Source organism: Caballeronia sp. SL1002 (assembly GCF_057814995.1).
In genome coordinates, this window is sequence record NZ_JBYMUW010000005.1 from 1092502 (window position 1) to 1150172 (window position 57671).

Genomic DNA, 57671 nt, shown 5'->3' on the forward strand with positions numbered 1-57671 from the left:
CGCAACGGAGGACGTAGCGACATAAGGAGCCCGCAAAGGTAATTGGAGATTTTAGGGACGCGACGCAAAGCGCCGCCGCGCAACGCTGAACAGCGCCACGCCGATAAAGCGTAAAGATAATGGATCGCGTGAGTTATTACACCTGTAATTACCCGTCAGACCACAAATATTTATTCGATTTATTTAATGAAACGCTGGAATGAAATGTTTTGAACCATTCGCGGGAAAGTATTTCTCGGCATTATCGGACAAATGCAATTATTCCCGTCACCTGGGATACGGGTTTTCCAGAAACGTCGTGAATAAAGCGCGTTTTTATAAGCTGCGCTTTATACGATCCCGCGGAGGAGGCTTGCGCTTTCCTGAAGCACCGGCAGCACGCGGGCGAGCGCCGCGTTGCCGGATTCCTGACCGATCGGCATGCTGACGCTGACCGCCGCCACCGCCTGCCCTTTGTGATCCCTGAGCGGCACCGCGACGCCGCGCATGCCCACTTCGAGTTGTTGTTCCGAGAGCGCGTAACCGAGTTTGCGCACGTGATCGAGTTCGGCGCGCAGGCGGGTTTTGTCGAGGATGGTGTGCGGCGTGAACGGCTTCGGCACGTAGTCGGCCATATATTGATCGACGCGTTCGGGCGGCTGGTGCGACAGCACGACCATTCCCGCCGACGACAACGGCGCGGCCGCCCGCGAACCCAGCACGAAACCCACGGTCGAGACCCGGCTTGCTCCGTTGCGCGCGATATACAGCACATCGTCGCCATCGAGCACGGCGAGCAGCGCGCTCTCCTGCACGGCGGCTGTGATGCGCTGCAGGAAAGGCTGCACGATGCGCGGCAGGCGCGCAGACGTAAAGTACGCCGTGCCGAGCCGCAGCACGCGAGGCGCGAGCCAGAATAGCCGGCCGTCGGATTCCGCGTAGCCGAGTTGCACCAACGTCAGCAGATAACGCCGCGCTGCCGTCCGGCTGAGGTTCGTCAGGTCGGCCACCGCAGTCGGGCTCAGGCGCGGATGGTCTTCGTCGAACGCTTCAATGATCGCCAGCACCTTGGCCGCGCCCGCGATCCAGTCCTTGTCGTCCATCGTCTCGCTCCGGAGAAACCCGTTAAATGGGCGGTCAGCGCGCAATTCGCGCGCATATCGCGCATCTTACGCGTTGAGGCGTTGTCGCGCGGCGCGTCGTCGCGTACTTTTCGAGCATTGCGGAACGAGGCAGCGCGCCTCGTCCAACCACTCTCGCGGACTGGCAACTTCACACCATGAATTCATCGACTCCGAACGCAACCGCGCGCGTCGCTCTGGTCACCGGCGCGATGGGCGGCATCGGCAGCGGAATTGCGCTGGCGCTGACGCAGCGCGGCTTCGATGTCGTGCTCGCCGACCGGCAGATCGACACCGACCGCGCCGCCACGCTGCGTGAAGAAGCGCGCGACGGCGCGCGGCTCGCGTTTATCGCAGGCGATCTCGCCGATCTCGCCGACCTTCCGCGCTTCGTGGATGCGGCGTTCGACGCGTTTGGCCGGATCGACGTGCTGGTGAACAACGCGGGCGTGTCGGTGCTGTCGCGCGGCGATCTCCTCGACGTATCGCCGGAAAGTTACGACCTCAACTTCGGCGTGAACACGCGCGGCGCGTTCTTTCTCACGCAGGCGGTCTGCCGCCGCATGCTCGCCGCCGAGCCGCACGGTGTGGAGAGCGCGCGTTCGATCATCTTCGTGTCGTCGTCGAATGCGGCCATTGCCGCGCCCGAACGCGGCGAGTACGCGATGTCGAAGGCGGCGGTCTCGATGATGTCGAAGCTCTACGCCGTGCGCCTCGCGCAGCACGGCATCGCGGTCTATGAAGTGCGCCCCGGCCTCATCAAGACGCCGATGACCGCCGTGGCGAACGAGCGCTTCGAAAAACTGCTGGCCGACGGCTTCACGCCGATCAACCGCTGGGGCACGCCGGAAGACGTCGGCCGCGCGGTCGCGACGATGGCCTCGGGCGACCTGCCCTTCACGACCGGCGCCGCGATCCAGGTGGATGGCGGCATGCACATTCATTACTACTAGCACCGCTTCCCGCCTCTCAAGGTTCCACCTTTTCGACGTATCGACGGAGACTCACATGGCAATCAACGACGCACACGGCGCGCGCCAGACCAAGAAGGCGACGGCCAGCGGCTGGATCGGCTCGGCGCTCGAGTACTACGACTTTTTCATCTACGCGCAGGCAGCGTCGCTGATCTTTCCGCAGATCTTCTTCCCGTCCGGCAACCCGAAAGTGGCGATCATCGCCTCGCTCGCGACGTACGGCGTGGGCTACGTCGCGCGGCCGATCGGCGCGTTCTTCCTCGGCCACTGGGGCGACACGCATGGCCGCAAGAACGTGCTGCTGCTCTGCATGTTCCTGATGGGCCTCTCCACCATGGCCGTCGGGCTGCTGCCGACGTATCACTCGGTCGGCATGCTCGCCCCGGCATTGCTCGTGATCCTGCGTCTGGTTCAGGGCTTCGCGGTGGCGGGGGAAATTTCCGGCGCGAGTTCGATGATCCTGGAGCACGCGCCGTTCGGCCGACGCGGCTATTACGCCAGTTTCGCGCTGCAGGGCGTGCAGGCGGGCCAGATCTTCGCCGCCGCCGTTTTCCTGCCGCTTGCCTACTACATGCCGGAAGACGCGTTCAATTCGTGGGGCTGGCGCATCCCGTTCCTGATGAGCGCGGTCGTCTTGTTCGCGGGCTACGTCATTCGCCGCGAAGTCACGGAAACGCCTGCGTTCACGAAGGAAGGCGGCGAGCACGAAGTGCCGAAAGCGCCGATTGTCGAAGCGTTCACGAATAACTGGAAGGACATGCTGCGCGTCGTCTGCATGGCGCTGATGAACGTGATTCCCGTCGTCACGACGATCTTCGGCGCGGCCTACGCGGTGCAGGCGTCCTACGGCATCGGCTTTCACAAGAGCGTGTACCTGTGGATTCCGGTGATCGGCAATATCGTCGCGGTGGTGGTGATTCCGTATGTCGGGAACCTCGCCGACCGGATCGGCCGCCGCCCGCCGATCATCGTCGGCGCGATCGGCTCGGGGCTGCTGTCGTTCGGCTACCTGTACGCGATCAGCATCCATAACGTGCCGCTCGCCATGGTCATGTCGATCCTGATGTGGGGCATCGTCTATCAGGGCTACAACGCCGTGTTCCCGAGCTTCTATCCGGAGCAATTCCCGACGCGCTCACGCGTCTCCGCCGTGGCGATCGCGCAGAACGTCGGCACGACGATCACGGCGCTCCTGCCCGCGCTGTTCGCCGCCGTCGCGCCGCCGGGATCGAACAATATTCCGCTGACCATCGGCTGTATCACGCTCGCGCTGACCTTCGTGTCCGCAGCCGCCGCGTGGGGCGCGCGCGAAACGTACCGGGTGCGGATGCAGGATCTCGGCCGCGCCAATGCGACGCCTGTCGAGAAGAGCGAATACGACCGCTTGCGCGCTGAATCAGTGGACGAAGCGAAGGCGACGAAAGCGCTCGCCTGATCGAGTTCTTGCGTGTGATACGGAAAGCCCGGCGTGACGAACGCCGGGCTTTTTGCATGGACCGAACGCGCGCGCGCTTTCAAGCTGCCGCTCGCTCCGGGCAAAAACCGGTTTGCATTAAGTCGAATATTGCCTACCTTGTAAATGATTTATCGTGCCGGAACACGGCAGCATGCGTGCGCCGGCGTCGTCCAGATGTTCAAGCTGTTGCGGCCGGCCAGCGGCCAGGCCGCGTCCCGGAGAAATGCGTGAGCTCACGGCCGCCAGTCGATCTTGCCCGCATCCTGCTTATCCTCGTGATCCTTTCGCTGCTGATCTTCGGCAGTCTTTATATCGTTCGGCCGTTTCTTCCGGCGCTGATCTGGGCGACGATGATCGTGGTCGCGACGTGGCCGGTGATGATCGCCGTGCAGAACCGCATGGGGCGGCGGCGCTGGGTCGCGGTCAGCGTGATGCTGACGGGCCTGCTGTTCGTGATCGTCGTGCCGCTGTATGCAGCCGTTTCCACCATCGCGGAGCACGGCGGCGATATCGTTCACGAGGCCGAGGCGCTGCCGAACTACGCGCTGCCGCCGCCGCCCGGCTGGATGCACGACGTGCCGATCGTCGGCGGCCGCGTCGAAAACGAATGGCAGGAACTCTCGGACGCCGGACCCGGCGGCATCCTCGCGCACATCAAGCCCTATGCGATGCTCGTCGTGCAATGGCTGCTGGCCCATGCGCGCACGGTGGGCGCGCTCGCGATCCACCTCGTCCTGACGATCACCATCGCGGGCATTCTCTACGCGCACGGCGAGACGGCCCACACGATGGCCCAGCGTTTCGCGATTCGCGTGGCGGGCGACCGTGGCGCGGCCGCCGTCCACCTGAGCGCGATGTCGATCCGCGCCGTCGCGCTCGGCATTGTCGCGACCGCCGCCGCGCAAGCGATTCTCGGCGGCCTCGGGCTTTTCGTCACCGGCGTGCCGGGCGCGGGCGTGCTGACCGCCGTGATTCTCGTGTTCTGCCTCGCGCAGATCGGCTCGGCCATTCCGCTGGCAGGCGCGGTCGTGTGGCTCTTTTATCACGACCGGCAACTCGCGGGCGTCGAACTCGCGGTCTGGACGGTGCTCATCATCATCTTCGACAAAGTGCTGCGCCCGGTGCTCATCAAACGCGGCGTCGATCTGCCGATCCTGCTGATTCTGACCGGCGTGATCGGCGGTCTGTTCGCGTTCGGGATTGTCGGGCTGTTTATCGGCCCGGTCGTGCTGGCGGTGACCTACACGCTGCTGCAGGCATGGGTGAACGAAACCATGCCGCCTTCCATCGAGCAGGACGGCAAGCCATGACCCTCGAACTTCCCGGATCTTGCTGAAGCATTCGCGCAGACCGCGTTGACCGCAATATTTCTCACATATCGGTGAGAAAATGTCGCTTGGCGGACCTCTCCCGCGCCCCTACGATGGCGGCAACGCGCGACTTCGTTTCATCTCGGCGTGAAACGTTCCGCGGCGCGCCGCCGCAAGATATCCGCTCTCCAACCGCTTCGCGCACTCCATCATGAACCCGATAAATATTATTCAATTGCTCGTGCTCGCCGCGCTGTGGGGCGGCTCGTTTTTGTTCATCCGGGTCGGCGTCGGCGAATTCGGCGTCGCGCCACTGATGGCGCTGCGCGTCGGGATCGGCGCGCTGTTCCTGCTGATCGTGCTCTTCATGCGTCGCCCGCCGCGCGAAGCACTCGCGACGATGCGAGCTCGCGCATGGCCGCTTTTCGTCGTCGGCATTCTGAACTCGGCCGCGCCGTTCTGCCTCTTCGCTTACGCGGAATACACGCTGTCGGCAGGCGTGACGTCGGTCATCAACGCAACGACGCCGCTGTGGGGCGCGGTGGTCGCGTATCTGTGGCTCAAGGACCGGCTGACCGGCCTGCGCGTCGTGGGACTCGCGATCGGCTTCGCGGGCGTGCTCGCGCTCGTCTGGAATCAGATGACCAGCGGTCAGGGCGCGAGCGCATCGCCCGCGACGACCGCGCTTGCTGCGCTGGCGGCGCTCGGCGCGACGCTGCTTTACGGCATCGCCGCGAGCTTCACGAAACGGCATCTGACGGGCGTCGATTCACTCACGGTCGCCGCAGGCACGATGAGCGCCGCGACCATCGTGCTGCTGCCATTCGCGCTTTACTGGTGGCCGGCCGCGCCGGTCTCGCTGCGTTCGTGGGAAGCGGTGATCGCGTTGGGTATTGCATGCACCGGCGTCGCGTACATGCTGTTCTTCCACTTGATTGCGGTGACCGGCCCGGCTCGCGCGATTACCGTGACGTTCGTCATTCCGGTGTTTGGCATTCTGTGGGGCGCGATGTTTTTGTCGGAGCATGTATCCCCGGCGATGGTCGCGGCATGCGCGACTATTCTGATCGGCACGGCGCTCGCTACGGGCTTTGTCAAACGGCTGCCGTGGATGGCGGCAAAACGCAGTGCGTCGGTGCGCTAATTGCGCTTGGCGGGCGGCGCTCGATCTCCAGCTACTTCAAGCACCGCCCGCATTTCACTCACGCGCCTGCATCTTTTTCTGCCGCCACAGACACAGCAAATCGCACGCGAGATGCGCCGCCGCGATAGCCGTAATCTCCGCGTGATCGTAGGCCGGCGCGACTTCCACCACGTCCGCGCCGACGATATCCACCGCGCCGAGTCCGCGCACGATCGCGAGCGCCTGCGCCGACGAAAGGCCACCCGCGACCGGCGTGCCCGTGCCCGGCGCGAACGCCGGATCGAGACAGTCGATATCGAACGTGAGATAGGTCGGCCGTTCACCCACGATAGACACGATCCGCTCGATCGCCTGACGCGGACCGTGCTCGTGAACCCACGCGGCATCGAGAATATTCATTCCCATGAAGTCGTCGTTCCACGTGCGAATACCGACTTGCACCGAATGCGCCGGATCGATCAGCCCGTCCTTCACCGCCTTGTAGAACATCGATCCGTGATTGAGACTGTCCGGGCTGTCATCGGCCCAGGTATCGCAATGCGCGTCGAAATGAATCAGCGAGAGCGGCTTGCCGTACTTCTCGACATGCGCGATCAACAGCGGATACGTGATGAAGTGATCGCCGCCGAAGGTCAGCATGCGCGCGTTCGAACGCAGAATCGTGCGGGCATGCTCGACGATAGCGGGCTTGATCGAGAGCGGATTGTGCGCATCGAACCAGCAGTCGCCATAGTCGATCACGGCGAGGTCGTCGAAGGGATTGAAGCCCCACGGATATGGATGCAGTTCGGCAAGCTGCACGCTCGCCGCGCGCACCGCCGCCGGGCCGAAGCGCGCGCCGGGACGGAACGTGGTGGCGAGATCGAGCGGGATGCCGGAAATGGCGACATCCACGTCGTCGAGCGTACGCGTGTAGTTGCGGCGCATGAACGACAGCACGCCGGCATAAGTGTTTTCGATGGAAGAACCGTACAGCGACGAGCGGCGGATCGCGCCGTCGCCAAGGTGGCGTTCAGTCATGGTTGCCTTGTTGAAACAGGCCGCGGCGGCATGCGTTTTGATCGGTTGAACATGCCGCGCGGACGACGGATTCATTGGGAACGCGGTGGCGCCGTGCTGCGAAACTGCGGACGCCGCCGCGCTGGCTTGCGAATCCTTTAGCGCAGCCGCACCAGCGTGGACTTCAGCTCGGTGTACTTCTCCAGCGCGTGCAACGACTTGTCGCGGCCGTTGCCCGACTGCTTGTAACCGCCGAAGGGGAAATTCATGTCGCCGCCTTCGTCATAGCAATTCACCCAGACCGTGCCCGCGCGCAGGCTGCGCGCCACCTCGTGCGCGGTGGTGAGGCTCGCGGTCCAGACCGCGGCGGCGAGGCCGTAGTCGCTGTCGTTCGCGATCTTGACGGCCTCTTCCGGCGTATCGAACGTGATGACCGAAAGCACCGGCCCGAAGATTTCCTCACGCGCAATTTTCGCGTCGGGCGACGTGATCTCGAAGATGGTCGGCTCGATAAAATAGCCGCCGCTTTCGCGATCCACACGCTCTCCGCCCAGCAAGAGCTTCGCCTCCTTGCGCCCCGCTTCGATATAGCCGAGCACGCGTTCGAGTTGCACTTCATCGACGATCGCGCCCATCGACGTTTCGGGGTCCAGCGGATTGCCCGGCTTATAACCGCGCGCGGCCGCGACGAGTTTATCGAGGAACACGTCCTTGATTTCGCGCTGAACCAGAAGACGCGAACCCGCCGTACACATCTCGCCCATGTTGTAGAAAATCGCGCTGGCAGCGGCGCTCGCGGCACGATCGAGATCGGCGCAATCGGCCATCACGATGTTCGGCGACTTGCCGCCGAGTTCGAGCCACACGCGCTTCAGATTCGACTGTCCCGCGTATTGCATGATGAGCTTGCCGACATTCGTCGAACCCGTGAACGCGAGGCAGTCCACGTCGCCATGCAGCGCGAGCAGTTTGCCCGGCACGCCGCCGCCCGGAATCACATTGAATACGCCCGCCGGAATGCCCGCTTCGAACGCGAGTTGCGCGACGCGAATCGCGGTAAGCGGCGACTTCTCCGAAGGCTTCAGCACGACGCTGTTGCCCGCGGCGAGCGCCGGGCCGAACTTCCACGCGGCCATCAGGATCGGGAAATTCCAAGGCACGACAGCGGCCACCACGCCGATCGGCTCGCGCGTGACGAGGCCGACCAGATGGTGATCGCTCGGCACGACTTCGCCGCCCACTTTATCGATCGCTTCAGCGAACCATTCGACGCAATACGCCGCGCCCGGTACATCGACGCTCGTCGTGTCGCCGATCGGCTTGCCTGCATCGAGCGTTTCGAGCAGCGCGAGTTCGTCGCGGTGCGTGCGCATGAGCGCAGTCCAGCGCAACATCACCGACTTGCGCTTGCGCGGATTCAGACCCGCCCAGACGCGCGCGTCGAACGAACGGCGCGCGGCCGAGACGGCTGCGTTCACGTCGGCTTCATCGCTGTCCGCGACTTTCGCGAGCAGCGATCCATCGGCCGGGTTCATGCAATCGAAGGTCTTGCCCGACGTAGCATCGCGATACGCGCCGTCGATAAACGCGCGGCCTTCGATGCTGAGCGACGCGGCTTTGTCCTGCCAGTATTTCAGGGTCTTCTGTTCCATCGGAATGCCTCAAGGGTTTTGGCTTGCATGACGACGCCGTGCAACCTGCCAAGCGACGCAGGACGTCAGAAACTGGGCGGCGAATTCGCCGATACCACTTCGCAGACATGCTCCGCGCTCGGGTTGCGGAAGCGGTGCGGGAAGCGGCTTTCGAAGTAGTAGCTGTCGCCGGGATCGAGCAGCCATGTGGTGCTGTCCACGGTCAGTTCGAGCTGGCCCGCGACCACCACGCCGCCCTCGTGTCCTGTGTGCGAAAGCAGTTCCGGACCGGTATCCGAAAGCGGCTGGTAGACCTCGCGCATGATGCCCATGTTGCGGTCCTTCACGCCCGCGCCCGCCAGATAAAACTCGATCGATTCGTTGCCGAGGTTCGGCATCTCCGCGCGACGCGATACCACGGCGCGGTTAGCCTCGACTTCGAACGTAAAGAATTCGGCGAGGCTCATCGGTATGCATTCGAGCAGTTTCTTCAGCGACCCGACCGACGGACTCACGCGATTTTGTTCGATCAGCGAAATCGTGCCGTTCGTGACGCCTGCGCGCTTAGCGAGTTCACGCTGGGAAAGGCCATGCTTCTTGCGGATGTACTGGAGGCGTGTAGCCACTTCGACGGACATGCGTGCGGTCTCGGACGGATAAGCGAAGCGTTTATTGAAAGCGGCCACAAGGCGTCGGTTAAGCGGCACGCGTGTTGAATATTCTAGTCACTTTGCGATCCACGCTGCTCGGGGAAACACTTAGATGGCTTAGCGGAAACGCATTCTAAGCAGCCGCACTTTCTTAAGGCAACGACAAAATTTATAGGGGAATGCGCCTAACGTCCGTTCTAAAAAAAGATTTGACGCCGTTTTTGGCTCGTATATGCTGATCTACAGGTGAAGGACAAAGCAGTTACGCAGTCAAGTAAAACAGTTAGCAAAGCGTAAGGCTAATACCGAAACCCGCCTTGATCGATTAAGCAGCGCATTGCTGCTTTGCCGCAAAGGTGTTCAATACTTTCAACATTCAACGAGTGAAATCGTGAGAGTCCGAGGCCCGTTGGTCAGATGGAGTCGAAGTCAGATAGCGAGTTGGCCTCGCGCTGACCAATCCATCACCGATGGAAGCTGCGGCAAGCTTATCGATCGCCGCTTCCTGTCCGTCTTCACAATCCTTTCTCGCCGGTCCGTTCGACGTCACAACTCGGTTGCAGCCCGCGCGTTTATCGCGGTGCACTGCGTCGATGTGGCGTCTCTTCTTCCGTAGCGCCTCCCTCCGCAATTCCCCTGGTTCGATTCTCTCGCTGCGCGTGAACCGCGCGCTGGCTAGGCACGTTTGCGCGTAAGCGCGGCGTCCTCGCGAAGAATCTAGCCACTCGCTGTCATCGCGTATCGGTTGCGATTGAATTCCGGCTTTGCGCTCACGCGCTAAGCCGCGGCGCACTGCTGCCCGACGATTTTGCACGCCATGCAGTTAGCGAATCTTGTTAGCCATGCGAAATACACCTGTAGTTGGAATCAGCGCGGATCGAACGATGGCGGGCTTGCATCCTTCGCACGCCGTCGGCGAGAAATACATCGCAGCGGTGGTGGAAGGTTCGCACACGCTCGCCGTGCTATTGCCCGCGCTTGGCGAGCGTCAATCCATCGACGAGATCCTGGCGCTCGTGGATGGCCTGCTCTTTACCGGCAGCTACTCGAACGTCGAGCCGCATCTGTATGGCGGCCACCCGAGCACGGCAGGCACCTTGCACGACGCCGCACGCGATGCGTCCACGCTGCCGCTCATGCGTGCCGCCATCGAACGCGGCGTGCCTGTGCTTGCGATCTGTCGTGGCTTCCAGGAGATGAACGTGGTATTCGGCGGCACGTTGCATCAGAGCGTTCATGCGGTCGTCGGTCTTGCGGATCATCGTGAAGACAAGGCGCACGCGCTCGATCGGCAATACGGGCCGTCGCATACCGTGAGCATCGCCCGAGGCGGCTTGCTGGAACGCTTAAGCGGCGTGTCGGAAGCGCATGTCAATTCACTGCACGGCCAGGGTATCGAGCGCTTGGGCGCGGGTCTCTCCGTCGAGGCCGTCGCGCCCGACGGGTTGATCGAAGCGATCAGCGTGAAAGATGCGGCGGCTTTCGCGCTAGGCGTGCAGTGGCATCCCGAATGGAAGCACGCGCAGGACGCACTATCGACGGCAATCTTTAGCGCCTTTGGCGCTGCCTGCCGCGACCGAATGCTTAATAACCAATGACCCACGACCGAATGCGCATTGAGGACGGCCCGGTCCGGCGTGTCTCGCACTGAGCACGCGACCCTGCGGTCCACGCATAACTGAGGAAACGAAAATGCATCACATCGACGAATTCCTGAAGAAACATCGCATTACCGAGATCGAAGCCATCATCCCCGATATGGCCGGCATCGCGCGCGGCAAGATCATTCCGCGCAACAAGTTCGAGTCCGGCGAGTCCATGCGGCTGCCGCAAGCCGTGATGATCCAGACCGTCACCGGCGACTATCCGGAAGACGGCAGCCTGACCGGCGTGACCGATCCCGACATGGTCTGCGTGCCCGATCCCACCACCATTCGCCTGATCCCCTGGGCCATCGATCCGACCGCGCAGGTGATCCACGATTGCGTGCATTTCGACGGCACGCCGGTCGCGATTTCGCCGCGCCGCGTGCTGCGTCAGGTGCTCGAAATGTATGCGGCAAAGGGCTGGAAACCGGTGGTCGCGCCCGAACTCGAGTTCTTCCTCGTGGACATGAACAAGGACCCGGACTTGCCCTTGCAACCGCCGATCGGACGGACGGGCCGCCCGGAGACCGGACGTCAGGCATATTCGATCGAGGCCGTGAACGAATTCGATCCGCTCTTCGAAGACATCTACGAATACTGCGACGTTCAGGAACTGGAAGTCGATACGCTGATTCACGAAGTCGGCGCGGCGCAGATGGAGATCAACTTCATGCACGGCGATCCGCTCAATCTCGCGGACCGCGTGTTCCTGTTCAAGCGCACGGTTCGTGAGGCGGCGCTGCGTCACAAGATGTACGCCACCTTCATGGCAAAGCCTATGGAGAACGAACCCGGTTCGGCCATGCACGTTCACCAGAGTCTCGTGGACGCCGAAACGGGCCGCAACCTGTTCACCGGCGACGACGGTTTGCCCACGGATCTTTTCCACGGTTATATCGCCGGTCTGCAGAAATACACGCCCGCGCTGATGCCGATCTTCGCGCCGTACATCAACTCGTATCGCCGGCTCTCGCGGTTCATGGCTGCACCGATCAACGTTCAGTGGGGCTACGACAACCGCACGGTCGGCTTCCGCATTCCGCATTCGGGACCGGCCGCGCGCCGGATCGAAAACCGCATTCCGGGTGTGGACTGCAACCCTTACCTCGCGATCGCCGCGACGCTCGCCGCCGGCTATCTCGGCATGACGCAAAAGCTGCAGCCGACCGTGCCGCTCACGAGCGACGGCTACGCGCACGCGTATCAGTTGCCGCGCAATCTGGAAGAAGGTCTCACGCTGATGGGCGCGTGCGAGCCGCTTAACGACATGCTCGGCGAGAAGTTCGTGAAGGCTTATCTCGCCCTCAAGGAAACCGAATACGAAGCGTTTTTCCGCGTGATCAGTTCGTGGGAACGCAAGCACTTGCTGCTGCACGTCTAAAGCGCGGCCTATAAAAGGAGATGACATGAGCTACAGATTCGGAGAATCGTCCTTCGTGCAACCGGCCGCGCCAACGCCGGGCGTGCAGGCACCGAGGCAGCAACGCAGCACCGCCGAATATCGCGCGCTCGATGCCGCGCACCACATCCATCCGTTCTCGGACATGGGCGCGCTCAACAAGGCGGGCAGCCGCGTGATCGTGAAGGCGAAGGGGGTGTACCTGTGGGACTCGGACGGCGAGAAGATGATCGACGGCATGGCGGGTCTCTGGTGCGTGAACGTCGGCTACGGCCGCCGCGAACTCGCCGACGCCGCGTTCCATCAGATGCAGGAACTGCCGTTCTACAACACGTTCTTCAAGACGACGCATCCGCCCGTGATCGAGTTGTCGGCGATACTCGCGGAAGTCACGCCCGCGCCGTTCAATCACTTCTTCTATTGCAACAGCGGCTCGGAAGGCAACGACACCGTGCTGCGTATCGTCCATCAATACTGGGCGACGCAAGGCAAGAAGCTGAAGAAGTTCGTGATTTCGCGCAAGAACGGTTATCACGGTTCGACCATCGCGGGCGGCACGCTCGGCGGCATGAACTACATGCACGAACAAATGCCGTCGCAGGTCGAGCACATCGTTCATATCGATCAACCCTACTGGTTCGGCGAAGGCGGTGACATGACGCCGGAAGCGTTCGGTCTCGCCTGCGCGCAACAACTCGAAGCGGAAATTCTCGAACTCGGCGCGGAGAACGTGGCGGCGTTCATCGGTGAGCCTTTCCAGGGTGCGGGCGGCGTGATCTTCCCGCCTTCCACTTATTGGCCGGAAATTCAGCGTATCTGCCGCAAATACGACGTGCTGCTCGCAGCCGATGAAGTGATCGGCGGCTTCGGCCGCACGGGCGAATGGTTCGCGCATGAGCACTTCGGTTTCGAGCCGGACCTCATCACGATGGCGAAGGGTCTCACGAGCGGCTATGTGCCGATGGGCGCGGTCGGGCTGCACGACCGCATAGCGGAAGCGATCATCGAGAACGGCGAATTCAATCACGGTCTCACCTATTCCGGGCATCCGGTAGCCGCGGCGGTCGCAGTCGCGAATCTGAAATTGCTGCGCGACGAAGGCATTGTAGATCGCGTGAAAAGCGAAACGGGCCCGTATTTCCAGCAGCTTTTGCGCGAGACCTTCGCGAAGCATCCGATCGTCGGAGAGATCGCGGGCACGGGCATGGTCGCCGGTATACAGCTTGCCGAAGACCCCGCTACACGCAAGCGCTTCGAGAACGGCGGCGAAGTCGGCACGATCTGCCGCGACTTCTGCTTCAACGGCGGACTCGTCATGCGCGCGACCGGCGACCGCATGCTGCTTTCACCGCCGCTCGTGGTCACGAAGAGCGAGATCGAAGAGATCGTGTCGAAGGCGAAGAAAGCCATCGACGCCACCGCGCAGCAATTGGGCTTTTCCTAACGACGCTTTCAACCGCGGCCGGGCGATCACACGCCGCCCGGCCGCGATTCTCCACCGAGGAAACATCAGTCATGATCCCCAGTCACATTCGTCACGCAATCGCCATTGCCGCCATGTCCGTCTTCGCGGGCGCCGGGGCGTTTTCCGCGGCCCCGGCGTTCGCCGACGGCGAGCTCAACGTCTACAACTGGTCGGACTACATCGCGAAGGACACGATCCCCACCTTCGAGAAAGACACCGGCATCCACGTCAAATACGACAACTACGATAGCGACGACACGTTGCAGGCGAAGCTGCTCGCCGGAAGTTCCGGCTACGACATCGTCGTGCCGACCTCGAACTACATGGCCAAGCAGATCGAAGCGGGCGTGTACCAGAAGCTCGACAAGGCGAAGATGCCGAACCTCGCCAATCTCGATCCCACGCTGATGAAGATGATCTCGGAAGCCGATCCGGGCAATCAGTACGGCGTGCCGTGGGCGTGGGGCACGGATGGTCTCGGCTATAACGCGCAAGCCGTGAAGAAGGCGCTGGGCGACAGCGCGCCGGTCGATAGCTGGGCGCTCGTGCTCGACCCGGCCAACGCCTCGAAGCTCAAAAGCTGCGGCATCTCGATCCTCGATCAGGCCGTGGACGTGTTCGCCGCGACGCTGCAATACATGCACAAGGACCCGAACAGCACGAACCCCGGCGACTACCAGGCCGCCTTCGACGTGCTGAAGAAAATCCGTCCGTACATCACGCAGTTCAACTCGTCGGGTTATATCAACGACCTCGTGAACAACGACGTGTGCGTCGCGCTCGGCTGGTCGGGTGACGTCGGCATTGCGCGCCGCCGCGCCGAAGAAGCGAAGCGCTCCTACGACATCAAGTTCTCCAACGTGAAGGAAGGCGGCCTGCTCTGGTTCGACGTGATGGTCGTGCCGAAGGACGCGCCGCATCCCGAAGCCGCGATGAAGTGGATCAACTACATCTCGGACGCAAAGACCAACGCCGCCATTACCAACGAAGTGTTCTATCCGACCGCGAACCGTGCGGCGCGCCAGTTCGTCACGCCGTCCGTGGCGCAGGACCGCAACGTGTATCCGCCGGATGACGTGCTGCAGAAGATGACGCTGATGCGTCCGCTTTCGGCAGACATCCTGCGCCTCGAAAACCGTCTCTGGGCACGACTGAAAACCGGCACCTGATGACGCTCGCGCGGCACGCCTGAGCGCCCGCCGCGCACTTTACCCCGCTTTTTGCAGCACTTTGTGAGTTGCTTCGCGCAACTCGCATGGGTCAGCTCGTGCCTGCAAAAACCAGAACTCACCCGCACTCAAGACTCGACACCATGAACTCAACGTCTGTATTGAAGTCTGTCGAGGCGACGCAGATTCGCCCCGCAACACGCCCCGCGACGAGCGATTTCGTTCGCATCGAAAACGTCGTCAAGAAGTTCGGCGACACCTTCGCCGTCGATAACGTCTCGCTCACCATCGCCAAGAACGAACTGTTCGCGCTGCTCGGCAGTTCGGGCTGCGGCAAATCCACGTTGCTGCGCATGCTCGCCGGTCTTGAGTCGGTTACGTCGGGGAGGATCTTCGTCGATGGCGAAGATCTCGCCACGCTGCCGCCTTACAAGCGTCCCGTGAACATGATGTTCCAGTCGTATGCGCTCTTTCCGCACATGGACGTGACGGCGAATGTCGCGTTCGGACTCAAGCAAGAAGGCACGCCGAAGAACGAGATCAAGGAACGCGTGGCCGATGCGCTCAACCTCGTGCAGATGAGCAAGTATGCGAAGCGCAAGCCGCATCAGTTGTCGGGCGGTCAGCAACAGCGTGTCGCGCTCGCGCGCTCGCTTGTGAAGCGGCCCAAGCTTCTGCTGCTCGACGAACCGATGTCCGCGCTCGATAAAAAAATTCGCCAGAAGACGCAACTGGAACTGGTGAACATCATCGAGAAAGTGGATGTCACCTGCGTGATGGTCACGCACGATCAGGAAGAAGCGATGACCATGGCGAACCGCCTTGCGGTGATGAACGAAGGCCGCATCGTGCAGATCGGCTCGCCGAACCAGGTCTACGACCATCCGAACAGCCGTTTCTCCGCCGAGTTCATCGGCTCGACCAATCTGTTCGAAGGCGTCATGGTCGAAGACGAGCCGGACCACATCTGCGTGGAGAGCAACGACCTCGAAACGCGCATGTACGTGAGCCACGGCGTGACCGGTCCGCTCGGCATGCCGCTCGGCATTTCGGTTCGGCCGGAGCGCGTGCTCGTCTCCACCCAGCGTCCGAGCGGCGTGCACAACTGGGCGCGCGGCGTCGTCGCGGATATTGCCTACATGGGCAGCTATTCGCTCTATCACGTGCGCCTTCCGAGCGGCAAGACGGTGGTCTCGAACCTCGCGAGTTCGCACCTCGTGGCGCACGGTGCGCCGTCCTATAACGACGAAGTTTTCGTCCATTGGTCGGCGGCTGCCGGCGTGGTGCTCACACAATGAAAACGTCCCCGCCTTCCGCGCTGCTGGCGCGCTTCGTTCCGTCCGGACGCACCGCCGTCATCGGCGCGCCGTTCATCTGGCTCACGCTCTTTTTCGCGCTGCCCTTCCTGCTCGTCTTCAAGATCAGCTTCGCCGATCTCAAGCTCGGCATTCCGCCGTACACGAACCTCGTGAGCATGAAGGACGGCGTGATGCACTTCGCGCTGCAGTTCAGTCACTACCTGTTCCTGCTGCAGGACGATCTGTATATCGCGACCTATATCAGCTCGCTGAAGATGGCGGCGGTGTCCACGTTCTTCTGCCTGCTGATCGGCTATCCGGTGGCGTACTACATCGCGCGGTCCGAACCGTCCCGCCGCAACATCCTGATGATGGGCGTGATGCTGCCGTTCTGGACCTCGTTCCTGATTCGCGTGTACGCGTGGATCGGCATTCTCAAGGACGACGGCCTGCTCAATCACACGCTGATCTCGCTCGGCCTGATTCACACGCCGATGCGTCTCTACCACACCGATATCGGCGTCTATATCGGCATGGTCTATTCGTATCTGCCATTCATGGTGATGCCGCTTTACGCGCATCTCGTGAAGATGGATCTCACGCTTCTTGAAGCCGCTTACGATCTCGGCGCCAAACCGTGGACCGCGTTCACGCGCATCACATTGCCGCTGTCGAAGAACGGGATTATCGCGGGCAGTCTGCTCGTGTTCATTCCGGCTGTCGGCGAATACGTGATTCCGGAACTGCTCGGCGGCGCCGACACGCTGATGATCGGCCGCGTGATGTGGGACGAGTTCTTCAACAACATGGACTGGCCGATGGCCTCGGCGGTGACGGTCGCGATGGTGCTGCTGCTGCTCGTGCCGATGGCCGTCTTCCAGTATTACCAGGTCAAGGAACTGGAGGCATCGAAATGACACGGCCCAATAAATACCTCTCCACCGGCGTGCTGACGTTCGGTTTCCTGTTCCTCTATATCCCGATCATCAGCCTCGTCGCGTACTCGTTCAACGAGTCGAAACTCGTGACCGTCTGGTCCGGCTTCTCGCTCAAGTGGTATGGCGCGCTCGTCCACGACGACGAACTGCTCGGCTCAGCCTGGCTCTCGCTGAAGATCGGCCTGATGACCGCGTGCGCGTCGGTCGTGATCGGCACGTGGTCGGGTTTCGTGCTCGCGCGCATGGGGCGCTTTCGTGGCTTCACGCTCTTCACCGGCATGATCAACGCGCCGCTCGTGATCCCCGAAGTGATTCAGGGCATCTCGCTCTTGCTGCTCTTCGTTGCGCTCGAACAGATGTTCGGCTGGCCGAAAGGACGCGGCATGGTGACGATCTGGATCGGCCACGTGATGCTGTGCGTTTCCTATGTCGCGATCATCGTGCAGTCGCGAGTGAAGGAACTCGACCGCTCGCTCGAAGAAGCCGCACTCGATCTCGGCGCAACGCCGCTCAAGGTGTTTTTCGTCATCACGCTGCCGCTGATTTCGCAAGCGCTTCTCTCGGGCTGGCTTCTCTCCTTCACGCTTTCCATCGACGACCTCGTGCTCTCCGCGTTCCTCTCGGGTCCCGGTTCGACCACGCTGCCGCTCGTCGTTTTCTCGCGCGTGCGTCTGGGTCTCAACCCGGAAATGAACGCGCTCGCCACGCTCTTCATCGCGGCCGTGACGATCGGCGTGGTGGTCGTGAACGCGCTGATGCTCGCGAAGGAAAGGAAGCGCGCGCGCGACATGCAACTCGCATTCGCCGCCGCGAAATCGAGCGAGGAACAGGACGCACGCGATATAGCGGATCGCGAACGTCCATTACGTGCCGCGTAAGTACGCCCCCTGAAGAATTGAAGTTTCCCGCAATACAATCGACAACCGGAGAAGAAGGGATGCAAAAGAAACTGATCTGCCTGCTGGTCGCGGCGTGCCTGCCCGGCTTCGCGATGGCTGATTCGACAAGTGCGCAAATCAAGGCACTCCAGCAACAACTCGACGCGTTGCAGAAGCAGGTGAAGGACCTGCGCGCGCAAGTCGCCCACGCGGCGCCTGCACCGGCCGCGGCACCGGCGGTCGCGGCGGCTCCGCTGCCCGCGCCCGTGGATATTTCGTCGCCGGACTACGGCACGCAACGCGCGAATCTCTCGAACGACGACGTCACGCGCATGAAGCAGCAGATTGCGAACCAGCAGTTGAAGGTGGATTCGCTGACCGACGCCGCGACGACGGGACCGATTGCGGGTCTCTCGATCACGGGTTATATCGATCCGACTTACGTGTACAACCGCGCGCAGAGTTCGTCGTCGTTCCTGTTCGCGAACCACGAGAGTTCGTATAACTACTACAACAGCACGTTCGGCGACCTGTACCTCGACATCAAGAAGACCTTCGGTGTCGGCCCGATGGCGCCGTCGGCGGAAATCACGCTGATGCCGAACCGCGGCAACGGCATCACGCTGCTGACGAACTCGCACGGCGATATCGGCAACAACATTCTGAATACCGCTGTCGTGAACGTGCCGATGACGTCGACGACCACTTTCGTCGCCGGTCTTATCTCGAGCTTCGGCGGCTACGAAGTGCAGCAGTCGAACATGATGACGACGCTCACGCACAACCTGCTGTACGACTTCTCCGATCCGGGCAGCTACATCGGCGTCGGCGTGAACTACACGAGCGGCAACTGGGCGTCGAAATTCTTCGTCGGCAACGAGCAATACCGTACCTACGGATCGGTCGTGCAGACGGGCACCAACGCACTCGGCGACCCGATCACGAGCAGCAACAAGATCCCGACCTTCACCGCGCGGACCGACTACACGTGGTCGAGCGCGCTCGATATCGGCGGCTCGTTCAATATCGGCCGGCAGACGCTCGTCAGCGCCGTCGACGACAACGGCAATGGAAGTTACGGCGTAGGCGGTCAGTCGCCGAGCGCGTTCGGCACGTTCTTCTTCACGGAAGCGGACCTGACCTATGCGCTCGCCGACGTGACCTACAACGCGGAAGTCGACTACGGCCAGCAGCAGCACGCGGCGTTCAACGGCGGTCAGGCGCAGTGGTACGGTATCTCGCTGCTCGCGAACCGCAAGTTCAATCTGTCGGGTATCGGCCGCATGGGCGTGACCTTGCGCTACGACTTCCTGGCGAACAGCAAGAACGGCGGTGGCGGCGGCGGTATCGCGTTGAATTCGAGCGGTCGCGATCCGTATAACGGCTTCGGTATCGGCTCGGAATGTCTGGCGAATTCGCAGGCGAACGGCGGCCTGGGTTTCGAGTGTAAGGGCACGAACCGCCAGGATGTCGCGCTCGATTTGCTGTTCTTCCCGACGCAGCAGATCACCGTCAAGGTCGAGTATCGTCACGACTGGGCCAACAACGCGGTGTTCCTGCGCAACGACGGTTCGTATAGCAAGTCCAACGATCTGCTCGCCACGCAGTTCATCTACTCGTTCTAACGGCAACGGCCGGTGCCTCGCACCGGCCCTCTCCTTCCATGCTCAATTTCTCGAATCAGCCCCACGTCTCCTCGTATTACGCTGCGACGGTCAACGACACCACGCGCTATCCGCCACTCGAAGGCGACGTGCGCGCGGATGTCTGCGTGATCGGCGGCGGACTGACCGGCGTGTCGGCGGCATTGAATCTTGCCGAGCGCGGCTATTCCGTGGTCGTGCTCGAAGCGTCGAAGGCCGGCTGGGCCGCGAGCGGGCGCAACGGCGGGCAGATGATCGGCGGCTTTGCGTGCGGCATGGACACGTTCGCGCAATTCCTGTCGCCCGCCGAACTTCAGCTCATGTGGGCGCTCGGGCGCGAGACGCTCGATATCGTGACGGGCCGCATTGCGCAGCACCAGATCGATTGCGAACTCACGCTCGGTTACTTCACGGCGGCGAACAAGCCGCGTCAGATGGACGAACTGCGGGCATGGCGCGACGAAGCCGCGCGTGTCTACGGCTACGACGGTTTCCGCGTGATCGATAAAGCGGGTACCGGCGAATTCGTGCAGTCCGACCGCTACGTGGGCGGCCTTTACGATCCCGACAGCGGTCATCTGCATCCGCTCAACTACACGCTTGGACTCGCGCGCGCGGCCCGGGCGGCGGGAGCCACGATCCACGAAAATTCGTGCGTCACTTCTATTCGCGATCACAACGGCGGTCATCGTGTAGAAACGGCAAACGGTGCGGTCGAGGCGAAGTTCGTGGTGCTCGCGTGCAATACGTTCGTCGGCAGCATCGCGCCGAAACTCGCGCGCAAGATCATGCCGGTCGGCACCTACGTGGTCGCAACCGAACCGCTCGGGCAGGCGCGCGCCGAAGCGCTCATGCCGGCGAACGCGGCGATGTGCGACAGCCGTTTCGTGCTCGATTACTTCCGCCGTTCGAGCGATCATCGTCTTTTGTGGGGCGGCAAGGTCAGCTATTCGACGCTCGAACCGCGCGATCTCGGCGAAGCGATGCGCGCCGACATGCTGAAGACTTTCCCGCAACTCGCCGACGCGAAGATCGACTACGCGTGGGGCGGCGTCGTCGACATCACGATGAACCGCGCGCCGCATTTCGGCCGCGTTTCACCGAGCGTTTATTTTGCGCAGGGTTTCTCAGGGCACGGCGTGAATACGACGGGACTTGCGGGCAAGCTGATCGCCGAGGCAATCGACGCTCAAGCGTCGCGCTTCGACCTGTTCGGCAAGATTCGCCATCGCGATTTCCCCGGCGGTGCAGCGTTGCGCACGCCGGCGCTCGTGCTCGCCATGGCCTGGTATCGAATGAAGGATTTTCTCTGATGACCGCAACGCTCGACGCCCGCGCCGACGCCCTCGCCCGCGACTCTTATTACGCCGCGAGCGTCGCGTATACGCCCGACGAAGACCCCGCGCTCGAAGGCGCGATCGAAGCCGACGTCTGCGTGATCGGCGCGGGTTATGCGGGGTTATCGGTGGCGCTGGAATGCCGCGCGCTCGGCTTGACGGTCGCCGTCCTCGACGCGCATCGGCCCGGCTGGGGCGCGTCGGGCCGCAATGGCGGACAAACGCTCGCGGGCTTCGCGAAGGACGAAGAGATGGAGCGCCAACTTGGCGTGGACGGCGCACGCGCGGCATGGGTGATGTCGATGGCAGGCGTCGCGCTCGTCAAATCGCGCATTGCGCGCTATGGCATTCAATGCGACTTCACGCCCGGCTACCTGACGGTCGCGACGAAGCCGCGCCGCGTCGACGATCTGCGCCGCTGGATGGACGCCGCGCAATCGCGTTGGGGACACGAGCATTTGAGCTGGATCGACCATGGCGGGATGGCTGCGCGGATCGCGTCGGAGCGCTATCTCGCGGGTGTTCACGATGCGCTGTCGGGCCATCTCCATCCGCTCAAATATTGCCTCGGGCTCGCGCGCGCGGCACGTCAGGAAGGCGCGCGAATCTTCGCTCGTTCGAGCGTGACGGAAGTGGTGCGCGGCGCGCGGCCGGTTGTGAAGACTGAGCGCGGCGAGGTGCGTTGCCGATTCGTGGTCGCGTGCGGCAACGCGACCATCGGCGACGTGCTGCCGCGCGAATTCGCGGCGCGTATCGCGCCGGTCGCCTCGTATATCGTCGCGACCGAACCGCTCGGGCAGGCGCGCGCGGATGCGCTGATCGCGGGCCGGGCGGCCGTCTGCGACAACAATTTTCTGCTCGATTATTTCCGCGTATCGGCCGATCACCGCGTGTTGTTCGGCGGCCGGGCGAGTTCGGCGGGCGTCTCGCCGACGGTGCTGTCGGAACAGATCAGAATGCGGATGGTGCGCGTTTTCCCGCAGCTTGCCGATGTAAAGATCGACTACGCGTGGGGCGGATTCGTCGATGTCACGCGTAACCGGACGCCGGATTTCGGCGCGATCGATTCGAATTACTACTACGTGCAGGGCTTTTCCGGCCACGGCGTCGCGTTGACGGGTGTGGCGGCGCAGGTCGTCGTGAAAGCGCTGACCGGCGACGCCGATGCGTTCAACCTCTTCGCGCGGCTCAAACACGCGCGCTTTCCGGGCGGTCCGGTTCTACGCGAACCGGCGGTGAAGCTGGGCATGCTGTATCACCGCATGCTCGACCTTATTTGAAGCCTGTGTCTTAACGCAAGCGGCGATACGACTCGGCCATCATCGCGCTTACTTCGGCGCGAACGCGCAGTGCGTCGATAAACCCGCGACGGAAACGCGTGAAGAAATCCGTAACGATGGGCGTGAGTGCAAAAGACGAAACGGCAGCGGCGACGAGTGTTTTCATGATTGCGACCTATGAAGTGGGGACATTGACTGGCGGCATGGAGCACGCGACAACAACGCGATTCGCCGGTTTGGGTCCACGAGGAAGCAAGACTGCCAAGGAGTGAGACGGGTGCGGCGGCGCGCGATAAGCGACGGAACTAAGTATAAACCCTAGGTCCACGCGAGTCATTAAGGAACCGCAGAAATCGTTACGACAAAACGACGCAACCCGCGCGTCTCGCTAATGTGCGGAAAGCAGCACGGTCGCGTGACCCGAATGGGTTTGCGCGGCGATGTCGCCAGCGGTCAGGCCCCGGTTGTCGCGCAAGGCGGGATCGGCGCCGCGCGCAAGCAGCAGTTGCACCGTTTCCGAACGATCGTAGCCCGCAGCCCACATCAGCGCGGTGAGATCGTTCTTGTAGCGCCGATTCACCGCGATTCCCGCATCGAGCAAGCGTGTAACGACGGCAGAATTGCCCTGTCCCGCCGCGTATTCCATCGCGGTCTTTCCTACGCGATCGGTGACGCCCGGGTCCGCGCCGCGCGCGAGGAGCAGCGCGACGAGTTCGTCAGATCCGCTGAACGCGGCGGCCATCAGCGGCGTGACGCCGGCCACATCGGCCTGATGGACGTTCGCGCCGTGTGCGATCAGATTGCGCGCCATCTGCGCCGCGCCGTCCTTGCAGGCGGTGATCAGCGCTGTGTCGCCGGTGCGGTTGCGGGAATCGACCGCCGCGCCCGCGTCCAGCGCGGATTGCACCGCCGCAACGTCGCCCGCGCGTGCAGCCGCGAGCAACTGCTGGTTGAGCGCGGAATCGGATGGATAGACGCCCGGCGAAAATCCCACACAACACGCTACGACTACAACGCCACCCGCAAACCGCCGCGTTTTTCTGTGCATCGTTCATCGCTCCGCGTTAAGCGGCCTGTTGTGGAGTTATTGGAGATTGGCGACGTACGCGGCGAGGTTCTGAATGTCCTCGTCGGACAAGCCCTTCGATACGCTCGTCATGTTGCCCGCGTCGTTGGTCCGCCGCCGCGCGCGAAAATCCTGCAACTGCTTGACGATGTACGCATAGTGCTGCCCCGCGACGCGCGGAATCTCGTTCTGCCCGGTAAAGCCGCCGAGATGACACATCGTGCACAGCACTTCCGCCGCCTTCTGGCGTCCGGCATCGACCCGCACCGGGTCCGCCTTGAACGGCACGGGCGCGGCATGCTGCGCGGCGAAATAATCGGCGAGATCCTGCATGTCCTCGCGCGACAAAGTTGCCGCGACCGGCGACATGCGCGGATCGCTGCGACGTCCTTCCTTGAAATCGCGCAACTCCAGATAGATATAGCGCGCGCTCTGACCGGCGAGGATCGGGTAATCGGCGCTGGTGGAGTTGCCCATCGCGCCATGGCATGCCACGCAGACGGCGGCCTTCGTCTGACCCGCCGACGCATCCGCGCGGGCGGCCGATGGCAGCCACGCCGCGCTCGCGCAGAACAGCAGCACGCTTGCCCAAAGCGTGCTGCCGCGCGAACGGCGTTGCGTCGCGGTGCTTCCCGCAATCCTCCTCACGGGACCGCGAACACGACAACGGAATTGCCGCGTTTGAAGTCGAGTTGCGTATTGCCGCCGGCGGCGACCGCCACGTACTGCTTGCCGTGGGCCATATACGATACGGCCGGCGCATTCACGCCCGCGCCGCACTGGAATTCCCACAGTTTCTTGCCGGTGGCGGAGTCGAATGCGCGGAACAATCCGTTGCCTTCGCCGTTGAAAACGAGACCGCTCGCCGTCGCCAGCACGCCGCCGATCAGCGGCTGATCGGTCTTGTACGACCACGCGACCTTGCCGGTATCGACGTTGACGGCGACCAGTTTGCCCCACTGCGCTTCGGTCGGAATGGTCTTGAATGCGCCGCCGAGCCACAGCTTGCTGCCGCCGGGGTACGACGCGTCCTCGACCTGATACGTCATCGGCTGGTGAAGGTTCGCCGCATAGGCAAAACGCGTCTTCGGATCGAACGCCATCGGCGACCATTCGACGCCACCGTTTGCGCCCGGCAGCATCCGCGCGCCGTCCGGCGTGGGCAGCGTCCACATGTTTTCCTGCGGGATCATCGCTTCCGAGAAGCGGATCAGGCGGCCGGTGCTGCGGTCGTGCACGTAGACATGCCCCGTCTTTCCCGCCTGCAACACGGCGGGGATCATCTTGCCGTCCGTGTCGCGGACATCGGTGAGAATCGGCGGGCTGACTGCGTCGAGGTCCCACAGATCATGCGCGATGTATTGGTAATGCCACTTGTACTTGCCGGTGTCGAGATCGATCGCGACGAGCGAGTCCGTGTAGAGATTGTCGCCGGGACGCACCGCGCCGTAGAGATCCGGCGACGGATTGCCGACCGCGAAAAACACCGTGCGCGATCGACGGTCGATGGCGGGCGTCATCCACATGCCGCCGCCGAGTGTCTTGTAGAAATCGCCGCCCTTGTCCGCGAGTTGGCGCTTCTCGGCGGCGATATCGCGCTTCATGTCGCGGCCGGTTGCATCGGCGGGCGCCCAGACGCCTTCCTGTCCGCTGTCGGGAATCGTATAGAACGTCCAGAGCAGATTGCCCGACGCGGCGTCGAACGCCTTGACGAAGCCGCGTATGCCGTACTCGCCGCCATTCGTGCCGATCAGCACTTTGCCGTCGGCCACCGTCGGCGCCATCGTTTCCGAGTAGCCCTCGTCCGGATCGGCGATCTGGCTCGTCCACAGCACGCTGCCGGTCTTGGCGTCGAGCGCGACGAGTTTTGCGTCGAGCGTGCCCATGAACAAGCGGTCGCCCGAGATCGCGACGCCACGGTTGTTCGGCCCGCAGCAGAACGTCGTGACCGGTCCCATCTTGTGCTTGTAGTGCCAGAATTCCTTGCCGGTCGCGGCATCGACGGCGTAGACGTGATTGAACGAAGTCGTGATGAACATCACCCCGTTCGAGACGATCGGCGCGGTTTCCATCGACTCGTTCACAGCCGTTTGCACGATGAACGCGGGCCGGAGTTTCGCGACGTTGGTCTTGTTGATCTGCGTGCCGGGGTAATAGCGCGTCTGCGTGTACGCGCCGTTCGGATGAAGCCAGTCGGCAGTGCCGGAGGCGGCTGCATCGAGTTGTTGCTGGGTGACCGGTTTCAAAACGTCCGGCATCGGCGCGGACGTGGTGGTCGCGTTGTTCTGCACTTCGCCCGCGCCGAACGCGGCCGAGGCGCCGAAGAGCAGCGCCCATCCACAAATGCGAATCTTTAAGGGACTACGCAATGGCTGCATGAATGTCTCCTGCTTATTATTGATGGGGTAATCATCATTCGAATGCGAGAGGGTATTCGACGGCCAGAACGGTCGCTGTGTGGAGGGCAGTTACTCTTTTATTTCTTGCGCAATCAGCGGCCGCGCCCTAAAGCGTAGGTCAAGCCAATCGTCTTTTCCAGCGTGGATTTACGCGGACGACGCAATTGATCGCAATGCGTTCGGCGTTTCGAAAGGAAGCAGCGTGGGAAGCGGGTATTGCAAGGCGTTAGTCAGAAAGCGGCGTGCTGCATTGCACATCACGCCGCTTGGGGAAACGTCCGGAGCACGCTCAAGCGCGGCGTCCGGACAATGGCGAATCGAACTGCTTAGTAAGACAAGCCGTACCCATACGGATACAGCGGACGCGCGGTGTCGTGCGGCAAATCTTCCAGCTGCGCGGCGACCTCGGCCATCGACGAAGGCAGTTCGAACGGCAGCTTGCCTTCCGGTTTGCCCTTGCCGGTCAGCACGTCGAACAGCGCCGTATCGCTTGCGCCGAAATTCGCGACGATGGCCGTCGCCTTGTCCTGCACGTTCGTCAGGATGGCCGGACGATCCATGTAGATCGAGATGATCGACTGCGGTGCGTTCGCGGCCTGCTTGATCGCCTCGTAGTCCTTGTTGCCATCGACGAACGCAAGGCTCCCTTCATGCTGCATCGCGCCGAACACGTAATTCGGATGCAGCGTTTCGTAAGGCGTGCTCACCCGCAGAATCGCGACGTCCGCGGCTTGCGGCGTGCTCACCACCGTGTAGCCGTATTGCTGCGCGACGGCCGGATCGACGCCATAGAGCCACACTTTCTTGCCCGCCGCTGTCATCGGTAACGCGTGATTGTTATTCTGCAGCAGGACCATCGCGCGGCGTTGTGCATCGAGCGCCTGCGCCTGGAAATCCGCGCTGCCGACCACGGCACTCGCCGCGCCGGCATCCACGTAGGGATGATCGAAGAGACCTTGCTGGAATTTCTGCAGCAACACGCGATACGCCGAGTCGCCGAGACGCGCTTCGGTCAGCAAGCCCTGATTGACGGCCTGAATCAGAAATGACGGATCCTGCTCGCCGCCGAATTGATCGATACCCGCAGTCACCGCTTTCACGAAACGCTGCAGACGTGTGGCACTTTCCATGCCCCACGGCATGCCGAGTCCCACGAACGACGGCGCGCCGGACGATGCGCCGTTCATGCAGTTGGCGTCGCAGTCCGATGCAATCAGCCAGTCCGACACGATCAAGCCCTGGAAGCCGTATTTGCCGCGCAGGAGGTCGGTCAGCAAGGCTTTGTCATAGGCCGCGCCGACCTGTTCGAGCGCAATGCCGTCGATGGTCACCGGTGCATCCGGCTCGGAATAAGTCGGCATCACCGAGCCGACGTTCGCGGCGAACGCGCCCTCGAACGGCTTCAGATGGTAGGCGAAATTATTGCCCGGATAGGTGGCGAATCGGCCGTAGTAGTTGTGACTGTCGAAGCCCGACTTCTGCGCGCCGTAACCGGCCCAGTGCTTGACGACCGCGATCACGCTCTTGTCGTTGATGCCGGTGGCGCCGCCCTGAAAGCCTTCGATATAGGCCTGAACCTGCGCCTTCGCCACATCGGCGTCCTCGCCGAACGTGCCGTTAAGGCGTGCCCAACGCGGCTCGGTGGCGAGATCGGCTTGCGGCGAGAGCGCCTCCGTGATGCCGACCGCGCGATACTCCTGCCGCGCGATATCGCCGAACTTGCGCGTCAACTCGGCGTCGCCGATGGCAGCGAAGCCCAGCGTTTCCGGCCACTGCGAGAAGCCGCTCGCACCCGCGCTCGCGCCGAGCACGTACTCAAAATGATTGCGCGGATCGGAACTGACCGACACCGGAATGCCGAGCCGCGATTGCTCCGCGAGCGTCTGAATCTGGTTGTACTGCGTGGCGATGGTGGCGGCGTCGCCGCTCATCCGCGTAATGTAGGTGCTGATAAAGAGGCTGTTGATCTGCGTTTTCAAAGCCGCGAGATCGTACGCGGTGCCGGTGCCGGCGCCCGTCGTGTCGTTCAGCACGGGCGCGGTGCCGTGCATCATCAGCCCGGCTTTTTCGGCCAGCGTCAGACGGTTGGTCAGGTCGCGCGCGCGGACGTCGGGCGAAAGACGCCAGTCTTCGTAGGGATCGAGCTGGCCGTTCCGGTTCATGTCCTTGAACTGGAGGCCATCTTTCGAGATCAACGGAAGCGTCGTATAGCCGAAATCGCGCTGCACGACGGGCGTGGAAGCGGGGCTCGTGCTGTCGCTACCGCAGGCGAACAGTCCGAGCGCCAGCGCGGAACTGGAGGCAGCCAATGCCGTCAGGCGGAAAGCGGGCTGGGAAAAGAAACGCATCTGTGTCTCCTGGGATTCGGCGATTGGTTTAAGTTTTAGCGGGCTAATCGATAAGCCATTCGACCAGCCGCTCGTCACCTTATCCTCACCGTCCCTTACCGGTTTTACCGGCGGGAGCACGATTTATCCTCATGGAGCACGATGCAAACTAAAGGCCGACATCCGCCTTACTAGTGGCAATTGCCGATAGCTCGGGCAGTCGCGCTTAGGCATCCTAGGAGGAGGCCCGCTTACTACAAACTCATGTCACTTCACATGCCTTCGCGTCTCGACACGCGCATCCGGACCGTCTCAAATCGCATCGCCGCCGCAGCGATGAACGCCGCGGAATCCGCGGGCATGTCACCCGATCACTTCAGCGCGCGCACGGGCATCGCCGCGCAGGATCTTGTCGATACGAACGGCCGTATCGACGGTTCGCGGCATCGGCGGCTGGTCGAATTGATGGCCTCGCTCAGCCCGCGTTTCGAACACCTGCTCGATGAGCGTCACGGGCTATTCCCCGATTTCCCGGTGCTCGGCAACCTGTGCCTGAACGGGCGCTCTTTGCGCGCGGCCATCGACGCGTTTCTCACATTCCGGCCGCTGATCGGCGAGTTCGATTTTCTGTTTTACAAGGAGACGCCGGCGTGGGTGCAGTTCGAGTACATCGCGGAATTCGCGCCCGCTAGCAGCTTTCAGGCACTCGCGAATTTTCAGGTGCTGTCCACGTTGATCCGCGCCTACGATGTCACGCGCCGCACGTCTTTTCATGTTTCGCTGACCGGCAACGCGCCGCCGCGCGCGCACGCGATCTCCGATTTTTTCGGCGCCGATGTGCAATACGGCGCGCCGTCCAACTGTCTGCGATTCGCGGCTGGCGCGCTCGATCTGCCCTTCCCTCAACACAACGCGGCGCTCGCGCCGTATCTGTTGCAACAGACGCAACGAGAATTGCAGCGCGTGCAGCAGAACCATTTGTTTTCGACGAACGTCGCGAACCTGATCAGCGAAATCATCGCCGACGATGCCGACGAAACGCCCACGACAACGTCTTTGCTGGCGCAGATTTGCGAGCGGCTGAAGACGTCGCGCTGGACCTTGCGGCGTCAGTTGCAAGCAGAGGGTTTGCACTTCAGCGAACTGGAAGCGCGGGTGAAATTCAGGGAAGCGTGCCGCTTGCTCGCGGACACGCCGACCAGCATCGCGCAGATCAGCGAACAACTCGGCTTCTCATCGCAAAGCGCGTTCACGCGCTTTTTCCGCAGCCGTCACGCGACGCCGCCGACCGCGTTCCGGCACGATGCGCGCGCGAGGCAACCGGAGCATCGCGCGTAAGTTTGCTGGCGGTTCAGGCGGGCTCCATGCCGTGCGTGAATTTGGCGGCGGCGGCCTCGGGCGAGGCCAGAAACGCGAGCAGCGCTCGTGCAGCGTCGCGCTGATCCGAGGCCGCACAGATCGCGGCCGAGAACACCGTGACGATCTGCGTACCGGGCGGCAGCGGACCGATCACGTCGATACCCGGCAAGTGCATCAACTCGCTTAATTGCTGGAAGCCGAGTTCGACCTCGCCGCGCGCGATCAGCGTGCCGACCGGGACGCCGGGCGGCGCTTGCACGATGCGCGGCGCGATGGTCCCGGCAATCCCCCAGTGCTCGAACATGCGCGCCAGATGCGTGCCGCTCGGTCCGGTCGAATAACCGATGCTTCGCGCGGCCAGAATGGCGTCGCGCAGCGCCGCTTCCGTGCCGATATCGGGTCGCGGCGCCCCCGCCGCGACCGCGACCGCCACGCCGGAACGCGCAACGTCGGTGCGGCTCGCGCGATCGACGCGGCCCGCAGCGGTGAGACGCTCGATCGCATCGGCGGCGAGCACGACGATGTCGAACGCCTCGCCGTCCTGAACCCGCCGCGCCGCCTCGACCCCGCCGACGGATTCGATGACCACGCGCTGTCCCGACCGCCGTTCGTAGTCCGCGATCAACTCGGCCAGCACGCTGCGTGTCGCCATCGACGAAATGCCGGCGATCGGTTGATGGATGACCATGTTGGCTGCCCTTCTTCAGTCGATATAGCGCAATCCGGCCTGCTTCAACGGCTCGCGCATGTTGTACATGTCGAGACCGAGCACGCCCGACGCCAGCTTCGCGCGCTTCTCGCCTTCGAACGCTTCGCGCGCGGCCGCTTTTTCGAGCACGTTCGACGCGTGCGCCGACGGCACCACGACCACGCCGTCGCCGTCCGCCACGATCACATCGCCCGGAGTCACCAGCGCGCCCGCGCAGACCACGGGCACGTTCACCGAACCGAGCGTCGCCTTGATCGTGCCTTTCGCGGAAATCGCCTTGCTCCAGACCGGAAAGTTCATCTCCTTCAGCACGCTCACGTCGCGCACGCCGCCGTCGATAATCAGCCCGCGCGCGCCGCGCGCCTTGAAACTCGTCGCGAGCAGGTCGCCAAAGTAGCCGTCGGTGCAGTCGGCGGTGACGGCCGCGACGACCAGATCGCCCGGCTGAATCTGCTCGGCGGCGACGTGCATCATCCAGTTGTCGCCCGGTTGCAGCAGCACTGTAACGGCCGTGCCGCTCGCCTGCGCGCCTTCGTAGATCGGGCGCATATACGGCTTCATCAAGCCGACGCGGCCCATTGCTTCGTGTACGGTCGCCGAGCCGAGCGCGCCGAGTTTCATCGCGACGTCGCCGTCCGCGCGCGGGATGTTGCGATACACGACTCCAAGTTCGAACATGATCATTGCCCCTTCGTTTTCAGTGCTGCATCGAGACGCGGATACACACGTCGCGCGTTGCCTTCGTAGATCTTGTAGCGCTCGTCGGCATCGACGTGCGCGGCCTCGATGTAGCGCTTCGTATCGTCGAAATAATGGCCCGTTTCCGGATCGATCCCGCGCACCGCGCCGATCATTTCGCTCGCGAACAAGATGTTGTCGACCGGAATGACGCGCGTAAGCAGATCGATACCCGGTTGGTGATAGACACAGGTATCGAAGAAAATATTGTTGAGCAGATGGTCCTTGAGCAGAGGCTTTTTCATCTCCTGCGCGAGACCGCGAAAGCGTCCCCAGTGATACGGCACCGCGCCGCCGCCGTGCGGAATCACGAAGCGTAGCGCCGGGAAATCGCGGAACAGATCCGACGTCAGGCACTGCATGAATGCGGTCGTATCCGCGTTCAGATAATGCGCGCCGGTCGTGTGGAAGCACGCGTTGCAACTCGTGCTGACGTGGATCATCGCGGGGATGTCGTACTCGACCATCTTCTCGTAGATCGGATACCAGTAGCGGTCCGAGAGCGGCGGGCTGGTCCAGTGACCACCCGACGGGTCCGGGTTGAGATTGATCGCCACGTTGCCGTATTGCTCCACGCACTTGACGAGTTCGGGGATGCACGTGGCGATACCCACGCCCGGACTTTGCGGCAGCATCGCGGCCGGAATGAAGTGATCGGGGAACAACTCGCTCACGCGAAAGCACAGCTCGTTGCAGATCGCCGCCCACGTGTTCGACACCTCGAAATCGCCGATGTGATGCGCCATGAAGCTCGCGCGCGGACTGAAGATGGTCAGGTCGAGACCGCGCTCGCGCATCAGGCGAAGCTGATTGGTTTCGATCGACTCGCGCAGTTCGTCGTCGCTGATATGCAGCTCGGACGTCTTCGGCATTTCCGACGGATTCTTGATGCCAGCAATCTGGCGGTTGCGCCACGTCTCCAGCGCCTTTGGCGCGGTCGTGTAGTGGCCGTGAATGTCGATGATCATCGTCGCTCCATTGAACAGATTTCGTTTTGCCGGCGCGATGTGACGAACGCCATGCGCGCCGGATTTCCCAACGTTAGTGCGCGGTGTTTGCGCGCGGCGCGGCCTCGCTCACAACCGTGCGCTGGGACAGCAGAATCGCGATCGCAGCGAGCGTCGCGGGCACCGCGAGCATCGCCAGAATCGCGCCGAACTGCCATCCGAGGCCGAGCAGCGCGCCGCCGAATGCCGAGCCGAAGATGCTGCCGAAGCGGCCCATGCCGAGCATCCAGCTCACGCCGGTGGCGCGCGCGACGGTCGGATAGCGGCTCGGCGCAAACGCGTTGAGGCCGGTTTGCGCGCCGCTCATGCAGAAGCCCGCCGCGAACACAAGCAAGGTCAGCGACGACGACAACGCGCCGATATAACCCAGCCCGAGCACGCACAGGCCGCCGCCGAGATACGCCGCGCTGATGACCGGCGCGGGGCGAACCTTGTCCATCATCCAGCCCACGAAAATCGCGCCGATCGTGCCGCCGATCTGGAACATGGCCGTCACATTGGCCGCCGTGGTGACCGTCAAACCGGCGTCCTTCATCAGCGTCGGCAGCCAGCCGGTCAGCAGATAAATCACGAGCAGGCCCATGAAATACGTGACCCACAGCGCGACCGTCATCACGCCGTAGCCTTGCGAGAACAGCACGCCGATCGGCTTGCGCGTCGGCAGCGGCGGTTCGTTGGACACGAAGATTTCATCGCCGTCCAAACGTGTGCCGCACACACGGGCGATCACTGCACGAACCCGCGCGGCAGGCGCGCCGCGCACGGCCAACAGACGCGCCGATTCCGGCAGCAGCCACACTTGCAGCGGGATCAGCACGAGCGGCAGCGCACCGCCTACGATCAACACTGCTCGCCAGCCGTGAGTCGGGATCAGCCAGCCGGCCGCAAAGCCGATCAGCGCGGAACCGAGGTTGAAGCCGGTGAACATGATCGTGATCATTAGCGAGCGCTTGCGTTGCGGTGCGTACTCGGACAGCAGCGTCGTCGTGTTGGGCATCGCGGCGCCGAGGCCGATGCCGGTCAGAAGGCGCAACACGGCCATCTGCATCGGCGAGTGCGTAAAGGCCGTGCCGATCGTGAAGACGCCGAACAGAAACACCGAAGCAATCAGCACCCATTTGCGCCCGATGCGATCAGACGCCGGACCGGCCGCAAGCGCGCCGATCACGAGACCGAGCGGCGCGGCGCTCATCACGAGACCAAACGCGGGACGCGAAATGCCCCAGTCGTGAATGATCGAAGGCGCGACGAAGCCCATGATTGCGACATCCATGCCGTCGGCAGTGACGATCAGGAAACACAGCGCCACCAGCAACCACTGGTAAGGCGATATGGACCTCGCGTCGATAAAGCTCTTGATATCAATCGTTTTCCCGCTTGCCATCGTTTGTCTCCTTGGCTTTTTTACTGTGATACGTGTTGATCCGGCCGATTTGCGTATCAGCTCTTGCCTTTCTCGGCCTTGTCCCAATCGAGTTTTCCGGCCGTCTTTCCCGCCACCGAATACAGCGCGCCGGGCGCGTTGCGCGTGCGCTGAAAATCTTCCAGCGTTTCGCCGCGCATGGCCGCGTAGATGTGAAGGTTCGACACGCCCGTCACCGCGCCCAGCTTTTCGAGCATGAAAAAGATGACGCCGTAGTGCAGCATCCCGCGCCAGTCGCGACGGCGGATCAGGTCGCGTTCTTCATCGGTCAGTGCGGCCGCTTCGAAGCTCGCTTCGGGATCGGCCATGAACGCCTCGCGATGCGCGGGCTCGACCATCCGATGCAGGTAGTCGTTGATGCGATAAGCGCGCACCGCCACTTCGATCGAGAACGGATACGTGCCGGAGAGTTTCTCGACATCGGTCAACTGAACGGCCATGCGTTGCCGGTGACGCTCGACGATCGCGGGCTTCGTCTCGCTGTCCTCGCCTTCGTAGACGGCGGTCGCGATGCCGGCCATCGAAGGCAGGTAGTAGCTGCGATGCTTGCACACGACATTGGACGACAGCGCGCCGCGCATGGTCAGCCACATCACCACTTCCGAGCCTTCGTACCCGCCGAGTTCCGCATATTCGGCGATGGTCATGTCGGCGAGTTGCTCGGGATCGCGCTCGAAGAGATCGAGAAAGCGCTGGTCCCATTCGGTGTTGTTGAAGCCCGCGCGCTCGCCATGGACCTGATGCGAGAGGCCGCCGGTCGCGAGAATCGCCACCTTCAGATCCTCCGGATAACTTTCGATGGCGCGCCTCAGCGCCTGCCCGAGTTTGTAGAAACGGCGCGCGCTCGGAACCGGCAATTGCAGCACGCCCATTTGCAGCGGCACGAGTTTGACGGGCCATTCGGGCTTGTGCGGGCAGAGCATCGACAACGGCGAAAAGCAGCCGTGATCGAGCGCCTTGTTCTGGAAGAACGACATGTCGAACTCATCGGTCATCAGCGATGTTCCGATGTGCGCGGCAAGCGCCGGATGCCCCTTGATCGGCGGGAGATCGCGCGCGCCACCGCCTTCATCTGCGACGCGCCACTCGGGGCCTACGCCCAGCGTGAACGCCGAGTAGTGATCGAAGAAAAAGGACGTCACGTGATCGTTGTAGATCAGCAGGATCACGTCGGGTTGCTTCTCCGCGAGCCAGCCCGCCAGCGGCGCGAAATTCTCGAAGATCGGCGCCCACACGGGATCGTCGCGCTTGTTTTTGTCGAACGCAAAACCGATGGTGGGCGTATGCGAGGCCGCAATGCCTCCGATGATCCGTGCCATGCCTTTACTCCTTCAGAAGCTCTGTAAAACAAAATCAGTGGCTATCGATCATAGGGAACAACGGCCCGACCGACGCTGCAAAGTACTATTCGATGCCATCTAAACTGTTTATCGCCGCGCCATTTCCGAAGCGCCGAGCATGCGCTTCACGATCAACGCGAGCGGCACCGTAAAGCAGAAATGCGACATGAATCCGCCGATGATGACAATCGGATCGTAGTAGTTGGGATGGTTGTCGGAGGCGACCATGATCGCGACGTGCATCACGATCCACGCGAACATCGCGTAGAACAGCGCCACGAAGGTGGCTTCGAAACCGCGCCGCCGGAAATACGGCCAGATCAGCGCGAACAGAATGCCCCAGCCGATCGCGAAGACGAAGTGGATGCCCGTTCCAATCACATAGGCCCAGATGCCGATCGATTCCTGAAACGCCTTGCCGAAGACCAGACCGGTCGCGTTGCGGGGAATGCCCGCGAGCGGCATCAGGTGTTGCGCCCCGACCCAGATCAGCGCTTCATAAATCCAGATGACGATCGCGCCCGCCAATCCGCCCGCCACGCCGGCACGAATGACGCCTGAGTTTGCTGCCGGATGACCGGTATCGATCAGGCCTGCACGAGTGCCGAGGTTGCCGCCCATATTCGTCTCCTGGAACCGTTATGGTTGAGCCAGGTCGCCATGCGGCCACCTGTCAACGCAGAAGGTAGCGAAAGTGGCCGCCGGCAGGACAGAGCGGGTTAACCAGATGCAATGATCTGACAACGACGCAGTTCGCGTCCGCGCGGCAGGCCGCTAATTCACCGCAATGCAATGCCAGACAAGGCGGAAGCAAGATCAGACGGGCATCGGCGGGGCGGTCGGCACAAGTTTGCCGAGTGCGCACGCGATAAATAAAACAGATGGGGTGATCGTCAATGCGCAATGCGAGCGTGGCCGCGCGCCGGATCACGCTCGGAGGGAACGCGTCGCGACTGGATTCGGGCGGGACGAAATCGCATCGAGCGTGAACGTCCAGATGCCCAGGGCGCACCCGGCCTGTCCGCCTGCGATATGAAATAATGAGAACCGGCCGTTTCCCCTGAGGTTTTCATGTCGGTTCAGTTGCGTAACAACGTCCACGTGGGCGGGATGGGTGACGTCACGATGGTGTTCGCACATGGTTTCGGATGCGACCAGACCATGTGGCGGCGGCTCGCGCCCGCTTTCGCTACGCGTTACCGGACCGTGCTTTTCGATCTTGTCGGCAGCGGGCAATCCGATCTGTCGGCCTATGACCCGGAGAAATACAGTTCGCTTCACGGCTACGCGTCGGACGTAGTGGATATTCTCCATGACTTCGCCGATGGCCCCGCGATCTACGTCGGACACTCCGTCAGCACGATGATCGGCATGCTCGCCGCGCTCGATCGCCCGGATCTTTTCGCGGCGCACGTGATGATCGGGCCGTCGCCGTGCTTCATCAACGACGGCGACTATATCGGCGGCTTTACCCGCGCGGACATCGAGGGATTGCTCGCGACGCTGGAAAGCAATTATCTCGGCTGGTCCAGCACGATGGCGCCCGCCATCATGGGCGCGCCCGACCAGCCGGAACTGAGCGAAGAATTGACGGACAGCTTCTGCCAGACCGATCCCGATATCGCCAAGCATTTCGCCCGCGTCGCTTTTCTCGCCGACCTCCGCGCCGAACTGCCGCGCGTTACCACGCCCACGCTGATTCTTCAGTCCGAAAAGGATATCCTCGCGCCGGTCGAGGTCGGCGAGTACATGCACCGCGTCATGCCCGACAGCACCCTGGCCGTGGTCGCGAACATCGGCCACTGCCCGCATCTCAGCGAACCTTCCGCGAGCATGGACGCGATCCAGCCGTTCCTGCGCGGACTTTCGCTCTGACCGCGCACGCCCGGACTCACACGCTCTGACTCACTCGCTCTGACTCACTCGCTCTGACTCACTCGCTCTGACTCATGCTTCGATTCGAAAACCTCGGCAAACGCTACGGCGATCACGTGCTCTTTCAGGGCCTGCAGTACCACGCGGGCGCGGAAAGCGTCGCCCTCAACGACGATTCCGGCACCGGCAAAACCACGCTGCTCGGCATGCTGGCCGGCGAAATCGCGGCGGATGAAGGCGACGTGTGGATCGGCGGGCATTCGATGCGATCCGCGCCGCGAGAAGCAATGTCCTTGCTGACCTACGTGCCCGACGACTGCATCGGCGACGCTCGTGAGACCGGGCGTGATTATCTGGCGCGCGTGGCCGCAGAGCGTAAGGCGGCGCTGGACGCGACCGTCCTCGAATGGGCGGAGCGCTTCGGCCTCGCGCCGCATCTCGACAAGCGGTTCGAGCAAATGTCGTTCGGCACGCGCAAGAAAATGTGCCTGACGTCCGCCGTGCTCGGCGAGACGAAGGTCGTGATCGCGGATGAACCCGGCGGCGGGCTGGATGCCGCCGCGCGCTCGGTGCTGGTTGATTTGTTCACGTCGCTGGCCCGCGATCGCGCCGTGTTTTTTTCGAGCTACGACACGGCGCTCGCACGCGCATGCGGCGCGAAGCCGATCGCTTTCGCGGATCTTCGCAGCTAGCAGCCGTTGATCGCGGCCTCCAGCGTGTCGCCCGTTACCGGCTTCAGCAGATAACCATCGAATGGCGCGAGTTCGTCTTCGGTGAGATTTGCCCGTCCCGTCACCGCGACCACGCACGCGTGCTGATTCGTCCCCGCTTGCCGCAAACGCTGGCATAGCTCGCGCCCGTCCGCATCGGGCAAGCCGATATCGAGAAAAATCGCATCGTATTCATTGCGCGACGTCATCGCGATCGCGTGCTGACCGTCGCCGGCCGAACTCGCCTCGTGCCCGAGCGACGCCGCCAGCGCCACGAAAGCATCGGCTAGCCGGGGATCGTCCTCGATAAACAGTATCCGCATCTTTTCCGCCTCACCGCGAAACTGCCGAAACCCGCCGCCGCACCGGTAATTCCGGCGCACTTGGGCAAGCCGCGATTCTTGATCGAACTTCGATCCTACCGCTCCAAAATCACGCGCTCCCGAATCGCTCCGCAAGGAGCGTTCCGCGTTTCGCGCTCCGCGGCTGCAAATTAAGGGGCGCATCTGCGTGCTGCCGGATTAAGCACAAGGGTAACTAAACGGTTAAAATATTCGCCTTTGATGCCGTTAACGCATCACGAAGGACTGCCCGGCGCGTTTTCGCGCTGCCGCGCGGCCCGTTAGACCATGCAACTGATTTCTGGAGAGAAGTTTTGACGTCTAAAAGTGAAGCCCGCGCATCGGGTGCACTGAAATTGTGGTGTTGGCTGCTGGGACTCGCGCTGCTCGCGACCGGCCTGTTCTTCTCGATCGGCGGCGCGAAACTGGCCATGCTGGGCGGAAGCATGTACTTCCTGATTGCCGGCATCGTGACGGTTCTTTCCGCTATCCAGCTTTTCCGTCGACGATCTTCGGCCGTGCTGCTGTTCGCGCTCGTGTTCGTCGGCACGCTGATCTGGGCGCCGATCGATGCGGGCTTCGACTTCTGGCCGCTCGTCTCGCGCCTGATGCTGCCCGCCGGACTGACGGTGCTGCTGCTGGCAACGTGGCCCGCGCTGCGCAATCGCGAAGCCAAAGCGCCCGCAGCGCGCGTTTCGTTCGCGCTGTGCGGCGTGCTGGCCGTGGCGATGATCGCGACTTTCGTGCAGATGTTTCAACCGCATCCGCCGGTGGCGTTCAGCGGCACGCCCACGCAACGCGTCCCCGTCGATCCCGCCCACGCGCAGAAGAACTGGGACAACTACGGCAATACGCCGGGCGGCAGCCGCTTCGTGGCGCTCGACCAGATCACGCGCGACAACGTCAGCCAGTTGCAGGTTGCATGGACCTTTCATACCGGCGACGTGCCGGTGAGCCCCGGCGGCAACGGCGCGGAAGATCAGGAAACGCCGCTGCAGATCGGCAACCGGCTGTACCTTTGCACGCCGCATAACAACGTCATCGCGCTCGACGCCGACACCGGCGCGCAATTCTGGAAGCGTGAGATCGACGCGCAATCGCAGGTCTGGAATCGCTGCCGCGGTCTGGCTTACTTCGACGCCACGCAGCCCTTGCAGCAACCTTCCGTGGTGGGCGCGACGCCCGTTCTGCCGCCCGCGATCGCGCCGACCGATCCGTGCCAGCGCCGCATTCTGATGAACACGATCGACGCGCGGCTGGTTGCCATCGACGCGGATAACGGCGAGTTGTGCGAGAACTTCGGCAACAAGGGTTTCGTCGATCTGAAAGCCGGCATGGGCGCGGCGGAAGATCCGAAATATCAGCTCACGTCCGCGCCGACGCTCGCCGGCACGACGATTGTCGTAGGCGGCCGGGTTGCGGACAACGTGCAGACCGACATGCCGGGCGGCGTCATGCGCGGTTTCGACGTCATCACGGGACAGATGCGCTGGGCCTTCGATCCGGGCCACGACGATCCCAACGCCGCGCTCAAGCCCGACCAGACCTTCGCGCGCAGCACGCCGAACTCGTGGGCGCCGATGTCCTACGACCGCGCGATGAACACGGTATTCATCCCGATGGGCAGTTCGTCGGTCGACCTGTGGGGCGCGAACCGCACGCCGCTCGACCATCGTTACGCCACGTCCATTCTTGCGCTCGACGCGACGACCGGCAAGGAGAAGTGGGTGTACCAGACGGTCCATAACGACCTCTGGGACTTCGACGTGCCGATGCAGCCGAGCCTGATCGACTTTCCGGAGAAGGACGGCACGACGAAGCCGGCGGTGGTTTTCGGCACGAAGTCCGGGCAGATTTTCGTGCTCGACCGCCTGACCGGAAAACCGCTCACCAAGGTCGAAGAGCAGCCCGTCAAGACGCGCTCGATTCCGGGCGAGCAGTATTCGAAGACGCAGCCGGTTTCGGTCGGGATGCCGCGTATCGGCTCCGATACGCTGAAGGAATCGGACATGTGGGGCGCGACGCCGTTCGATCAGCTGATCTGCCGCATCAGCTTCAAGTCGATGCGCTACGACGGTCTCTTTACCGCGCCCGACACGGACGTTTCGCTGAGCTTTCCGGGTTCGCTCGGCGGCATGAACTGGGGCAGCCTGTCCAGCGATCCGACGAGCCACACCATCTTCGTCAACGACATGCGCCTTGGCCTGTGGGTCCAGATGATCCCGCAAAAGACCGATAAAAACGCGCCTGCCAGCAACGGCGGCGAGTCGGTCAACGCGGGCATGGGCGCGGTGCCGCTCAAGGGCACGCCCTACGGCGTGAACAAGAACCGCTTCATGTCGCCGCTCGGCATTCCGTGCCAGAAGCCGCCTTTCGGCACGCTTTCCGCGGTCGATCTGAAGACCCAGAAGATCTTGTGGCAAGTGCCGGTGGGGAGTGTCGAGGATACCGGGCCGTTCGGGATCAAGATGAAAATGAAGATGCCGATCGGCATGCCGACGCTCGGCGGCACGCTCGCGACGCAAGGCGGGCTGGTCTTTATCGCCGGGACGCAGGATTATTATCTGCGTGCCTTCGACAGCGCGACGGGCAAGGAAGCCTGGAAGGCGCGTCTGCCGGTGGGCAGCCAGGGCGGTCCGATGAGCTACGTATCGCCGAAGACGGGACGGCAGTACGTGCTGATCTCGGCGGGCGGCGCGCGCCAGTCGCCCGATCGCGGCGACTACGTTATCGCGTATGCTCTGAAGCCTTGATGGCAGCGCGACGGCGGCGGTAGTCGCCGCCGTGGCCGCTTTTTTCGTCAGCACCGACGCATTTGCAACGGCCGTGCCGCGCAATTCATCGCGCGCCGGCCGATTTTCATTGATCGCCCGCCGAGGCGAAGAAGCCATGTTTCCACCATTTTCCTTTAGCGAGACGGCAGCGCGTCGCCCACGCCTGCGGCTCGCCTCGATTGCTTGCGTCGCGCTCGCGTTCAATGCGCAGATCGCTCGCGCACAAGCATCCGTCACGTTGTACGGCACGATCGACACGAGTATCGAGGTCACCAATCCCGGTTCGTCGTGGACACCGCGAATGGATTCGGGCGCGTATCGGGGATCGCGTTTTGGACTGCGCGGCTCGGAGCCGATCAGTTCGGACACGCGCATCCTGTTCGATCTCGAGAACGGCTTCGGCTCGACGGACGGCACGCTCGCCACGGCGGGAACGATCTTCAACCGGCAGGCGTGGATCGGCGTGGGCGCACCTTGGGGCGAATTGCGAATGGGGCGTCAGTACTCCCCGATCTATATTCCGTTCAAGGGCCAACTGGACGCATTCGGCGCCGGGACGATCGCCTCGGGATTAAACAATCTCTCCAAAATCACGCCGTACACGAATAACGGTGTGACGTACCTGTCGCCGAATTTTTACGGCTTCACGACGACGCTGATGATCGCGTTGCGCGACAGCGGCAACGGCAACGGTTTGTCCGGCAACTACGAGACTGTCGCGTACCGGAACGGACCGTTCCGCGCTTCGTATGCTCACCAGGACACGCAGGGCAGCACGGGGCTGCGCGCGAATCTGGGCGGTGTTTCGTATCGTGCCGGCAAGACGACGGCGTTCGTATCGTTTTTCAACGACGACGGCGGATCGCCGCGTTATCACGACGACGGCGTCTCGGTATCGATGCGATACGCGTTCAGCGGGCGGTTTCGCTCGTCGCTCGGATACGCGTATGTGCGCGACCGGTCGGGCGGCGACAACGATGCCGACCAGTTCAGCGCGGCTTGCGAATACGATCTTTCGCCTAAGGTCATGCTCTATGCGAGCGCCGCGATGCTGCGCAATCATGGCAATGCGGTGTTCACGCTTCGCGGCGTGAATGTTACCGGGCTGGCGCCTGCTTATCCGGGGGCGCCGGTGCGCGGGGTTCAGGTTGGGATGATCGATCGGTTTTAAGGGTTTGGGTTCGCTCGCGCCCTGAAGTTGCTTTCGTTGGGTCTGCGGTTTCGGGTTTCGGGTTTCGGTCTCGATGGCCCGTAGGGAAGCAGGCTCGATGCAAACACAGACACATTTCCGCATGCAGCCGAATTTTGCATGGCGCGGGCAGCGGACGCTTTCCCGCGCTCATAAGCGGCTTAGACCGACAGCGCGGCGAACTGGACATACGACCTTGGTCCAATTGCGCCCGGCACCTGAGCCACGCGATGATGATCGCGACGCTGCCCTTCCTGCACGCACACCGCCCCGCGCCCGATCCCGACAGGACCGCAAAGACCCGTGCAGGTTCGAACCGCAAGCCGCCGCGACACGGGCAGCAGGCAGTCCGTATTGGCGCGGGCTCACGCAAGGAGTCGCCATGACGACATGGACCAAGCACTTTTTCGTCGCCGCTTTAGCCTGCTCGATGTCGCTCGACGGCATGGCGCAATCGAAACCCATTGCGTACCCGGCAAAGGGACAAAGCCAGCAAACCCAGCAGAAAGACGACGGCGCGTGCTACTCGTGGGCCAAGGGCAACACCGGCGTGGACCCCGCTGCGCTGGCTAGCGCGCCGCCACCGCCGCCATCGGGACCCGCCGTGGGCGGCGGCGAGCGCGTGCAGGGCGCGGCGCGGGGCGCGGCGGGCGGAGCGGTCATCGGAGCAATCGCGGGCGATGCTGGAAAAGGCGCGGCGATCGGCGCCACGACAGGCACCATGGTCGGCGGGTCGCGTGCGCGGCAGAACAAGCGCGCGGCCGCGGCATCGACACAGTCGCAAGCGCAGGGCGCGATGGACACCTTCAACCGCGCTTACGCGGCGTGCATGGAAGGACGCGGCTACACGATCAAATAAACGCCAGCCGAGGCGCGGCAATGCGCCGCCAGAACTGCGCAGATGTTCAAGGAGATCAGCATGAGAAGCAGAAAAAACAGCAAGCGCCTCATTGCAGCGGCGCTCCTGTGTTACGCGACTGCGGGCTTCGCGCAAAGCGACCCGCAAGTGGCCGTCACGAGCGCGCCCGGCAAGGTATCGGCGAGCGGCACGGTCAAGACGGTCTCGACCGTCGTGGGTATCGAAGCGGATACGCGAACGGTATGGCTAAAGGACGGCAAAGGCAAGGTCGTGCAAGTCGCGGTGGGCGAGGAAGCACGCAACTTCGACCAGTTGAAGATTGGCGACGTGGTCACGGCCGAATACTCGGAGGCCATCACCGTCACGCTCAAAAAAGGCGGCAAACCGCTCGCCGCCAACGAACATCAGAGTCTAGAGCGCACGCCGGCGGGCGCCAAACCCGGCGGAACGATTGGCCGGGAAGTGACGATCATCGCCAATGTCACCGCGGTCAATCATCAGACCGGCATGGTGACGCTGAAGGGTCCGCAAGGCAACTCGATGGACCTTGCCGTACGCGATCCCGACCAGCTCAAGCTCATCAAGAAAGGCGATCAGATGGAAGTTGTCTACAAGGAAGCCGTGGCGATCTCCGTCGAACCTAAAAGCAAATAGCGTGCTTTGAATGAGGCCAAAAAGACACGCACGGTCGGGCTTGCTGCGCGACGCGCGCCCTGCCCGGTTCCTTGCCGGGCGACTTCGCCAAACCGGAATCTTCGCCGCTCAGAATTCGTCGCGATCCGGCAGCAGCAGCGCGGTAATCGTGCGGTCTTTCCAGAACAGGTTATGGATACGCGACTGGAGTATCCGCAATCTGTCGGCCGCCAAGCCGTCGAAATTCACGACCGCCGAAGGACGCGAACCCGTTCCCGGAATTCGGCGGATCGAATCGCATTGCGGGAATCCATACCGTATCAGGAACTCGCCGATTTCTTCATCGGTGACGCTTGTCTCGACGTTTCCGAGCATCAATTCAGCCATGATCGCCGCTCCCCTGGTCCCTGATCCCTCATCCCGTTACGCTTCGCCATCAGATCCGAACCACCGCCGCTCGCATGGTCATCGAACGGTGCAGCGCATCGACCCGATTGAGTCTGGCATTCGCCGGACCAGGAAGCAATCGGACCTTGGTCTCATAGCGTGCAAGCAAAAGCGACTTAAGGCAATGGCGTGCGGCCTAGCGCCATTTCAACGGCCTTGATCAGAATCGCGCCATTGAACGGCTTTCGCAGATAAGCCGCAGCGCCGCACGCAATCGCGGTCTCTCGTGCGGAGTGTTCGTCGTAGGCGGTAATCACGATCACGGGTGTGCCCGAGGGCGCCAGTTGCCGCTGAACTTCCAGGCCATTGATGCCGGACATCTGAATGTCCAGAATCACGCAAAGAGGCCGGTACGACGGAATGGCCGCGAGCGTATCGAGAAACTCGGCACCGCTCGCGAACGATTCCGCCGCGATGCCGACAGAGCGCAGCAACCGCTTGATGGATCGGCGAACCGAGTCGTCATCGTCGACGACAGCCACGACCGAGTCGAGATTGACCATATGATGGCGCGAACGCGCAGTCGCCCCGAAAGTATCCTTTTTCCGCTCCAGCTTAGTGGCGGACAGAGAATCGCGATATAGGGCTTTGGTCCACTGGCACATTCGACCCGGGCGTCCTTCGGGCAGGATCAAAACTGGCGATCGGCTAACGCACCGATTTTTCGTTTAGCGATGTACGTCCCCTCGTTTTCTGGCGGGAACTACTCGTCGTCGGCTGCGTGCACGCCGGCTTTTTCGGCGAGCCGAACAAGTTCGACGATCGACCTCGCCTTCATTTTCTCCATGACGCGCGCCCGATGGATCTTGATGGTCTTTTCCGCCGCGCCGAGGTCGCTTGCGACCTGCTTGTTAAGGCGGCCCGTCAGCACGAGCGCCATGACTTCACGCTCGCGGCGCGTGAGATGGTTGAGCCGCTCCTCGATCTCGGCCCTCTGACTTCTCTTGGCAAAATCGAGGCATGCACGTTCAAACGCGCGCTCGACCGCCGCAAGCACTTTCGATCCGCACACCGGCTTGGTCAAAAAGTCGAGCGCGCCCGCTTTCATCGCATCGGCGCATGAACCGACGTCGCCATGACCGGTGAGAAATACGATTGGAAGAATCTGGTTGAGCTTGCGCTGCAATTCGAGTCCCGACAGGCCGGGCATCTGCAGATCGAGAACGAGGCACGCGGGTGCGCTCGTCACGTCGGCATCCGCGAGAAACGACTGCGGCGTCTCGAAGCATTCCACGCGATAGCCCGAGGCGCGCAGCAGTCTTGCGAGCGCGCCGCGCACTCTTTCGTCGTCATCGACGATAAAGACACGGCGAATCGTCTGACTCACGGCGATCGCGGGCCGCTGTCCTGTCTCGGGCCGGGGGATCGGGGCAGCGTTACATGAAACGACGCTCCCGGTCCTTCGTTGCTCTGCGCCCATAGTCGTCCTCCGTGACCGGAAATGATCGTGCGGCTAATGGAAAGGCCGAGGCCAAGGCCTTGCGGTTTCGTCGTGTAGAAGGCTCTGAAGATCTTGTGCATCTTGTCGATCGTCAGACCTTGCCCCCAGTCTTTTACGGTGATCCGAACACCGCCATCCGGCTCTTCGCCGACGAACGTCTCGACCAGACGCTCGGCAGGATCGCGGTCCCTCACCGCATCGAAGGCGTTCAGCAAAAGGTTGAGCACCACCTGCTGAAGCTGAACCTTGTCGCCGCAAACCATCGCCAGATTTTCCGCGACCGAGAACCTGAGACGGATGCCCCGAGCCGTCGCGTCGCTACGCACCAGCAGGGCGATATCGCAAACGAGCGCGCCGATATCGAGCGGCCGCAGTTCGACCTCGCCCTTGCGCGCCAGCGTGTGAATCTTGCGTATGACATCGCTCGCGCGACAGCCGTCCGTGACGATATCTTCGAGTGCGTCGTGAAGTTCGGCAGCGTTAGCCGTCTCGGACTCCAGGAATTGTTGCGCGGCCTGCGCGTTGAAAAGAATCGCGGTAAGCGGCTGCTTCAACTCATGCGCCAGCGATCCCGCGAGTTCGCCCAACGATGAAACGCGCGCCAGATGTTCGAGGTCCTCGCGGCTCCGCTGGATCTCCGTGCACGCGCTGCGATCCAGAATGGCAACGACCAGCAACGCATGATTGCGCCGCCCGTGTCTCGACGTATTGACCTCGGCGGGAAAATTCGCGCCATCGCGCCGTCGCGCCACCAGCACTTGCGTTCCTTCAACGTCGGCGATTTTGTTTTCGGTGTCATGCCGAGCGGAAGACGACGGGTCCTCGCACGCTGCATCGATCGGAAACAGCGTCTCGGCGGGCGCATCGATCAATTCGTCTCCGATGTAGCCGAACAGTTCGCTCGTCCGGGCGTTGGCGAAGACGATCCGGTTCCGCTGATCGATCGCGACGATCGGCAGCGGCATCAACTCGAGCATCTGTTCAAGCGGAACACTCGCATCGAGCACGCTTGCGCTGCGGCCGCCATTCGATACCCAAGCGGACCGCGCACGCGCATAGTCCCTTAGGCGCTGTATTGGCCCGGCGATGCGCGGCGGATCGGGTTGGGCGTCCTTCTTTGACCCGCCATCATCGCGGCAATCGAAACGAAGCGGCGTAACGCTCCGTTTGTCTAAGTGGAGATCGCCTTTGGCTCGGATCGCGCGGTCGCTGGCAAGCGAAGCGTCCGTACCCGGAAGACCCACTCTAAAGAAGCAACGCTCGCGCACGTACCGGACTATTGAATTTTCAAATACGTCGATTGCCAGATTTCTACCGTGCATGATCAGGTTGATCATCGGTATCTCCGTACCAATTTGGCGGGATCGGTGCTGTCTCGTTGGACCTTCCCGGCGGCACCGCTGGACAAAGTATAGGACGTCGAGAAAGAGTTACCGGACAATTAGCGCGGTGTCCCGACAGTGCCTAAGCACGCGCCCGGGTTGCTGGCTTGCCGAATGTAGCCAGCGATTAGCGAAGACACAATTAACCTGGAGCGCGCCGTCAGAACGTGTCGGGAACATAGCGAAACGGATGGTCGGACTCGCGATAATCCTTCGCCTTTTGACGCGGCGGCAACGAGATCTTTTCGCGAGGCACCGTCTCGTACGGAATCGAACCGAGCAGATGTTCGATTATATTGAGCCGCGCTTTTTTCTTGTTGTCCGATAGCGCCACGAACCAGGGCGAGATGTCCGTGTCGGTCATCTCGAACATCTCATCGCGGGCACGCGAATAGTCGTACCACCGCCGATACGACTCCAGATCCATCGGCGACAATTTCCAGATTTTCCGCTCGTCGGTGATGCGGGCTTCGAGTCTTCGCGTCTGTTCATCCGGACTGACCTCAAGCCAGTATTTCAGCAAGATGATCCCGGAGCCGATAATGGTCCGCTCGACCAGCGGCACGCCTCTCAGAAACGAACGCGCCTGTTCGTCGGTGCAGAACTTCATCACCCGCTCCACGCCCGCACGGTTGTACCAGCTTCGGTCGAAGAGAACGATTTCGCCCGCTGCGGGTAGATGCGGCAGATAGCGCTGCACATACATCTGGCTTTTTTCCCGATCGGTCGGAGCGGGCAGCGCGACGACCCGGAATACTCGCGGACTCACGCGCTCCGTTATCGCCTTGATCGTGCCGCCCTTGCCCGCGCCATCCCGGCCCTCGAAGATCACGCATATCTTGGCGCCGCTGTGCACCACCCATTGCTGCAACCTGACGAGTTCGACGTGAAGCCGGCGAAGTTCCGCGCAATACGTCTTGTTGTCGAGCTTCCCCGAACGGGCTGCGCCGGCTGCTTTTGCGTCTGCTTTTGCGTCTGCTTTTGCGTCCTTAAGTATCTTCGACATTGTTAGTCTCCTCGCGTCACATGGCGACATCGAACACGATGAAAATGTCATGCCCGGCGCTGCCCCGGCTACAGGACCTTATGCGCCTGTGGGGCGGCCGTTCCGCGCGGCGAAAGCGGGTACGCACAGCATACGTTTGTCCATTCAGCGACGATATTGGACCAAGGGCGTAAGGGTTCGCTTCGTCGGTCGTGAAGGGACACAGGAGCGGCGGTTCGCCGTGCTTACCCGCCGTATAGGACCAAAGTCTGATTGAATCGCGCTCGGCCGCACGACACCATGAATTCCCGGCCAATGGGTGCGGCGAGCCCGCCGTGCGATCGCATGAACAACGGTCTGTGAACCGGTTTTCATACCGGCGCGGCAATCCGCGCTCACCAGGGGGTTAAACGTGAAACGTCGGATCGTCATGCTGACGTTGGCTAGCGCGTTAGCGTCGCCAGCCGTCGTGTTCGGCGCAGGCAAGGCAGAAAAGCAAGCTGAAGTGCGCAAGGCGGCAAAAAGCGCGCTAGCGGCCCTCTACAAGGCGCAACCAGGCGCACGCAAAGTCGTGGAGTCCGCGGCAGGTCACGCGGCCTTCAGCAACTTCGGCATGAAGATCCTGCTTGCCGGCGGCGGCTCGGGTGAAGGGATCGCGGTCAACAACAAGTCCAAAGCGATGACGTACATGAAGATGGCCGAAGTACAGGCCGGCCTCGGCATGGGCATCAAAAAATACCAGCTCGTCTGGGTCTTCGAGAACGAAGGCGCGTTAAACAAATTCGTCTCGTCCGGATGGACGCTCGGCGGACAGGCGACCGCCGCAGCCAAGGCCGGCAGCTCGGGAAGCGCGTATCAGGGCGCGGTCGCCGTGGGGCCGGGCGTCTGGCTTTATCAAATAACGGACAAAGGCCTCGCGCTCGAACTCACCGCAAAAGGAACGAAGTACTATAAAGACGAAGATCTGAACGGAGCTTGAACACATCGTGACGAATCGCATCGTGAACCGACTGCTCCTGGCAGTTGTCGTCGCGTGCGTTCTGTCCGCGTGCGCAACGAACCCGGATTCCTCAGTAGAAATCGCCTACCGAGAGCGCGCGATGACGCGCGCCGAAGGCGGCGTGAAAGTGTCGGCGGCGGTGCTTTCGGCGGATGAGAGCGAAGCCGAATACGGTGTGCCGCTCGCGAAGAAACGGATCCAGCCGGTATGGATTCAAATCGAGAACAACGACACGCGCCGCTATTTCCTGCTGTCGCCGGGGCTGGACCCCAACTTCTTTCCCGCTTCGGAAGCCGCCGAGGCGTTCGCTCACGGCGTGGCGCCCGATGAACAGGAAAAACTGGAAAGGCGCTTTCGTCAGCTAGCGTTCCACAATCCCGTGCTGCCCGGTCAGACCGTATCGGGGTTTGTGCTCACGAATCTCAGCGAGGGCGTGAAGCTCGTTCAGATCGACTTGATTGCGAGCGGTCTGGCGCAGACCTTCTCGCTCCTCATCGTCGTGCCGGGCTTCTATGCCGATTACTACGTGAGCGAAATTTTCCGGCATCCCATCTATCCGCCAGAAAAGATGGTCGACTACACGGACGACGATGCATTTCGCGCCGCCATAGAAGCGCTCCCATGCTGCGCCACGAACGGCGACGGTTCGAAGAACGGCGATCCGCTCAATCTGGTTATCGTCGGTAATCTGGACGACGCATTCCCGGCGCTCGTGCGCCGTGGATGGAGCCCGACCGAGCAGCGGTGGTCGGGCGCGATCATGAAGACCGTGACCTCCGCGCTCTCCGGCGAGCGTTACGTGAATGCGCCGGTAAGCGACCTGTACCTGTTCGGACGCGCGCAAGACCTCGCATTGCAGAAAGCGCGCGACACCATCCACCAGCGCAATCATCTTCGGCTCTGGCTGAGTCCCATGCGTTACCACGGCAAGCCGGTATGGGTCGGGCAGATCAGCCGCGATATCGGCGTGCGCGTAACGTTTCACACATCGACATTCACGACGCACAAGATCGACCCCGACGTCGACGAAGCGCGAACAGCGCTGACGGAGGACATGGCCTACTCGCAGAACCTCGCGAAAATCGGGCTTGTTAAGGGCGTCGGCGCAACGTTGAGAAGCGCGCCTCGTGAAAACCTCACGACCGATCCGTACTACACCGATGGATATCGCCAGTTACTCATTTTCGATGTCCACCCTTCGTCGTTGTCGGAGATCGACTTCTTCCCTTCCGAGCCGGGCGGCGATCGCAATAGCGTGCCGTTGGGAGCAAAACGATGAGCGGGCTGCCATCGTTACTAGGCGTTTTGCGACTGGCTGCGGCCAGCGCGCTTGTCGCGCTGGCTTTCGGCGGCTGCACGACGTGGACCGCCCCGGCTGGCATCGACGATGCGCCGCTTCGCGAGCGGTCCGTCAGCGCGACCCGGCAAGGTGTGCGGGTCAGCGCGACCGTTTTGGGATCCGACGACAGCAAGCGCATTTTCGGCGCCGATATCAACAAGAGCCATGTGCAGCCATTGTGGATCGAAGTTCAGAACCGGACCGCGCAAGCACTTTGGCTGCTTCAATCGGGAACCGATCCGGATTATTTTTCTCCGCTAGAAATAGCATGGCCGCTGCACGGATTGCTCGGGACATCGGCGAACGCTCGCATCGATCAATACTTCCACGCGCGAGCGTTCCAGAATCCGATTCCGCCGGGCGAGACACGCTCCGGGATTCTGTTCACGAATCCCGACCGCGATCCCAAACTCGTGAATGTCGATCTTTTCGGGAGCAGGACGCTTATTCCGTTCACGCTGTTCGTGCCTGTGCCGGACGACATCCCGGACGCGCGTCTCGCGCTAACGCTGTTCCCGTATCCCGAATCCGCGGTCACGGTCTGCCATGACCTGGCTTCGCTGCGGACAGCACTCGAGCAATTGCCGTGTTGCGCCCGCGACGCGCATGCAACGACCGACGCCGATCCGCTGAACGTCGTCGTCATTGGCGAGCTTGGCGATATCGGGGCGGCGATGGTGCGCCGGAGTTTCCACCGCGATGTGTATGCGAGCGATCTCGCACAGCGGGTCTTCGGGCGGAAACCGGACGTCGTCCTGCGCAAGGAAGCGCAGGCAGGCGCGCCCGCGACATCGATACGCGGCTGGCTCGCGCCGATCCGCTATAAAGCGGAAAGCGTCTACGTGGCACAGGTTTCGCGGCCAGTCGGCGGCCGGCTGAGCCATGAAGGCGCGGCGGACCGCGCGTTGCATGAAGACGTCGACGAAGCGCGGAATTACTTCGTGCAGGACATGATGTACGCGGGCGGTCTTGAGAAGCTGGGTTTCGTGAACGGTGTCGGTGCAGCGCCGCAAACACGCCCGCGGGCCGCGCTCGACGGCGCGCGCTACTTCACCGACGGTCTGCGCGCCGTGTTGTTCTTCGCCACGCGTCCACTCAATTTTTCGAACGTCGAATTTCTCGACTGGGTGCCTTACCTCGAAGGGCGTGAGCATGCCGCGAGCAAAGAGAACGGCGATGCAAACAAATAAGCCTTCGACACGCGCCGCGCGAGCGATGGATCGCCTGACGGGCGTTCTGCTCGCGGCTTGTCTCGCCCTTGCCGCATGCGCCGAAAAACCGCTCGTTCCCTACTCGGCCGATACGCCGCCGCTCGCGCTCATACCGGCCTCGCAGGCGGGGGTTCTGGACAAACGGGCGCGCTTTCGCGAGATCTACTGCGCGGTGCTGCAAGCGCACGGCGCGAGCCAGCCCGATTACCGGCAGTGCGAAGACGCGTTGACCCGTGTCGGCGCGGAGCCTGCGGGCACCAACATGCCGGTCGATCTCGGGCAGGCCGGGCGGCCTCTCGTTGCGGTCGTGGTGCCGGGCGTCGGGTATGACTGCTTCAAGGCGTGGCTCGACTCGCCGGGCACCGTGACCCGGCACGTCCGGCAATACGGCTACGATGCGGTCATGCTCGATGTCAGCGGACTGTCGAGCACCGAGCACAACGCGCGACAGATTCGCGATGCCATCATGGCCCTGCCACCCACCGATGGCGCGCCGCGGCTCGTGTTGATCGGCTATTCGAAAGGCGCGCCCGACATCCTTCAGGCAGTGGTGGCGTATCCCGAGATTCGAAGCCGGATCGCGGCGGTGGTGAGCGCGGCCGGTGCGGTCGGCGGCTCGCCGCTCGCCAACGACGCGACGCAATATCAGGCCGACCTGCTGAGGCATTTTCCCGGCGCCACCTGCACGTCCGGCGACGGCGGCGCCGTGGAAAGCCTGCGGCCGGCAAGCCGCAGGACGTGGCTCGCACAGAACCCGCTGCCCGCCGGATTGCGCTATTACTCGCTCGTGACCTTCCCCGATCCCGCGCGCATTTCGTCGATACTCAAGTCGAGTTACGACAAACTCTCGCGTGTCGATTCGCGCAACGACAGCCAGATGATTTTCTACGATCAGGTCATTCCCGGAAGCACGCTCATGGCCTACGTCAATGCCGACCATTGGGCGCTCGCGGTGCCGATCGCCCGGACCCATGCGACGATCGGCTCGTTGATCGTCACGCAGAACGCCTATCCGCGCGAAGCGTTGACGGAGGCGCTTCTGCGCTTCGTGGAGGAAGATCTGGCGACGCCCGCGAAGTGAGATATCGGCGGCCGTGTCGCGCTTAACTCTCGCGGAGTTCGTTTGAAAGCGGCGCGCCCGATTCGAACTCCGTGACGCTTTGGAGCGTCGTTTCGCAGATGGTGCCGACCGCCTCGCGCGTGAGAAAAGCCTGGTGTCCCGTCACGATCACGTTCGGAAACGTGATGAGACGCTGGAGGACATCGTCGGCGATGATGGTGCCCGACAGGTCGCGGAAGAACACGCCCGCTTCCTGCTCGTACACGTCGATGGCAAGACCGCCCAGTTGCCCGCTCGTCAGCGCGGCGAGGACCGCCTCGGTGTCGATCAGCGCGCCGCGGCTCGTGTTGACCAGGATCGCGCCGGGCTTGGCCCGCGAGAGCGCGTGGGCGTCGATGATGTGATAGGTATCGGGCGTGAGCGGACAGTGCAGCGAGATGATGTCGGCGCTTTCCGCGATTTCGCCCGGCAATGCGTAACGCGCGCCCAGCGCCTCGAATTCCGGCGACGGAAACTTGTCGTAGCCGATCACCTTGCAGCCGAATCCCAGCATGATCTTGCCGAAGACTCGTCCGATCTTCCCCGTTCCGATCACGGCGACCGTCTTGCCGTTAAGATCGAAACCCATCAGGCCGTCGAGCGCAAAATTGAAATCGCGCGTGCGATTGTAGGCTCGGTGGATTTTGCGATTGATCGCCAGGACGAGCGTGACGGCGTGCTCGGCCACCGAGTTCGGTGAGTAGTCCACCACGCGCACGACTTTCATCCCGAGGTCCGACGCCGCTTTCACATCGACGTTGTTGAACCCGGTGCAACGCAGCGCGACGAGTTTCGTGCCGCCGCGCGCAAGCGCTTCGAGCACGGTGGAATCCGCTAGATCGTTCACGAAGATGCACACGGCGCCGTGCCCGGCTGCCAGCCCGACGCTCTCGGTGTCGAGAGGAACCTCGTAGTACTGGAGCCGATGGCGATGCGCTGCATTCGCGGCGTTGAGATACTCGCGGTCGTAGGGCTTCGCGCTGAAGACGGCTATGTCCATCGTAGGCCTCCGTTGCCGACCGGGATCGACCGGCCATGAGCGTTTATCGTGCGGTCATTGGCTCGCTGACAAGCAATTGTCCGATGCACTGTTTCGATATGGACGCGCCGGTGCGCTTTCTCGATGTGCTCGCAGCCGCCTTGGGTACTCTGCAATGATATGTGGCGCAATGAAGTATGCAAGCTCGCGGGCGTTCGCTTGCGTTTGCTTGCGTTTGCTTGCGTTCGCTTTAGGCGCGACTCGCCGGCCGGTCCGCCTTAGCCGAGCGCTTCCATGCTTGGGCGTCGGCACTACGGGCCGGGATTTGGGAGTGGCCGAAAAGCCTTGTGGCGGAAGGCAGCAGGAGTCGAACCTACCAGGGAGCGTCTGACGCCCCCTACTGGATTTGAAGTCCAGCCGCACCACCGGATACGGATGCCTTCCCGAGAAAAACCAGATAAACCAGAAAAACCAGCCAGCACGAATCGAAATCAGCTCAATTCCTGCCAGCGGCTGTCCGCGCGCAGCACATGGCGGTCGCGGTGAAAGCGAGTATACCCAACCCGGTCGAAGAATTCTAAGACCTGGATCGCGCGCTTGCGGCCGAGCGCGGTTGCATCGCGGAAAGCGGCGGCGTTGAGCGCGCCGTCCTGCTTTTGCGCCTCCGACGCCGCGAGCTCCGCAAGCTCCCGCACCGCATCGCGATGATAAAAAAGATCGCGCACCACCTGAAACACGTCGCCCTGTCGCGAAAGCTTGCGCAGCAACTGCCGCACGCGATCCTCGGGCACACCGTGCGCCGCAGCCAGATCGCGCACCCAAGGCGGATCGAAGCGGCCAGCGCGTAACGCAGGCAACAGCGCGGCGGCGAGCGCTTCTTCGGCGGCATCGAGCGTCACGGCGTGCGACGGCAGATGCAGCCACGGACCGCTGCGCAAAATCGCGCCGTCCCCAATGGCTGCATCGACGAGCGCGCGCCACAGCGCATCCGGCGCGAGCGGTGCGGCAATCCGACGCAGCCGCGCGGTATCGGGCCCTTGTTCGTCGGGCGAGCGCTCGTGAAAAGTCTGCAAGGCGCGCAGCAAGGTTTCGCTCAATTTGCGCCACGGCTCAGCGGCGATCAGCAGCGCGTCGTCGGAAAGCGGCACCGCGCGGCTGTCGTCCGGCAGCGCGAGCGCCGCCGCCGGCATGCCGGTGAGCCGCTCCAGCAGCGAACGCGGCAAGCCGTTGGGCGCGCGGGCAAGCAAGCCGTCGATACGCCCGCTCGCCAGCATCTCGCTCAGCGCATCCAGCCACGCGCGCCGCTCGGGCGTGCGGCGTTTGCGCGGCGGACCGAACGGATCGAGCACACGCCCGCCGCCCACCGTGCGGTTCGCCTGCGCGTTTCGGACGATAAACCGGTCGCCCGGCAGCGCGCACACGGGTTTGTCGAAGACGAGTTGTGCGCGCGCCGTTTCGCCCGCCGCGAGCCGGTCGCCTTCGAGCAGCGCGACGTGCGCGACCTGATGCGTCGTGCCGAGATGCACGTGCAACGGCGACCAGTGCTGCAATTCGAGCGCGGCATCGGGCAGCAGCGTGAGTTCGGTATCGATACGCTCGGACGTTTGCGCGAGACGCGGATCGACAATCCAGTCGCCGCGCGAGATCGCATCGCGTTCGATACCCGCCAGATTCAGCGCGCACCGCTCGCCCGCGCGCCCGCTCCCGGCCGGCCGGTTCTGCGCGTGGATGCTGCGCACGCGCAACGGTTGGCCGCCCGGCGCGAGCAGCATCGTGTCGCCGACATTCACGCGGCCCGCGAACACCGTGCCCGTCACGATCGTGCCCTGCCCGCTCAGCGTGAAAACGCGATCGATGGCGAGCCGGAACAAGCCGTCGTCGCGACGCATGCGCCACGCCGATGCCGCCGCGCGCAAATGTGCGTTCAGCGCCGCGACGCCGGGATCGTCCTCGCGCGTGGCGTCGGTGTCGAAGATCGGCGCGTCGTGGAGCGGTCCGACCGCAAGCCAGCCGGCGATTTCGGCCCGCACTTCGGCGACGCGCGCGGCGTCGACGCGATCCGTCTTGGTCAGCGCGACCGCGCCCGTGGTGACGCCGAGAAGGCCGAGTATGGCGAGATGCTCGCGCGTTTGCGGCATCACGCCGTCGTCGGCGGCGATCACGAGCAGCGCAAAGTCGATCCCGCACGCGCCCGCCGCCATCGTGTGGACGAGTTTTTCGTGGCCCGGCACGTCGATCAGCCCGAGCACGTCGCCGTTTTCGAGCGGCACGTACGCGTAGCCGAGTTCGATCGAAATGCCACGGGCTTTTTCTTCCTTCAGGCGGTCGGTATCGACGCCCGACAGCGCGCGAACCAGCGTGGTCTTGCCATGGTCGATATGCCCGGCCGTCCCGACGATCATCCGCGCTCCGCTTGAAGTTGCGCGATCAGCACGGCTTCGTCGGCGGCTTCGAGGCAGCGCAGATCGAGCCGCAGCGCGTCATCGGCGATCCGGCCGATCACCGGACGCGGCAGGTCCCGCAAACGCTTTTCGAGCCGGTTGATGAGCCGCCCGCCCCGCTTGCCGCTCGCCGTCCGCACGACGAGCCCGTAGCTCGGCAGGACATCCGCCGGCAACGCGCCGCTGCCGATCTGGCTCAGCATCGGCTCGGTCGTGACCGCATAGTCGTCGCCGATGAACGTCTGCAAGGCGGGCCGCACGCGCTCGGCGGCGATGCGCATGTCGTCGGCGGGACGCGTCAGCAGACGCAGCGTGGTCAGCCGGTCGCGCAGGAATTCCGGCGCGCGATAAAGCCGCAACACAGGTTCGAGCGCGGCCAGCGTGAGCTTGCCGACGCGCAGCGCGCGCTTGAGCGGATGCTTCTTGATTTTCGCGATCAGATCCGCGCGCCCGACGATCAACCCGGCCTGCGGCCCGCCCAGCAGCTTGTCGCCGCTGAACGTGACGAGATCCCCGCCCGCTTCGACCGTTTCGCGCACCGTCGACTCGCGCGGCAGGCCCCACTGCGTCAGATCGACGAGCGTGCCGCTGCCCAGATCGACCGCTACCGGCAAACCGCGCGAGCGCGCAAGCGGCGCGAGTTCTTCGAGCGTGACTTCTTTGGTGAAGCCGGTGATCGCGTAGTTGCTGCAATGCACTTTCATCAGCATCGCGGTGCGCGCGCCGATGGCTTCTTCGTAGTCTTTCAGATGCGTTCGGTTCGTGGTGCCAACCTCGCGCAGCTTCGCGCCCGCGCGGCTCATGATGTCCGGAATGCGGAACGCGCCGCCGATCTCGACCAGTTCGCCGCGCGACACGATCACCTCGCGGCGCGGGGCCAGCGCCGCGAGCGTCAGCAGCACGGCGGCCGCGTTGTTATTGACGACCGTCGCCGCTTCCGCGCCCGTCAATTCGCAGATCAGCTCGTCGATCGGGTCGTCTCGATCACCCCGGCTTCCGGTGGCGAGATTGAATTCCAGGTTGGCCGGGCGCGTAAGCGCTTCGATGACCGCCTGCACCGCTTCGTCCGGCAAGAGCGCGCGGCCGAGGTTGGTATGCAGCACGGTGCCGGTCAGGTTGAACACGCTCCGGACCTTGCTCTGCGACCGTTCGCGCAACGCAACGCCGACCGATGCGGAAAGCCGCGTTTCATCGAGTGCTTCGACGAGCGCGCCGCCGCTTTGCACGCCCGCGCGCCACGCGTCGAGTTCGCGGCGCAACGCGGCCAGCGTCTGCGTGCGCCCGAACTCGGTCACGAGCGGCTGAAACGCCGCCGAAGTCATCACGCGTTCCACCGAAGGCACGCGCGCCATCAGCGCCTTCAACTCACTGCCCGTCACGTCGCTCACGCCGCGCTCTCCTTGAAACCTGTCCGCACATTGCGCTCACTGCTGGCCGGACTGATCCGGCCAGAGCCACGGATGCGGCGACGCACGCCGATAGCCTTCCTCGCCCATCAGCAGATCGAGCGTCAGGCTCGCGAGGTCGTCGGCGAACGGCTCGAAATCGTAGGCCTTCGACTGATAACCGATCTTGCGATACGTCCGGCACTCGTCGCACGACTCGGCCTTCAGCGGCGCCTTGTTCGCTTCGGCGTCGCGCGCTTCCTGGCTTTCGTCGGCGTTGGCGTCGCCGATCGCGTGATACGCGATGCCCTTCGTGGAATCGCAATTCGTGCATTTCGCGCGGACCATGTGCCACTCGCTCGCGCACAGACCGCATTGCAGATAACGATAGCCGTCGTACACGCCGCCCACGCGCACGAGACTTCCGACCGGATGCGAGCCGCACACCGGGCAGAGTCCGGGTGTATCGATATACGCAACCTCGCGCTTGTCGATCTTGCTCGCCAGATCGGTCCACACCACTTGCAGCGCCGCCACGATGAACGGCGCGCTGGCGGTATCGACTTCCGCGAAACGTTGCGCGAAGATCGCGTCGGCCTGCGCGTCGAGTTGCTCCGCGTCGAGCGCGCGCAACTTGGCAATGAGCTCCGCGAGCGGCGGGGTCAGCGACCCGGCCGCTTCGATGGCGTCCAGGAGACGCAGCAACACGTCGCGCCACGCGGCGTCGCGCGCGCCGGAAAGCGCGGGAATGAGCGGCATCGAATGCTGTTGCGCACTCGCGATGAGTTCCGCGCTCGGCGGCGTCGCTGCGAAATTCGACAGCGTTGTCTGCTGTGCGTCGGCTAGCGCCGCCATCAGGCGCAGATAACCGCCGATAGGATTATTGTCCGCGAGTT

General features: G+C 62.9%; 52 protein-coding genes and 1 tRNA gene (2 of these 53 only partly in view). 26 read left to right on the forward strand and 27 right to left on the reverse strand.

The window, feature by feature from the left end:
- Both AC3D25_RS29245 and AC3D25_RS29250 read right to left on the reverse strand, forming a co-directional pair.
- On the reverse strand, positions 1-23 hold the start of the coding sequence (locus AC3D25_RS29245) for a hypothetical protein (protein ID WP_488891966.1). 1219 nt of this gene lie to the left of the window's left edge; 23 of the gene's 1242 nt are visible here — the first part of the coding sequence; the start codon lies at positions 21-23; the stop codon falls past the left edge of the window.
- 306 nt (positions 24-329) lie between these two features.
- Positions 330-1082 (reverse strand): IclR family transcriptional regulator domain-containing protein, encoded by a 753-nt coding sequence (locus AC3D25_RS29250; RefSeq protein ID WP_488891967.1) that lies wholly within the window; start codon positions 1080-1082, stop codon positions 330-332.
- Between the two features lie 176 nt (positions 1083-1258).
- Between AC3D25_RS29250 and AC3D25_RS29255 the strand changes: the two genes are divergently transcribed.
- From AC3D25_RS29255 to AC3D25_RS29270, 4 genes are all read left to right on the forward strand, one after another.
- Positions 1259-2053: a 3-ketoacyl-ACP reductase gene (locus tag AC3D25_RS29255; RefSeq protein WP_488891968.1), complete on the forward strand. Its 795-nt coding sequence runs from the start codon at positions 1259-1261 to the stop codon at positions 2051-2053.
- Between the two features lie 55 nt (positions 2054-2108).
- Positions 2109-3509: an MFS transporter gene (locus tag AC3D25_RS29260; protein WP_488891969.1), complete on the forward strand. Its 1401-nt coding sequence runs from the start codon at positions 2109-2111 to the stop codon at positions 3507-3509.
- 248 nt (positions 3510-3757) lie between these two features.
- Complete coding sequence (ydiK, locus tag AC3D25_RS29265; protein WP_488891970.1) at positions 3758-4840, forward strand: AI-2E family transporter YdiK; 1083 nt, start codon at positions 3758-3760, stop codon at positions 4838-4840.
- Positions 4841-5051: 211 nt separating this feature from the next.
- Positions 5052-5984 carry a DMT family transporter gene (locus AC3D25_RS29270; RefSeq protein ID WP_488891971.1) on the forward strand — a complete coding sequence of 311 codons (933 nt, stop codon included), beginning with the start codon at positions 5052-5054 and terminating at the stop codon, positions 5982-5984.
- 54 nt (positions 5985-6038) lie between these two features.
- Here the strand turns inward: AC3D25_RS29270 and speB are convergent, their stop codons facing one another.
- The 3 genes from speB to AC3D25_RS29285 all read right to left on the reverse strand — a co-directional run bounded on the left by speB (position 6039) and on the right by AC3D25_RS29285 (position 9252).
- On the reverse strand, positions 6039-7004 hold the full coding sequence (speB, locus tag AC3D25_RS29275; protein WP_488891972.1) for an agmatinase: 966 nt from the start codon (positions 7002-7004) through the stop codon (positions 6039-6041).
- Between the two features lie 137 nt (positions 7005-7141).
- The gene (locus AC3D25_RS29280; RefSeq protein ID WP_488891973.1) at positions 7142-8635 is read right to left on the reverse strand and encodes an aldehyde dehydrogenase; all 1494 of its coding nucleotides are present in this window, start codon (positions 8633-8635) and stop codon (positions 7142-7144) included.
- Positions 8636-8700: 65 nt separating this feature from the next.
- A complete protein-coding gene (locus AC3D25_RS29285) occupies positions 8701-9252 on the reverse strand; it encodes a cupin domain-containing protein (RefSeq protein ID WP_488891974.1) in 552 nt (183 codons plus the stop codon).
- Between the two features lie 421 nt (positions 9253-9673).
- Here AC3D25_RS29285 and AC3D25_RS29290 point away from each other — a divergent pair, with 421 nt between their 5' ends.
- The 11 genes from AC3D25_RS29290 (at position 9674) to AC3D25_RS29340 (ending at position 22317) form a co-directional block, all read left to right on the forward strand.
- A complete protein-coding gene (locus AC3D25_RS29290; protein WP_488891975.1) occupies positions 9674-9880 on the forward strand; it encodes a hypothetical protein in 207 nt (68 codons plus the stop codon).
- A gap of 226 nt (positions 9881-10106) precedes the next feature.
- Positions 10107-10862, forward strand: a complete 756-nt coding sequence (locus AC3D25_RS29295; protein ID WP_488891976.1) for a gamma-glutamyl-gamma-aminobutyrate hydrolase family protein — start codon at positions 10107-10109, stop codon at positions 10860-10862.
- A gap of 94 nt (positions 10863-10956) precedes the next feature.
- The gene (locus tag AC3D25_RS29300; protein ID WP_488891977.1) at positions 10957-12291 is read left to right on the forward strand and encodes a glutamine synthetase family protein; all 1335 of its coding nucleotides are present in this window, start codon (positions 10957-10959) and stop codon (positions 12289-12291) included.
- Between the two features lie 25 nt (positions 12292-12316).
- Positions 12317-13753 carry an aspartate aminotransferase family protein gene (locus tag AC3D25_RS29305; RefSeq protein ID WP_488891978.1) on the forward strand — a complete coding sequence of 479 codons (1437 nt, stop codon included), beginning with the start codon at positions 12317-12319 and terminating at the stop codon, positions 13751-13753.
- Between the two features lie 71 nt (positions 13754-13824).
- The gene (locus tag AC3D25_RS29310) at positions 13825-14943 is read left to right on the forward strand and encodes a polyamine ABC transporter substrate-binding protein (protein ID WP_488891979.1); all 1119 of its coding nucleotides are present in this window, start codon (positions 13825-13827) and stop codon (positions 14941-14943) included.
- Positions 14944-15086: 143 nt separating this feature from the next.
- Entirely contained in the window at positions 15087-16241 is a 1155-nt protein-coding gene (locus AC3D25_RS29315) for an ABC transporter ATP-binding protein (protein ID WP_488891980.1), read from the forward strand.
- Entirely contained in the window at positions 16238-17158 is a 921-nt protein-coding gene (locus tag AC3D25_RS29320) for an ABC transporter permease subunit (protein ID WP_488891981.1), read from the forward strand. Before AC3D25_RS29315 ends, AC3D25_RS29320 begins: the two co-directional genes overlap by 4 nt.
- A complete protein-coding gene (locus AC3D25_RS29325) occupies positions 17155-18057 on the forward strand; it encodes an ABC transporter permease subunit (RefSeq protein ID WP_488891982.1) in 903 nt (300 codons plus the stop codon). The genes AC3D25_RS29320 and AC3D25_RS29325 overlap by 4 nt, the downstream gene beginning before the upstream one ends.
- A 59-nt stretch (positions 18058-18116) precedes the next feature.
- The gene (locus tag AC3D25_RS29330) at positions 18117-19682 is read left to right on the forward strand and encodes a DUF3138 family protein (RefSeq protein WP_488891983.1); all 1566 of its coding nucleotides are present in this window, start codon (positions 18117-18119) and stop codon (positions 19680-19682) included.
- Between the two features lie 38 nt (positions 19683-19720).
- Complete coding sequence (locus AC3D25_RS29335) at positions 19721-21013, forward strand: NAD(P)/FAD-dependent oxidoreductase (RefSeq protein WP_488891984.1); 1293 nt, start codon at positions 19721-19723, stop codon at positions 21011-21013.
- A complete protein-coding gene (locus AC3D25_RS29340; RefSeq protein WP_488891985.1) occupies positions 21013-22317 on the forward strand; it encodes an NAD(P)/FAD-dependent oxidoreductase in 1305 nt (434 codons plus the stop codon). The genes AC3D25_RS29335 and AC3D25_RS29340 overlap by 1 nt, the downstream gene beginning before the upstream one ends.
- A gap of 10 nt (positions 22318-22327) precedes the next feature.
- Here the strand turns inward: AC3D25_RS29340 and AC3D25_RS29345 are convergent, their stop codons facing one another.
- The 5 genes from AC3D25_RS29345 to AC3D25_RS29365 all read right to left on the reverse strand — a co-directional run bounded on the left by AC3D25_RS29345 (position 22328) and on the right by AC3D25_RS29365 (position 28130).
- On the reverse strand, positions 22328-22483 hold the full coding sequence (locus AC3D25_RS29345) for a hypothetical protein (RefSeq protein ID WP_488891986.1): 156 nt from the start codon (positions 22481-22483) through the stop codon (positions 22328-22330).
- 222 nt (positions 22484-22705) lie between these two features.
- Complete coding sequence (locus AC3D25_RS29350; protein ID WP_488891987.1) at positions 22706-23365, reverse strand: ankyrin repeat domain-containing protein; 660 nt, start codon at positions 23363-23365, stop codon at positions 22706-22708.
- A gap of 36 nt (positions 23366-23401) precedes the next feature.
- Positions 23402-23965, reverse strand: coding sequence for a c-type cytochrome (locus AC3D25_RS29355; protein WP_488892189.1), 564 nt, complete (start codon positions 23963-23965; stop codon positions 23402-23404).
- A gap of 62 nt (positions 23966-24027) precedes the next feature.
- Positions 24028-25761: a pyrroloquinoline quinone-dependent dehydrogenase gene (locus AC3D25_RS29360; RefSeq protein ID WP_488891988.1), complete on the reverse strand. Its 1734-nt coding sequence runs from the start codon at positions 25759-25761 to the stop codon at positions 24028-24030.
- Between the two features lie 347 nt (positions 25762-26108).
- Positions 26109-28130: a glycoside hydrolase family 3 protein gene (locus AC3D25_RS29365; RefSeq protein ID WP_488891989.1), complete on the reverse strand. Its 2022-nt coding sequence runs from the start codon at positions 28128-28130 to the stop codon at positions 26109-26111.
- Positions 28131-28469: 339 nt separating this feature from the next.
- On the opposite strand from AC3D25_RS29365, the gene AC3D25_RS29370 reads away from it, so the two are divergent.
- Positions 28470-29447: a helix-turn-helix transcriptional regulator gene (locus AC3D25_RS29370; RefSeq protein ID WP_488891990.1), complete on the forward strand. Its 978-nt coding sequence runs from the start codon at positions 28470-28472 to the stop codon at positions 29445-29447.
- Between the two features lie 13 nt (positions 29448-29460).
- On the opposite strand, the gene AC3D25_RS29375 is transcribed toward AC3D25_RS29370, so the two are convergent.
- The 6 genes from AC3D25_RS29375 to AC3D25_RS29400 form a co-directional block, all read right to left on the reverse strand.
- Entirely contained in the window at positions 29461-30156 is a 696-nt protein-coding gene (locus tag AC3D25_RS29375; protein ID WP_488891991.1) for a substrate-binding domain-containing protein, read from the reverse strand.
- A gap of 15 nt (positions 30157-30171) precedes the next feature.
- A complete protein-coding gene (gene ligK / locus AC3D25_RS29380) occupies positions 30172-30855 on the reverse strand; it encodes a 4-carboxy-4-hydroxy-2-oxoadipate aldolase/oxaloacetate decarboxylase (RefSeq protein WP_488892190.1) in 684 nt (227 codons plus the stop codon).
- Positions 30856-30857: 2 nt separating this feature from the next.
- On the reverse strand, positions 30858-31883 hold the full coding sequence (locus AC3D25_RS29385; RefSeq protein WP_488891992.1) for an amidohydrolase family protein: 1026 nt from the start codon (positions 31881-31883) through the stop codon (positions 30858-30860).
- 73 nt (positions 31884-31956) lie between these two features.
- Complete coding sequence (locus AC3D25_RS29390) at positions 31957-33306, reverse strand: MFS transporter (protein ID WP_488891993.1); 1350 nt, start codon at positions 33304-33306, stop codon at positions 31957-31959.
- 56 nt (positions 33307-33362) lie between these two features.
- Complete coding sequence (locus AC3D25_RS29395) at positions 33363-34664, reverse strand: gallate dioxygenase (RefSeq protein ID WP_488891994.1); 1302 nt, start codon at positions 34662-34664, stop codon at positions 33363-33365.
- A gap of 108 nt (positions 34665-34772) precedes the next feature.
- Positions 34773-35306: a hypothetical protein gene (locus tag AC3D25_RS29400; protein ID WP_488891995.1), complete on the reverse strand. Its 534-nt coding sequence runs from the start codon at positions 35304-35306 to the stop codon at positions 34773-34775.
- Positions 35307-35756: 450 nt separating this feature from the next.
- On the opposite strand from AC3D25_RS29400, the gene AC3D25_RS29405 reads away from it, so the two are divergent.
- Both AC3D25_RS29405 and AC3D25_RS29410 read left to right on the forward strand, forming a co-directional pair.
- The gene (locus tag AC3D25_RS29405) at positions 35757-36560 is read left to right on the forward strand and encodes an alpha/beta fold hydrolase (protein WP_488891996.1); all 804 of its coding nucleotides are present in this window, start codon (positions 35757-35759) and stop codon (positions 36558-36560) included.
- A 74-nt stretch (positions 36561-36634) separates the two neighbouring features.
- The gene (locus tag AC3D25_RS29410) at positions 36635-37252 is read left to right on the forward strand and encodes an ATP-binding cassette domain-containing protein (RefSeq protein ID WP_488891997.1); all 618 of its coding nucleotides are present in this window, start codon (positions 36635-36637) and stop codon (positions 37250-37252) included.
- Here AC3D25_RS29410 and AC3D25_RS29415 read toward each other — a convergent pair.
- Complete coding sequence (locus AC3D25_RS29415) at positions 37249-37593, reverse strand: response regulator (RefSeq protein WP_488891998.1); 345 nt, start codon at positions 37591-37593, stop codon at positions 37249-37251. The genes AC3D25_RS29410 and AC3D25_RS29415 overlap by 4 nt on opposite strands.
- Before the next feature lie 332 nt (positions 37594-37925).
- On the opposite strand from AC3D25_RS29415, the gene AC3D25_RS29420 reads away from it, so the two are divergent.
- The 4 genes from AC3D25_RS29420 to AC3D25_RS29435 all read left to right on the forward strand — a co-directional run bounded on the left by AC3D25_RS29420 (position 37926) and on the right by AC3D25_RS29435 (position 43087).
- Positions 37926-40364 (forward strand): glucose/quinate/shikimate family membrane-bound PQQ-dependent dehydrogenase, encoded by a 2439-nt coding sequence (locus tag AC3D25_RS29420; protein ID WP_488891999.1) that lies wholly within the window; start codon positions 37926-37928, stop codon positions 40362-40364.
- Between the two features lie 136 nt (positions 40365-40500).
- The gene (locus AC3D25_RS29425) at positions 40501-41556 is read left to right on the forward strand and encodes a porin (RefSeq protein ID WP_488892000.1); all 1056 of its coding nucleotides are present in this window, start codon (positions 40501-40503) and stop codon (positions 41554-41556) included.
- A gap of 400 nt (positions 41557-41956) precedes the next feature.
- Positions 41957-42433 carry a glycine zipper family protein gene (locus AC3D25_RS29430; protein WP_488892001.1) on the forward strand — a complete coding sequence of 159 codons (477 nt, stop codon included), beginning with the start codon at positions 41957-41959 and terminating at the stop codon, positions 42431-42433.
- 60 nt (positions 42434-42493) lie between these two features.
- A complete protein-coding gene (locus AC3D25_RS29435; RefSeq protein WP_488892002.1) occupies positions 42494-43087 on the forward strand; it encodes a hypothetical protein in 594 nt (197 codons plus the stop codon).
- A gap of 108 nt (positions 43088-43195) precedes the next feature.
- On the opposite strand, the gene AC3D25_RS29440 is transcribed toward AC3D25_RS29435, so the two are convergent.
- The 5 genes from AC3D25_RS29440 to ppk2 all read right to left on the reverse strand — a co-directional run bounded on the left by AC3D25_RS29440 (position 43196) and on the right by ppk2 (position 47342).
- Positions 43196-43453, reverse strand: coding sequence for an RNA-binding protein (locus tag AC3D25_RS29440; protein WP_488892003.1), 258 nt, complete (start codon positions 43451-43453; stop codon positions 43196-43198).
- A 176-nt stretch (positions 43454-43629) separates the two neighbouring features.
- Complete coding sequence (locus tag AC3D25_RS29445; protein ID WP_488892191.1) at positions 43630-44016, reverse strand: response regulator transcription factor; 387 nt, start codon at positions 44014-44016, stop codon at positions 43630-43632.
- Between the two features lie 200 nt (positions 44017-44216).
- Positions 44217-44840: a response regulator transcription factor gene (locus tag AC3D25_RS29450; RefSeq protein WP_488892004.1), complete on the reverse strand. Its 624-nt coding sequence runs from the start codon at positions 44838-44840 to the stop codon at positions 44217-44219.
- Positions 44837-45961 carry a sensor histidine kinase gene (locus AC3D25_RS29455; protein ID WP_488892005.1) on the reverse strand — a complete coding sequence of 375 codons (1125 nt, stop codon included), beginning with the start codon at positions 45959-45961 and terminating at the stop codon, positions 44837-44839. Before AC3D25_RS29455 ends, AC3D25_RS29450 begins: the two co-directional genes overlap by 4 nt.
- A 535-nt stretch (positions 45962-46496) precedes the next feature.
- The gene (gene ppk2 / locus AC3D25_RS29460; RefSeq protein WP_488892006.1) at positions 46497-47342 is read right to left on the reverse strand and encodes a polyphosphate kinase 2; all 846 of its coding nucleotides are present in this window, start codon (positions 47340-47342) and stop codon (positions 46497-46499) included.
- Positions 47343-47733: 391 nt separating this feature from the next.
- Between ppk2 and AC3D25_RS29465 the strand changes: the two genes are divergently transcribed.
- From AC3D25_RS29465 to AC3D25_RS29480, 4 genes are read left to right on the forward strand one after another with little or no spacing between them, the layout of a single operon-like run.
- A complete protein-coding gene (locus AC3D25_RS29465; protein WP_488892007.1) occupies positions 47734-48300 on the forward strand; it encodes a lipid-binding SYLF domain-containing protein in 567 nt (188 codons plus the stop codon).
- Between the two features lie 19 nt (positions 48301-48319).
- Positions 48320-49600, forward strand: a complete 1281-nt coding sequence (locus AC3D25_RS29470; protein WP_488892192.1) for an LssY C-terminal domain-containing protein — start codon at positions 48320-48322, stop codon at positions 49598-49600.
- On the forward strand, positions 49597-50850 hold the full coding sequence (locus AC3D25_RS29475; protein WP_488892008.1) for an LssY C-terminal domain-containing protein: 1254 nt from the start codon (positions 49597-49599) through the stop codon (positions 50848-50850). The genes AC3D25_RS29470 and AC3D25_RS29475 overlap by 4 nt, the downstream gene beginning before the upstream one ends.
- Positions 50837-51952, forward strand: coding sequence for a lipase family protein (locus AC3D25_RS29480; RefSeq protein WP_488892009.1), 1116 nt, complete (start codon positions 50837-50839; stop codon positions 51950-51952). Before AC3D25_RS29475 ends, AC3D25_RS29480 begins: the two co-directional genes overlap by 14 nt.
- A 22-nt stretch (positions 51953-51974) precedes the next feature.
- Here the strand turns inward: AC3D25_RS29480 and AC3D25_RS29485 are convergent, their stop codons facing one another.
- The 5 genes from AC3D25_RS29485 to fdhE form a co-directional block, all read right to left on the reverse strand.
- A complete protein-coding gene (locus AC3D25_RS29485; RefSeq protein ID WP_488892010.1) occupies positions 51975-52970 on the reverse strand; it encodes a 2-hydroxyacid dehydrogenase in 996 nt (331 codons plus the stop codon).
- Positions 52971-53297: 327 nt separating this feature from the next.
- Positions 53298-53393: transfer RNA gene (locus AC3D25_RS29490), tRNA-Sec, on the reverse strand.
- A gap of 47 nt (positions 53394-53440) precedes the next feature.
- Positions 53441-55351, reverse strand: coding sequence for a selenocysteine-specific translation elongation factor (gene selB / locus AC3D25_RS29495; RefSeq protein ID WP_488892011.1), 1911 nt, complete (start codon positions 55349-55351; stop codon positions 53441-53443).
- Positions 55348-56778 (reverse strand): L-seryl-tRNA(Sec) selenium transferase, encoded by a 1431-nt coding sequence (gene selA, locus AC3D25_RS29500; protein WP_488892012.1) that lies wholly within the window; start codon positions 56776-56778, stop codon positions 55348-55350. The genes selB and selA overlap by 4 nt, the downstream gene beginning before the upstream one ends.
- Positions 56779-56814: 36 nt before the next feature.
- A protein-coding gene (gene fdhE / locus AC3D25_RS29505; protein ID WP_488892013.1) for a formate dehydrogenase accessory protein FdhE crosses the window boundary here: on the reverse strand, positions 56815-57671 show its 3' portion. It continues 118 nt past the right edge of the window; only the last 857 of its 975 coding nucleotides appear in the window; its start codon lies beyond the right edge, outside the window; it ends in the stop codon at positions 56815-56817.

Coding starts and splice junctions, on each gene's coding strand:
- AC3D25_RS29250 (WP_488891967.1), bottom strand. CDS start 1,082: ATGGACGACAAGGACTGGATCGCGGGCGCGGCCAAGGTGCTGGCGATC.
- AC3D25_RS29255 (WP_488891968.1), top strand. CDS start 1,259: ATGAATTCATCGACTCCGAACGCAACCGCGCGCGTCGCTCTGGTCACC.
- AC3D25_RS29260 (WP_488891969.1), top strand. CDS start 2,109: ATGGCAATCAACGACGCACACGGCGCGCGCCAGACCAAGAAGGCGACG.
- AC3D25_RS29270 (WP_488891971.1), top strand. CDS start 5,052: ATGAACCCGATAAATATTATTCAATTGCTCGTGCTCGCCGCGCTGTGG.
- speB (WP_488891972.1), bottom strand. CDS start 7,004: ATGACTGAACGCCACCTTGGCGACGGCGCGATCCGCCGCTCGTCGCTG.
- AC3D25_RS29280 (WP_488891973.1), bottom strand. CDS start 8,635: ATGGAACAGAAGACCCTGAAATACTGGCAGGACAAAGCCGCGTCGCTC.
- AC3D25_RS29285 (WP_488891974.1), bottom strand. CDS start 9,252: ATGTCCGTCGAAGTGGCTACACGCCTCCAGTACATCCGCAAGAAGCAT.
- AC3D25_RS29295 (WP_488891976.1), top strand. CDS start 10,107: ATGCGAAATACACCTGTAGTTGGAATCAGCGCGGATCGAACGATGGCG.
- AC3D25_RS29300 (WP_488891977.1), top strand. CDS start 10,957: ATGCATCACATCGACGAATTCCTGAAGAAACATCGCATTACCGAGATC.
- AC3D25_RS29305 (WP_488891978.1), top strand. CDS start 12,317: ATGAGCTACAGATTCGGAGAATCGTCCTTCGTGCAACCGGCCGCGCCA.
- AC3D25_RS29310 (WP_488891979.1), top strand. CDS start 13,825: ATGATCCCCAGTCACATTCGTCACGCAATCGCCATTGCCGCCATGTCC.
- AC3D25_RS29315 (WP_488891980.1), top strand. CDS start 15,087: ATGAACTCAACGTCTGTATTGAAGTCTGTCGAGGCGACGCAGATTCGC.
- AC3D25_RS29320 (WP_488891981.1), top strand. CDS start 16,238: ATGAAAACGTCCCCGCCTTCCGCGCTGCTGGCGCGCTTCGTTCCGTCC.
- AC3D25_RS29325 (WP_488891982.1), top strand. CDS start 17,155: ATGACACGGCCCAATAAATACCTCTCCACCGGCGTGCTGACGTTCGGT.
- AC3D25_RS29330 (WP_488891983.1), top strand. CDS start 18,117: ATGCAAAAGAAACTGATCTGCCTGCTGGTCGCGGCGTGCCTGCCCGGC.
- AC3D25_RS29335 (WP_488891984.1), top strand. CDS start 19,721: ATGCTCAATTTCTCGAATCAGCCCCACGTCTCCTCGTATTACGCTGCG.
- AC3D25_RS29340 (WP_488891985.1), top strand. CDS start 21,013: ATGACCGCAACGCTCGACGCCCGCGCCGACGCCCTCGCCCGCGACTCT.
- AC3D25_RS29345 (WP_488891986.1), bottom strand. CDS start 22,483: ATGAAAACACTCGTCGCCGCTGCCGTTTCGTCTTTTGCACTCACGCCC.
- AC3D25_RS29350 (WP_488891987.1), bottom strand. CDS start 23,365: ATGCACAGAAAAACGCGGCGGTTTGCGGGTGGCGTTGTAGTCGTAGCG.
- AC3D25_RS29360 (WP_488891988.1), bottom strand. CDS start 25,761: ATGCAGCCATTGCGTAGTCCCTTAAAGATTCGCATTTGTGGATGGGCG.
- AC3D25_RS29365 (WP_488891989.1), bottom strand. CDS start 28,130: ATGCGTTTCTTTTCCCAGCCCGCTTTCCGCCTGACGGCATTGGCTGCC.
- AC3D25_RS29370 (WP_488891990.1), top strand. CDS start 28,470: ATGTCACCCGATCACTTCAGCGCGCGCACGGGCATCGCCGCGCAGGAT.
- AC3D25_RS29375 (WP_488891991.1), bottom strand. CDS start 30,156: ATGGTCATCCATCAACCGATCGCCGGCATTTCGTCGATGGCGACACGC.
- ligK (WP_488892190.1), bottom strand. CDS start 30,855: ATGTTCGAACTTGGAGTCGTGTATCGCAACATCCCGCGCGCGGACGGC.
- AC3D25_RS29385 (WP_488891992.1), bottom strand. CDS start 31,883: ATGATCATCGACATTCACGGCCACTACACGACCGCGCCAAAGGCGCTG.
- AC3D25_RS29390 (WP_488891993.1), bottom strand. CDS start 33,306: ATGGCAAGCGGGAAAACGATTGATATCAAGAGCTTTATCGACGCGAGG.
- AC3D25_RS29395 (WP_488891994.1), bottom strand. CDS start 34,664: ATGGCACGGATCATCGGAGGCATTGCGGCCTCGCATACGCCCACCATC.
- AC3D25_RS29400 (WP_488891995.1), bottom strand. CDS start 35,306: ATGGGCGGCAACCTCGGCACTCGTGCAGGCCTGATCGATACCGGTCAT.
- AC3D25_RS29405 (WP_488891996.1), top strand. CDS start 35,757: ATGTCGGTTCAGTTGCGTAACAACGTCCACGTGGGCGGGATGGGTGAC.
- AC3D25_RS29410 (WP_488891997.1), top strand. CDS start 36,635: ATGCTTCGATTCGAAAACCTCGGCAAACGCTACGGCGATCACGTGCTC.
- AC3D25_RS29415 (WP_488891998.1), bottom strand. CDS start 37,593: ATGCGGATACTGTTTATCGAGGACGATCCCCGGCTAGCCGATGCTTTC.
- AC3D25_RS29425 (WP_488892000.1), top strand. CDS start 40,501: ATGTTTCCACCATTTTCCTTTAGCGAGACGGCAGCGCGTCGCCCACGC.
- AC3D25_RS29430 (WP_488892001.1), top strand. CDS start 41,957: ATGACGACATGGACCAAGCACTTTTTCGTCGCCGCTTTAGCCTGCTCG.
- AC3D25_RS29435 (WP_488892002.1), top strand. CDS start 42,494: ATGAGAAGCAGAAAAAACAGCAAGCGCCTCATTGCAGCGGCGCTCCTG.
- AC3D25_RS29440 (WP_488892003.1), bottom strand. CDS start 43,453: ATGGCTGAATTGATGCTCGGAAACGTCGAGACAAGCGTCACCGATGAA.
- AC3D25_RS29445 (WP_488892191.1), bottom strand. CDS start 44,016: ATGGTCAATCTCGACTCGGTCGTGGCTGTCGTCGACGATGACGACTCG.
- ppk2 (WP_488892006.1), bottom strand. CDS start 47,342: ATGTCGAAGATACTTAAGGACGCAAAAGCAGACGCAAAAGCAGACGCA.
- AC3D25_RS29475 (WP_488892008.1), top strand. CDS start 49,597: ATGAGCGGGCTGCCATCGTTACTAGGCGTTTTGCGACTGGCTGCGGCC.
- AC3D25_RS29480 (WP_488892009.1), top strand. CDS start 50,837: ATGCAAACAAATAAGCCTTCGACACGCGCCGCGCGAGCGATGGATCGC.
- AC3D25_RS29485 (WP_488892010.1), bottom strand. CDS start 52,970: ATGGACATAGCCGTCTTCAGCGCGAAGCCCTACGACCGCGAGTATCTC.
- selB (WP_488892011.1), bottom strand. CDS start 55,351: ATGATCGTCGGGACGGCCGGGCATATCGACCATGGCAAGACCACGCTG.